A 57,671-nucleotide genomic window follows, 5' to 3' on the forward strand; every position below is an offset into this window, starting at 1 on the left:
GTTCCCAACGTCAGAGGAGCCGAGAACGCACTGAAGGTCTCTCCCGACTCACTGAACTTCGTGCTCTCCGCCAGCGCCTCTCACAACAGGGCAAACACCAGGAGGACCATAGAGGAGTCTCTGGCCGAGTTGAAAGAGGTCAAATCTCTCTGCGGAGATGTGGAGCTCGGACTTTCGGTGGCTACCTCCTTTCAGTGTCCCTTCGAGGGGGCTATCTCTCCTGATGCCGTAGTGAATATAGTCGAGAAGGCTATGGAGATTGGAGTGGGTACGGTTACCCTTGCCGACACCATAGGCACCTGCGATCCGATCTATCTAAGTTTGACTCTGTCGCAGATAAAAAAGGTCTTCGGGGACTATCCTTTCTTTCTCCACCTCCACGATACCCACGGCATGGCTATAATCAACACTATGGCCGCTATGGAAATGGGGTTTTACCGGTTCGACTCGGCTACCGGCGGTCTTGGAGGATGTCCTTTCGCACCCGGAGCGGCGGGAAACTCTGCCACCGAGGATATGGTCAATTTCTTCGACCGTGTAGGTGTCGCCAGTGGAGTGGACGTGGAAAGGGTCCTTGCCGTAGCCGATAGAATGAAGACCATGGGGCTTCCGGTGAACAGCCACATGTCCTCCTACAGGGCCGGATGCAGCAGCCTTTCCTGCGAGGGGTGAGAGGATCTTGGGAATGGGAAAAAGGCTCAGAGAGAGGCTGGAACGTCCCGGTATCATAGTAGCTCCCGGGGTGTTCGACGCATTGAGCGCCCGTATCTGCGAGATAGCCGGTTTCGAGGTCTTACAGCATACCGGCTATGGAACTGCGGCCTCTCTCCTTGCCAAACCGGACGTCGGGCTCCTTAGCTTCGGTGAGATGAGAGACCAGCTTTATAGGATGGTCCATGCGGTGGATATTCCAGTAATAGGCGACGGAGACAACGGTTTCGGCAACGCCGTAAACGTGGACAGGACCGTTAGAGAGTATATCTGGGCCGGAGCGGCCGGGCTGTTCGTGGAGGATCAGGTTATACCGAAGCGATGCGGGCATATGTCCGGAAAAGCGGTCATCTCGGAGGATGAGATGATGGGCAAGCTGCGAGCGGCCATGTCGGCCCGAGACCAGGAGGATAGATCGGCACTGATCGTCTACAGGACCGATGCCGTGGCGGTCAATGGCCTTGAGGATGCGCTTAGTCGTGCCAAAAGGGCGGCCGATCTCGGCGTGGACATGGTCTTCGTGGAGGCCTTGGAATCGCTGGATCAGATGGAGATAGCGGTAGAGGAAGTCCCTGTTCCCCTTATGCTGAACCTTGTGGAGGGAGGCCGCACCCCCCTAGTCAGTCCTTCAGTGGCCGAGCAGATGGGTTTCAAGTATCTCATGTATCCTGTGACCCCCCTTTTTGCAGGGGCTAAGGCCATGTTGGACGTCATGTCCGATGTGAGAAAGAACGGGCTGTCCGACTCCACGGTCTCCCTGTCCATGGACTTTGCCGAATTCGCCGAAGTGGTCAGGCTTGACCATATAAGGGAGATCGAAAACGATTTCTTGCCAGTGGAAAGCCTGAACAGATACGGAGACAATAGGGGAATACTGTAGGGTACCTCTAAAAACTCACGACCGAGTCTCCTAGGAGTAGCGTCTTTAGAGATGCCCTGTGATTGGTTGAAAGTCATGCGTTTTTTCGGGAGGGGCTCGAGTTTATCCTCGAGTTCCTCCGGTGGTCGTGTTGACCAAGGCGGATCTTTGTGAAGATCTCCCAGGAAGGCTTTCCGATTTGAGCTCGGTCGTATGTGGCTGCGATGTTTTGGTCTCGTCCGGATTGACCGAGGACGGTCTCGAATCGGTGAAGGGATATATGGCACCGGCAAGACCGTAGCCTTGATAGGATCGTCGGGAGTGGGAAAGTCCACCTTGATAAATAGGTTGGCCGGTAGCGAACTCCTCCGGACTCAGGGTGTAAGAGGAGACCACAAGGGCAGACATACTACGACCAGACGGGAATTGGTGATCTTGCCCGGTGGAGGTATCGTGATAGATACCCCTGGAATGAGGAAGCTTGGCATAGATGGTCTCGATCTTTCCAGGGCTTTCGAGGACGTGGAGGGTCTTGCCGTAAAATGTAGATTTAGAGACTGTAGTCATAACGGAGAGCCAGGATGTGCCGTTCGTAAGGCCATGGACGAAGGCTCTCTTTCTCCAGATCGATTTGCCAGTTACATGAAACTGAAGAGAGAAGCAAAATACGAAGGTTTGAATTCCAAGCAGATCGAGGCGGAGAAAAATTCCTCCATGTATAAGGAGGTCGGAGGGATAAAGAACGCCCGAAAATTGGCCAAGTCCAAAAATAAGTCTAGAGGTTAATTGCCCGTTTGTTGATGCGGGTTGAAGTAGGCCTCCATTCGCTCTTTCTAAGGGCGGATGGAGGCCTTTCGTCTATCTAATGGACATTGACTTAAGGAACATAAGTTTCTTTTGTTGGGCTCTAGTGCTTGACAGTGCATTATGTGGAGTGTATTATACCTGCCATGCTAAACAATATTTTATATTTCTCAGAAGGAGGAAACTGAAATGAAGGTATCTTGCGTAGTGTGCGAAGGCAGCGTGGCTCTTCCTGACGATGCCATGATAGGTGAGTTGCTTATATGCGACGACTGTGGAACGGAGCTCGAGCTGGTGAGTCTGGATCCCCTCAAGGTGGAGGAGGCTCCTGAGATCCAGGAGGACTGGGGCGAATAGCCTATGAACGAGCTTTGGATTCTGTACAGTCGTCTGAGAACGGAGGAGAAACTTCTCAAAAAGGCGGCGGATAAAACGGGAGTGCGGTGCAATTTTGTGGATTTGAGAGGAATCTCCTGGCCGGAGGGACTTAAGGTAGGTGAGAACGACGTCGTCCTCTGCCGTTGCGTCTCTCAGGCCCACAATCTCGCGATCGCACGCCTTCTAGAATCTCGAGGTGTCCGTACGGTCAACCATTCCTCGGTCATAGAGGCCTGTGGCGACAAGGTCTTTACCGCCGGACTTCTCGATATGGCCGGTTTAAGACAGCCTCGCTATTCAGTGGCTTTCTCTCCGGAAGAAGCGGTGAAGACGTCCGAGTCCATGGGGTTTCCCGTTGTTTTCAAGCCGCCCGTCGGCAGCTGGGGCAGACTTCTTTCCAAGGTCAACGACGTGGATTCGGCTGAGACTGTAGTGGAACATAAGTCCTTCATGGGTCCTCAGCATCAGACTTTCTTCATTCAGGAATACGTGGAAAAGGATGGATACGATGTCAGGGCTCTGGTGTTGGGAGGAAAGCCCATAACGGCCATTAAGAGAAAGAGCCGTCACTGGATAACGAACACCGCAAGAGGTGGAGACGTAGAGGGAATGGAGATCGATCAAACCATGGCGGATGTGCTGAAAAAGGTCCACGACGTGTTCAATGGCGATCTTTTGGCCGTGGATCTGTTTCACGACGATCAGGGATGGTCGGTCAACGAGGTCAACGGGCAAGCCGAGTTTCACGGGTCGGTCGAGGGTACCGAAGTGGACGTCGCCGGGATGTTGGTGGATCACTGCATCTCACTTATGGAAGGGAGCCTCTGATATGTTCGAGGTGATCGTATGGGGGGCCAGCGGAATGGCCGGAGGAGAGCTTTTGAGGATTCTCTCCGGTCACGATGGGATGACGGTGGTCGCCGCCGTGTCCAGAAGGTCTCCGGGAAAGACAGTCTGGCACGACCATCCTCATCTCAGAGGCTGTTATCCCGACGTGGTCTACTCGTCTCCTGAGGAGGCTCTGAAGCTTAAGAGCGACTTGGTTTTTCTTGCACTGCCTCACGGAGGGGCCTGGAGAATTGCGGTCGACTATCGCGAAAGGGGTATACCTGTCGTCGATCTGTCCGGAGATTTCAGGCTCAAGGATCCTGCGGATTACTCTCGGTGGTATGGGTTGGAGCACGGGGCGCCCGAGTACCTTCAGGAAGCCGTGTATGGTCTTCCCGAGCTGCATAGAGAGGATTTGGTCGGGGCGTCCTTGACCAGTGGCGTAGGATGCAATGCTTCGTGTGCAATTCTCGGCCTGGCCCCTCTGGCTTCTACAGGTCTCGTCGAGTCGGTTCGAATGGAGATGAGGGTCGGTTCCTCCGAGGCCGGGGCATCTCCCAGCAAGGGTTCTCATCATCCCTATAGGACCAGGACCATGAGGGTGTTCGAGCCCTTCAGGCACAGACACCTGGCGGAGGTTATCCAGGAGATCGGATTGCCGGAGGAAAAGCTTTCAATGACCATGACAGCCGTCGAGATGGTGAGAGGAGTTCAGATGCTGGCCCAGGTTTTCCTGACCGAACCGATCAAGGAAGCTGTTTTGTGGAAGGCCTACAGAAAGGCGATCGAAGGACATCCCTTTTGGTCTCTTTGTCCCGCCAGACCCAGTCATCTTCGTCTTCCCGATCCCAGATTCGTGTTGGGCAGCAACTCCGCATCGGTGGGGTTCGTCCTCCACGAGGACGGCAAGAGACTCCTGATCGTGTCCGCTCTGGACAACCTGATGAAGGGAGCCTCCGGCACGGCGGTGCAGGCGGCCAACCTGATGTTGGGGCTCGATGAGACGACGGGGTTGCTTACATCTCCCCTCTATCCCGCCTAGGAGGCGATGAGGTTGAACTTCAAAGGAGTTGTCAAGATAGGTGGTGCCAGAGGGAACGACCCTATGCCGCTTCTGCGGGAGCTTTCCGAACGGGCGGCGTTGGGAGAAAAATGGTTGCTCGTTCACGGAGGCAGCGGAAAGATGGAGGAGCTCTGTCTCTCCTCGGGCATAGAGCCCAAGTACGTGTACAGTCCAAGCGGATTCAGGAGCCGTTTCACCGGTAAGAGAGAGATGGCGCTTTTCGAGGGAGCCTGTTCTTCCGTCTCCATCGATTTGGTCTCGTCCCTCTGGTCCATGGGAATCCCCGCTTGTCCCGTGTGGCCCAGCGATGGTTCCGGCGCCACTGCAAAGGCGAAGGACGCCTTGAGAAGCGTGGAGGACGGTCGAGTAATGGTGTTGAGGGGAAACAGGAGCGGTTCGGTAAGACGGTTCTTCGGCGATGCCGTGGATGCAACCTGGAGAGCCCGGGCGATACCGGTGATGCCCCCTTTAGCGGTGGATGAGGATAACGGAGGTCTACTGAATGTGGATGGCGATCGTTTAGCCGCTCTTGCCGCGGCGTCTCTGGACGCTTCCGTTCTCGTGATACTGAGCAACGTTCCGGGGGTTCTCAAGGACGTCGAAGATCCCTCGTCTTTGATGCGCTCGGGAACCTTGGAGGAGTTGCTCTCCCTGTCAAAGGGCAATATGAAGAGAAAAATGGTGGCGGTCCAGGAGGCTCTTGAGGGCGGCGTGGAGAAGGTAATTTTATCGGACAGTCGGGTCGAATCTCCTTTGTCCGGGGCTTTGGAGGGAAGGGGGACTACCATATGTCGGGCTTGTACGGCGGAAGAGGATTGAAGATGGCCTCCGGGAAGGGGGCTGAGCTTGTCGACGACGGGGGAAAACGATATATCGACTTTATGGCCGGTCACGGATCGTCTCTTTTCGGACACTGTCATCCCGAGTTGATCTCGGCGGTTGAAACTGCCTCTCGAAGTCCATGGTCAATAGGTCTAGGGATAGATTCTCATTCCAGAGACGGTTTTCTATCGGTTTTGAGGTCCTTGCTCCCAGACGGGAAGGCCTTTATGTGCAACAGCGGAACCGAGGCAGTCGAGGCGGCTTTGAAGTTGGTGTTGGCCCGTTCGGACAGGTCCAGGATATTGGCCTTGAAGATGGGTTTCCATGGCAGAACACTGGGGGCCCTGGGGCTGACCTTCAACCCCAAGTACAGAAAACCCTGGATGTCTTCACTTATCCCGGTGGAGCATCTCTCTTCCGAGGAACTTTTGGACTCCGTCGATCAAAATACGGCGGCGGTCTTCGTCGAGCCGGTTCAAGGGGAGGGCGGAGTCTATCCGATGGATCCCGATTACGGTAGAGCTCTGAGTGATAGATGCAGGGAAAACGGAGCGATGCTCGTTGCAGACGAGATTCAGTCTGGATGGGGACGTTGCGGTTCCGTTCTGGCTTCCTCTATGGTAGGGCTTGACCCGGATATCCTGTGTCTCGCTAAAGGGCTCGCAGGAGGGCTTCCTGTCGGGGCCATGATATGGAAGGGATCGATAGGCGACTTTCCTCCCGGTGGGCATGGCACGACATACGGTGGCAATCCCTTCATTTCGGCGGTCGGCTTGGCCGCCTGGAATCTTCTGGAAGAACGAAAATATCCTCTTCAGGCCGAGAGCAAGGGAGCCGATTTCATGGAGGCTCTCAAGGGAATAGATTCCCCTCAACTTAGGGGTGTCCGTGGACTGGGGCTTCTGGTGGGGATCGAGACGGCCAGGCGTTCTACCGAGTTTGTCAGAATGCTTCAGGACAGAGGGGTCCTGGCTCTTCCCGCCGGCCCCAAGGTGCTTCGCTTTCTGCCTCCGTTCGTGGCGGAGAGGAGCCATTTCGACGAAGTCGTCCATGTTTTGGAGGAGGTCTGTCATGAGTTGGATCGAAGGTGACGGAGGCTTTCTCAGGGAGTTGGTCGAGTGCAGAAGCGAGAGCGGAGATGAGGAGAGCTGCAGTGATCTTCTCTCCTCTCGACTTCCTGCATTGGGCTGGGAGTCGGTGGTACGGGACGAGGTCGGCAACGTCGTGGCGTCCAGGGGGACCGGTCCCAGGGAGCTGTTGATGATGGGTCATATAGACACAGTGCCTGGAGGTCCGAAAACCGAGGTAGAAGGGGACGTCCTGTGGGGGAGGGGCTCGGTCGACGCCAAGGGACCTCTGGCGTCGTTCTCCTTGGCGGGAGGTCGTGCCATCGTTCCAGACGGTTGGCGATACACGTTGATCGCAGCGGTCGGAGAGGAAAGGGACTCCAGAGGGGCCAGGTACGTAATGGAGAGCAGAAAAGCTCCTCTGGGCTGCATCATCGGAGAGCCCTCTGGAGGGGATGGTGTCACGTTGGCTTATCGGGGCTGCATCTTCCTTCGTCTAGAGGCCTCCGACGGAGGAGCCCATAGGAGCGGAGGCTCCGGTCCTCTCACCGAGACCCTCTCGTCGGCGTCGGAGATCCTCAGGATGGTCGAGTCGATGGACGAGGATGGTCCGATAATTCGAAGATACTCCGCCGCCGTGGCCTCCATGTATGGGGTGGAGAAAGGTGAAAGGTGTGCCTCTATAGACCTTGACGTTCGCCTTCCATTGGGAGCCGATCCATTGTCGCTCGCTCGGAGTTTTCAAGAGATCTGTTCCGCCAGAGCGGTGGATATGTCGGTACGGCAATCGGTATCGGCCCATATGTCCGACAGGAGGGATCCCGTGGTAAGGGCCTTATCTACCTCCGTCAGGGAGGAAGGATTATCTCCCAGACTACTTGCCAAGGGGGGAACCGCCGACTTCAACGTGGTGGCCCCGTGGGGAGTTCCGATGGCGGCTTACGGTCCGGGAGATTCAGGACTGGATCACGGTCCGGACGAGAGGCTTTCGATCGGCGAGCTGAAGACGGCGATAAGGGTGTTGGAGAGGGCGCTGCCGAGGGCCTGTCTGCTTCTCGGCGGTTAGGCTTTTTTTATCACCGGAACGGCTATTTCCATTCGGAGATCCGCGAGAGACGGCACCGTATCGGGGCAATTCAGGTATACCTCCCGGTCCGGCCCCGTCTTCTCGTAGCCGTTCTCTCCTATCCAGTCGTACAGTGCTCTGTAGGCCGCCTGGATTCCCTCGTAGGGTCCGCAGTGAAGGACACTCGCTGCGGTGCATCCCTCCCGTTTATATAGTATGTTAGACCTTTCCCTAAGGGTAAGGTCAAGCCTAGTGAACGATTATGTCCGATTGGGCATCGCATTCGGAACATCGTCCGTCCTCAAGTAGCCCCATAGCGTCGACCCGATAGTTTGCCCTCTTTATCAGAGGTGCTCCGCAGATCAGGCATCTGGTGATGGAGCCTAGTCCCCTGTTCCCCTGATAGACCCTCAGGAGCTTCGAGGAGGCTAGGTCCGCCATCCGGTCCATCAGCCTTTCGTCGGTGGCAGGGGCGTCCCATCTGTGAGCTGGATAGTACCGGTTTATATGGAGAGGTATGGCCGGGTCCAGATCGCTCAGCCACCGGAGCATTCTCTCGAATTCTTCAATATCGTCGGAGATCCCGGGAACCGCCAGCCAGGAGATCTCCAGGTGAATTCCTTTTTCGTGCATAGCTTTTATCGTGGATTTCGTAGCTTCGAGACTTCCGCCCATTTTGGCGTACGTGTCTTCTTTGAAGGTCTTCAGGTCCACGTTGGCACAGTCGATCGATGGCAGGAGAGTTTTCAAGGGAGCTGGGGCGATCTGTCCGTTTGTGACCAGGACCGTTCTCTTGCCCTTTTTCCTGAGCATGGGCAAGATGTCGATGAGGAACTCGTAGGAGACAAGCGGTTCGTTGTAGGTGAAGGCAACTAGGTCGGTCCCGCTTCGGTCCGTCAGGTCCGATATGTCGGAGGGAGACATGTCGGTCGTAGGGGGGGCACCGTCAAACCTAGTGAGTCGCCAGTTCTGACAGAACGGGCAGTTCATGGAGCATCCCACGCTTCCCAGAGAGAGTATCGGTTCTCCCGGGTGCCAGTGGAACAGGGGCTTCTTCTCCACCGGATCGATCGCTACGGAGGAGATTTCTCCGTAATTCAGTGCCATCAGTACTCCGCCCTCGTTTTTTCTGACAGAGCAGAAACCGCTGTCGCCGGGGTTCAGGAAACAGCTGTGGGGACATAGATCGCATATGATGCCATCCCCCTCTGGATGCCACCATAGAGCCTCACTCTTCATCGGATTCCCCGTGCCTCTCGACGGTGAATCTCTCTATTTCCAGGTCGTCGGTGTATGCCAACCCGGCCTTGGCCACGGCTATGGATAGTTGATCGTCGATTGAATCCACTCCTTCTAGATCCGGAAGCAGAACCCCCCGTCTGGAACCCTTGGAGACTATGACGCCGTAGATTCTAGGGTTCAGCTGCTCTTTATCCGTAACCCTTTCGGGTTCGGAGAGTATGTCCACCGATATGGTTATCTCTTTGAGCTCCTTCGAGGTGACCGGGGGAAACCTCGGGTCCGATGTGGCGGCGGCTATGGCGTTGGATTCTATCTCCTTCGCCAGGGAAGCTCTCACAGGGGAGAGGGTGCCGATACATCCTCTCAACTGCCCTCTCTTTTTGAGCGACACAAAACAAGCCCTTGGTAGCGATAGTTCCTTGTTTGTCGTTTCATCCGTTTGTCTGTTTTTCCCGTCGAGAAAGTACTCGAGGGTAGACCTTGCCAATCTTACCGCAGGGTGAGTTTTCGTCGTACCGGATTTTGGTTTATCGACCGTTCCCAATGCGATGCAGTAGCCGACGCCGTAGGGGCCTTCGTATGAGAGAACGTCCATAGGGGCTCCTATAAGTCCTATGAGGGCCATGGCGGAACGGAGGCCGCATTCTCCCGCTCGCGATATAGTCTCTGGGTTCATCCGATCTACGGGATCGGTTTTTCCCTTTATAAGGGATTCGACGATACGTTCGTCCAGTATTCTGCCGTCCGGGGAGTATCCCGCAGGGGCGTCCGGCGTCAGACGGTGAGAGAGGTCGCCGCTTGCTACCAATCCCCAGCTTCTTTTTCCCGTCATAGTCGAAAGAACTTTTCCCATCTCGTAGGCCTCTTCCCGGGTCAGTCCTATAGGATTTGCCAGAACCACGGGGGGCATACTGGTCCATCTCTTTCTGAAAAACCAGAAGGGGACGAATGCTCCGTGGTCGAGAGGGGTAATTTTGTTGTGGTACGTACGTATGGGTATCTTCCCGTCTAGGAACGAGACCAGTTCTTCGACGGCCTCTAGATTTCCGTCCAGGTTCATCGAGATCTCAGGATGGCCGAATCCTCCCATGTCTCCTTCATAGGTAGATCCGGTCGATATGGTCAATCCCCTGAACGAGAACGAGTGGGGCGAGAGGATCAAGATCGCATCCGGCAAGTTATTCGAGAGCTTTTTCGCCAGACCTTCCATCGCTTCAATCGTGTCGATAGCCTCCATCTGTCTGCCTTCACCGATGTTATCCACTATTATCGGTGGATGAGGGGTAAGACATCCCCAGAGCCACATGTACAGGACCTCCTCTTTGGTGAATTTTGAAGCTCTGTATTTACTATACGCCAAAGGCCATGAGATTGGGAGTTTAGGGCTGAGTCGATAAGGGTGTTACAATTAAAAAAAGACTCTGCCGTTCATCCGGTGGAGGACGATAGAAGACGGAGGCTGACAATGTCCAAAACGAAGATCTTGATAGTCGAGGACGAGATCATCATTGCGATGGATCTCAGGGCTAGATTGGAGCGGATGGGATACGAGGCCGTCGAGTTGAGCGATGTCTTGGATATCTCTCTCGGATCCGTCGCTTCTCACGATCCGGACGTAGTTTTGATGGATATCCGACTGGGGGAGGGGGTAGACGGCATCTCTCTTGCCGGAGAGATAAGGAGAGATCTGGATATCCCCGTTATCTTCGTAACGGCTCACTCTGATAGTCTGACCCTGGATAGAGCGGGCCGTACCGACCCTTACGGTTATCTCATAAAACCAGTGAAAGATCGGGAGCTTCAGGTGACTATCTCTATGGCGATGCACAAACACCATACCGAGGGGCAGCTGCATAAACTTTTCCAGAACATACCGAACGGGGTTATGGTGTTGCGCTATGACGAGAGCGCCCACGATCTTATCGTAGAGTCGGTAAACCCAGCGGCGATGAAGATGGACGGAGTCGAGGAAGCCATGGTGGGAAGACCTCTTTCCGCCTACCTTATGAGGTCCGTTTGTTACGATCTGGAGGGAAGCGGTTGTTTTGGTCTTGTAGAGACGGTCTATCGAGTATGGAAGACCGGCGTATCGGAGCCATACACTTTGACCTCCATAAGAGACGATTCGATTTTTGGATGGAGAGAATATTTCGTGTACAGGTCCTCCAAGGACGAGGTAACTTTCGTCTTTCAGGACGTGACGGAAAGGAAACGGCTGGAGGAAACCCTGAAACTGAGGGCCAGCGACATGATGTACAGCATAGAACATCTGGAAGCTCTCAGGGCTTCTCTGGACGTGGCTTTGGAGAGCGATCTTTCGGTAGCTCAGAGGATATCCTATATCGCCGATTTCATGGCCAAGGCCGTGAGCGATCCGGATAGAATGTCGATCAGGATCGTCTGGGAGGACAAGGAGGTTAGAAACTCCGGATTTCAGGGCATGAGGTGGCTTTTCTCCCGCCCTCTGTTCAGAGGGCGGCGAAAGATAGGTTCCGTCGAGTGGGGGTACTCGGAGGAGAGGGCGGATTTATTCGAGGGACCTTTCTCGAGAGAAGAGATAGATCTTTTCGAGTCATTGGTGCAGGTTATCTCCCATCTGGTAGAGGATAGTCTGAGAGAGAGGGAGCTACGAGGGCGTATAGAAATCCTTCAGGATGTTCTGGATTCTTTTAACGTGCCGGTTCTATGTCTGGACAGAGTGGGACGGATAGTCCACCTTAACGGATCTATGGAGGAACTGCTGGACATGGGGAGGGAAGAACTTTTGTCCCTGTCTTTGGACAGAATCCCTTCCGACATCGCGAGGGAACTTGCCCCCGTATCGGCCAGGGTCTTGGAATCCGGGGTGGCGGAGAAAATACGATGGGAGGAGTCCCCTGTTGAGGTCAGGCCGACTCTGAACAGGGGAACTGTCTCAGGTGTGATGATTTTATTTCCCGTCTCCGGGAGGTGCTGCAATGACATCTCGTGACGATATGGAGGAAAGAAGGCTGGCACTTGGCGTCGCCATGGCCGAGTCGTCTTTGGATAAGGTTCTGGCCGATCTGGGTAAGCTGGTGGAGGAGGGAGAGCTCCCCGACGATGAGGTTCTGCACGGATCCTTTTCCTATAGGGTGTCGGTAGACAGATTAACGGTTTTTTTGGACCTTTTTCCTCCATCGGAAGACGGGGAGCCTCTGGAGTCTTTGTCTATATTCCAGGCCCTGAGAGAGCATGGTATAGACGAAGTTTTGGAGGAGAACGTCATTTCCGCCGTGTCCGAGTGCAACCGAGAGAGGAAGGCCTTGCAGAGAGTGGTGGCAGCTCAAGGAGTTCCTCCTAAACCTTCGAAGGACGGATCCATAAGATATAACTTTCCCTTTCGAGAAAAAGGCTCGGAGATGGTAGACGAAGAAAAGAAAGTGGACTACAAGGATAGAGGAACTATAATCTTCGTCGATGTCGGAGAGGAATTGGCCTATGTCGATCCTCCGGAAGAGGGGGAACCCGGTAAGGATGTCTATGGCAGACAGATTCCTGTGAAGCCTCCAAAACGGTTTTCGCTATCTGCCGGCAAGGGGGTCGAGTGCGTCGACGGGAGGGTCTTTAAAGCTACCGTTCAGGGACAGCCGGTATTGAGAGGCCAGGAAATATCGGTACGAGAGGTCTATGTAGTTCCCGGTGATGTGAATTTAACGACCGGTAACGTGAATTTTTTCGGATCTGTCATGGTTGGTGGAAACGTGGCGGAAGGCTTTTCCATCGTGTGCGGAGGCGATCTTGAAATCAGGGGGACAGCTGAATCGGTGGATATATCGGTCGGGGGAAACGCCAGGATTAACTCCATAATAGGGAAAAACTCCAGAGTCGATGTCAAAGGGAGCCTCGAAGCGCGCTTCATTCAGGGTGGTGAGATCAAGGTAGGAGAGGACGTTGTCGTGGGGTCCTACGTGCTGCACTCCTATCTGCAGGCCGGAGGCTCGGTCACCGTTAGAGGACGTAAGGGCATTATAGGCGGACATGTCGTCGCTCTCGATAAAATAGACACGACGGTGGCAGGTGCACCGATGGGAACCGTCACGGTTCTGGAAGTAGGGGTGATGGCCCATCTAAAGGCAGAGCTTGCGGACCTCGAGTCTAGGATAGATAAGGGGCAGGATGTGCTGAACAGAATATACCAGGTGGTGAAGGCCATATTGCCTAGGTTTAAGGCAGGGTATCCGGTTCCTTCCTCCATGAAGGAGAGGTTGAAGATAGTCCAGGATAAAAAGGAGGCCTTGACCGATGCGATTCAGGGCTGGAAAGGCCGTGAGATGGTCATAAGGCGTCAGATGGCTCAGATGTCAGGTGCTTTTCCTACTATCTCGGTGAGACAAAAGGTGTACCCCGGAGTGGAGATCGTCATATATAACGCCAGAAAATCAATCCGGGAAGAGTTGCGATTTATCACGTTCTCTAGAGATGTCGACAATAATCGAATAAAGGAGAGCCCCTGTTCGCGATAGAAATGTGTTTCGTATAATGTGTGCTATAATTTAGGACTGAGATAGCAGTCTCCTTTTGGAGATGATGTAAATTAAAAATCAAGGAGAGTGATGGAAAGTTGACAGCGATTATAGAGGTGAAAGACCTTTGGAAGGTCTACGGCAAGGACGCCGTCGACGTCGATGTCGAGGACGAGGATCTCATAACCGAATTTGACGAATCGGAGGATACGGTAGTCGCTATAAGAGGAATTTCCTTCGAGGTCCATCGGGGAGAGGTTTTCGTGGTCATGGGGCTCTCTGGCAGCGGTAAATCTACCCTGATAAGGAGTATCCTGCGTCTTATCGATCCCTCTTCTGGATCCATAGTGGTCGATGGAGAGGACGTAACTCAGCTTGACCGCGATGGATTGGTCCAGTTCAGACGCGATCATGTAGCTATGGTGTTTCAGCATTACGGCCTGCTTCCCCATAGGACAGTCCTTCAAAACGTTGCTTTCGGTCTCAAATTGAAGGGGATCCCTCAAAAGGAGAGACTCGATAGGGCCATGACAGCTATTGAGCGAGTCGGGCTTAAGGGATGGGAGAATTACTATCCTTCCTCGTTGAGCGGCGGGATGAGACAGCGGGTCGGTATCGCCAGAGCCGTGGTCATGGATTCTCCCATCCTCCTGATGGATGAGCCTTTCAGTGGACTGGATCCCCTTATCCGCAGAGAGATGCAGGATGAGCTCATCCGTTTGCAGGAGGAGATGCACAAGACTATATTCTTCGTCACCCATGATTTGGACGAAGCCATGCGCCTTGGAGATCGTATGGCTGTAATGAAAAACGGCGATATAGTCCAAATGGGGCATCCTTCGGAAATTCTGGCCAACCCTGCCGACGAATACGTGGCTCGCTTCGTCCACGACAAGAGAGAGCAGCTCAGGATGGCCGACGCCAAGAATTGTCCTGTTTCCGAGGAGGTGATCTCCGATGTTTCCTGATGCATGGGAATTTCACGTAGCTCAATACGTAAACGACGGAGTGGACTGGCTTCTGGTTCGGTTTGCCCCTGCTTTCGACAGTATCTCCGTGTTTATCTCCTCCGTACTTTCGGGAATACAGAGCTCTCTGGAGATGGTCCCCTGGTGGGCCTATATCATCGCGGTGGCGTTAGGCGTATGGTTGGCAACGGGCAAGAAGAAGTCTGCGGTTATACTGGCTGCTTTTACCTTCTGTATCGGTCTTTTCGGTCTGTGGGGATTGGCTCTCGAGACCCTCTCGATAATAATAACGTCCGTTCTGATCTCCCTTTTGTTGGGAATTCCCCTAGGAGTAATGACGGCGGAGTTCCCTAGGGGAACCGCCTTTATGAAGCCCCTTCTCGACGGTATGCAGACCATGCCCAGTTTCGTCTATCTAATACCGGCTATGATGTTCTTCGGCCTGGGAAAGGTCCCCGCTGTCTTCGCCACGTTGATATATTCGATGCCTCCTGTCATACGACTGACCACGCTGGGACTTCGACAGGTCCCCAAACCTGCGCAGGAAGCCGCTATAGCTTATGGTGCCACCAGATGGCAATTGCTCAAGGAAGTCCGTCTTCCTTTGGCCATGCCTGGGATAATGGCCGGAATCAACCAGACCACCATGATGGCGTTGGCCATGGTAGTGGTGTGTGCCATGATTGGCGCTAGGGGACTTGGGCAGGAAGTACTGCTATCGATAAACAGGATCGATATCGGCAGAGGGTTCGAGTCAGGCATAAGCATCGTCATAATGGCGATAGTCATAGATAGAATCACCCAGGGGCTGGGCAAGAGATGGGAGCCCAAGAGGAGATAGTAATGTCAACCTCTTTCTTTTTTTAGGTTGACATTTTTAGTGTGGCCGTGTATCCTCTCGTCGTGGTAAATAAAACTGCGACGAGAGGATTTTTTTATGAAGATCAAAACTAGGGATATGGTTCTGGTTGCTCTTTTCGCCGGGCTTACCGCAGTAGGTGCTTTCCTAAGGATTCCCATAGGTCCCGCTCCTATCTCGATGCAGAATTTTTTTACGGTGATGTCCGGATGTCTCTTGGGAGCCAGGCTTGGGGCGGCCTCCCAAGGGTTGTACGTCTCTCTGGGGTTGATAGGGGTCCCCGTCTTTACCTCCGGAGGAGGCCCGTCCTATCTGCTTAACCCGACCTTCGGCTTTTTAGTGGGTTTCATCCTCTGTGCCTGGATAATAGGAAGGTTGACTGAGGGAAAAAAGCCATCGGTGGCCGGCTTTTTCATCGCCTCCTTGGTGGGGTCCACGGTGGTTTACGCAATAGGGGTGCCATGGCTTTACGTTATATTGACCAAGGTGTCCGGAGTGGATATAACGTTTATGAAGGCTCTTAAGGTAGGTTGCCTGGTATTTATCCCTGGGGATCTGGTAAAGGTAGTCTTGGTCTCTTGGTTGTCCAGTAGAATAGTGCCTTTGGTAGCTAGAGGGTAGCTATTACGGTTCACCGGATCGCTTAAAAGAGTGATCCGGTTTATTTTTTTAGTTCAAAATGTGACATAAGTCTTCGTATGTGATATTAACGAAAAAATGCCTATCTTGTCGTCTTTCTGGTGAGTGTGAGATTTGACAACCTTGTGTGCAGTGTAATAAGGTAAACATGGTGCTTGGCACCAAATTATCGTTAAGGGGGCAAGTTTATGAAGAGGTACATCAGTTTATTGCTCAGCGTCTTTATGGTTGCGGTCTTAGCCTCGACCGCTTTCGCCGATGCCGCTTTCCACATAGGTATCTGTACCGGAACGGTGTCTCAGTCCGAGGATGACCTTAGAGGAGCCGAGGCCATGATCGCCAAATACGGCGACGTAGCCGACGGTGGAATGATCAAGCATATCACCTATCCGGATAACTTTATGCAGGAAATGGAGACGACGATCTCCCAGATAGCTTCCTTCTCCGACGATCCTTTGATGAAGGTCGTAGTTGTAAATCAGGCTATCCCCGGGACCACCGAAGCCTTCCGTCGCATAAGGGAGAAGAGGGACGATATCCTCCTCTTCGCCGGTGAGGCTCACGAGGATCCCGGCGTCATTGAGTCCGTGGCGGACCTCGCCATAAACGCGGATAACATAGCTCGCGGCTACCTCATCATAGCTGCCGCCCAGAAGCTTGGAGCCACCGACTTCGTCCACATCTCTTTCCCCCGTCATATGAGTTACGAGCTGCTTTCCCGTCGTCGTAATATCATGGAGGCCGCCTGTAACGATCTGGGGATCAAATTTCACTTCGAGACAGCTCCGGACCCCACCAGCGACGTAGGAGTAGCGGGAGCCCAGCAGTTCATACTCGAGAAGGTCCCTGCCTGGCTCGATAAGTACGGTACCAAGACCGCTTTCTTCTGCACCAACGACGCCCACACCGAGCCCCTCCTTAAGAGGATAGCCGAGGGCGGAGGCTTCTTCATAGAGGCGGACCTCCCCTCTCCTCTTATGGGTTACCCCGGAGCGCTGGGAGTCGAGCTTGCTGATGTCAAAGGCGATTTCCCCGCTATCCTCAAGAGGGTAGAAGAAGCCGTTATCGATCAGGGCGGCAAAGGACGTATGGGAACCTGGGCCTATTCCTACGGCTACACTAACTCGGTGGCTCTGGTGGAGTTCGGCCGTCAGTGTGCGGATAACGGAATCGACCATAAGCACTTCCGCAGGAAGTTCAAGCTGGCCGATCTTTCCGCCGCTTACTCCGAGGCTACTCCCGGATCTCAGTGGAACGGTAACTTCTACACCGACATTCAGACCGGCGTCCAGAAGAAGAACCACGTCCTCATGTATCAGGATACCTATATCTTCGGCAGAGGATACCTCGACATGACCAGCGTAGAGGTTCCCGAGAAGTATTTCTCCGTTAAATAACCGCTATCGTGATAGAACGGGAGGGGAGCGGATATTCGCCCCTCCCGGTTTTTAAGACCCTTTCCTGTTGTTCCCGAATTTTATTTGTTTGGATTTATATATTTGTTATTTTTTCGGGCAGATAACTGGCTGACACATGGTATCTGCCCGATTGACGAGGTGAGTTATATGGCATCAGAACCGCTCTTGAAAATGGAGGGAGTCGGCAAGGCCTACTTTAGCAACAGGGTTTTGAAGAACGTCAATTTTACCCTGGAAAAAGGCCAGATCCTCGGGCTTGTCGGCGAGAATGGAGCAGGCAAATCCACGCTGATGAACATCCTTTTTGGTATGACAGTGATACGTGAGACCGGAGGATACGAGGGGGATATATTCATAGACGGAGAGAGGATCGATTTTAACTCTCCTTTCGATGCCCTCAGGGCTGGAATAGGAATGGTCCATCAGGAGTTCTCCCTTATACCCGGTTTTTCCGTCTCCGAAAACGTGGTCTTGAACCGTGAGACCACCAAGTATAATCCTTTGGTGGAGGCCTTCGGCGATAGACTTAGGACTTTGGACAGGGCGACGATGGTGGAAAGAGGCCGGAAGGCCATCGATAAGCTGAACGTCTCCCTGGATCCCAATACCATGGTGTCGGAGCTCCCCGTTGGCTATAAACAGTTCACCGAGATAGCCCGGGAGATAGACAAGGAAAATACCAGACTGTTGGTCCTGGACGAGCCCACCGCCGTGTTGACCGAGTCCGAGGCGGATATTTTGTTGGCCTCCATGAAGAGACTGGCCTCTTTGGGTATCTCTATAATATTCATCTCTCACAGGCTTCAGGAGGTCCTCGACGTTTGCGACAAGATCGTCATCCTGAGGGACGGCGAGGTCGTCTACGATACGGCTCCCGATCAGACCGACGTCATGTCCATAGCCTCCCACATGGTCGGCAGAGACGTAGCTACCGCATTCGCACGAGATGAGGAAGAGCGTAAATTCGGCGATACCCTCCTCTCTGTGGAGCACCTTTGGGTGGATATGCCTGGAGAGACGGTTCGAGACGTTTCCATGGAGATCAAAGAGGGAGAGATCTTCGGAATAGGCGGTCTCGCCGGACAGGGCAAACTAGGCATAGCCAACGGAATCATGGGTATGTTCCCCGCTGGCGGGAAAGTCGTCTTTCAGGGGAAGCCTATCGTGCTGAACGATCCCACCAGTGCTCTGGAGGCGGGGATGTCCGCTGTCTACGAGGATCGCCGTGGCGTGGGGCTGCTGCTGGAGGAGCCGATCTCCTGGAATATAATCTTCACCGCTCTTCAGATGCAGGGTAGATTCCTCAAACCGCTCCTTGGAGGTATCACCAAGATCAGGGACGAGGAAGCCATAGCTGAATGTGCCAGAGAATACGTAAAATCCCTGGAGATAAGATGCGTGAACGAGAGGCAGAGGGTTCAGGAGCTCTCCGGCGGTAATCAGCAGAAGGTCTGTCTAGCCAAGGCCTTCGAGACCAGGCCCAAGCTGCTTTTCGTGGCGGAGCCTACCAGAGGTATAGATGTAGGGGCCAAAAAGGTGGTTCTCGATACCCTGAAGCTCTACAACAAAAAATACGGGACCACCGTCGTCATGGTTTCCTCCGAATTGGAGGAGCTTCGGTCGATCTGCGACAGGATCGCCATCGTCGATTCTGGGCGTATCGTCGGTACCCTCCCGGCTATCACGCCGTCCACCGAGTTCGGAGTCCTGATGCTGGGTGTGGCTAAAGAAGAAGAGAAGGTGGGTTCGTAGTGAATAAGGTCAACGATTTTATCGAGCGCGCCGGGTGGCCCAGGATAATAATAGGTCTTTTTCTGCTCTTTCTTTTCGTCCTGGCTCCCTTTGTGGGGGTTCGCTTGGATGCCTCGATCAGCGATACTTTGGTCCGTTTCGGGATGAACGGAGTCATGGTCCTGGCTATGGTTCCTATGATACAGGCCGGTTGCGGCCTGAACTTCGGCCTTCCCCTAGGCATCATAGCCGGTCTTCTGGGAGCCGTAACCAGCATAGAGATGGGCGTGTCGGGACTTTTCGGTGCATTGATAGCCATGGCCGTGGCCATTCCCGTGGCTACCGTTCTCGGCGGTGCCTACGGACTGTTGCTTAACAAGGTCAAGGGCAGTGAGATGATGATAGCCACCTACGTGGGCTTCTCCTCGGTCGCATTCATGTGCATAATGTGGTTGGTGCTTCCCTACAGGAGCTCCAACATGGTGTGGGGCTACGCCGGAAAGGGGTTGCGCACTACCATATCGGTAGAGGGCTTTTGGCATCAGGCCATAAGCGACATAGCTTCCTTCCGGATAGGTGATTTTTTCTACATTCCCACCGGCATGTTCCTTTTTTTCGCCCTTCTTTGCTTCTTCATGTGGGTGTTTATGAGGACCAGGACCGGTACGGCTATGACGACCGTGGGGTCCAACCCGGAATATGCCAGGGCCTCCGGGGTCAATATAGACAGGATGAGAGTAGTATCCGTAATTTTGTCCACGGTGCTCGGAGCGATCGGAATCATAGTGTACGAGCAAAGTTTCGGCTTTATTCAGCTCTACATGGGACCGTTCTACATGGCCTTCCCTGCGGTCTCGGCCATTCTCATAGGGGGAGCCTCGGTACATAAGGCTACCATAATGAACGTTATAGTAGGAACCATATTGTTCCAGGGGATACTTACGATGACTCCGTCGGTTATAAACAGCATGATACAGACCGATATGTCCGAGGTTATCCGTATAATAGTCTCCAACGGTATGATCCTATACGCTCTGACCCGAGTAGTGAAGGTGAAGTCATGAATAAGAAAATAGATAATATGAAGCATATCCTCGTTCAAAACGCGGTTCCGATAGTGTTCTTGGTGGTCAGCGCTTTCGCTATACCGATCTCCCAGTTTTCCGGATCCTACCTTATTCAGGAGATGTTGATCCGTCTTTCCCGTAACTCTTTCCTGGTCCTTTCTCTCCTCATTCCCATAATGGCCGGTATGGGGCTGAACTTCGGTATGGTCTTAGGAGCCATGGCAGGCCAGATAGGGCTGATTTTCATCAACGACTGGAACGTGGTGGGTGTCCCGGGAATGCTTTTGGCTGCCATAATTTCTACACCTTTAGCCATATTCCTGGGGTGGCTTTGCGGAGTTGTCCTGAACAAGGCCAAAGGGAGAGAGATGGTCACCTCCTTCATTTTGGGGTTTTTCATGAACGGTGTCTATCAGCTGATAGTTCTCTACGGTTTTGGTAGCGTCGTTCCCATAACCAATCCAAAGATGGTCCTCTCCAGAGGATACGGGATCAGAAACGTCACCAACCTGGAGGGGATAAGAAAGTGTCTGGATAGCCTGCTTCCTTTCTCTATCCAAGGGATAGATATCCCTTTGGCGACCTTTATCGTAATAGCGTTGTTCTGCACCTTCGTGGTCTGGTTCCGTAGAACGAAGCTGGGGCAGGATATGAGAGCGGTGGGGCAGGACATGGACGTAGCCAGAGCCGCCGGAATACCTGTAGAGAGGACCAGGCTCATATCCATAGTCATCTCAACGGTCTTGGCCTGTTACGGTCAGATAATATTTCTCCAGAACATAGGGACCATGAACACCTACAACAGCCACGAACAGGCCGGAATGTTCGCCATAGCCGCTCTATTGGTCGGAGGAGCCAGCGTGAGCAAGGCGTCGATCTTCAACGTGTTTTTGGGGGTCGTTCTGTTCCATCTGATGTTCGTCGTATCTCCTATGGCCGGGAAATACCTGATCGGACAGGCCCAATTGGGTGAGTACTTCCGGGTCTTCGTCTCCTACGGCATAATCTCCCTTGCTTTGGTTCTCCATGCCTGGCGGCGCCAGAAGGAAAAGGACAGATCCCGTAGAGGCCTCCGTGGAACCGTAGCGGAATAGATGGAGGTGAAGAGATGAAGCCTAGACAGATACTGGTCAACATACTGCTTTTGGCTGTTTTTGCAGGACTCGGTATATATTGTTATAACGTTGGAAAGGCCTACGATATACTGATAGACAATGCGGCTTTTTCCCACGAAGGTACTACCTATGAGGCATACGAGGCCATCTTGGTAACGGTGGACGGAGAAGGCGAACCTCTCTACCTGGTGGAAGGAGACAGAGGTGCTGCGACAATCGCCGGGAAAAAACACGTTATCCTCGTCGAAGAACTGGATATAGATGATAACGTAGTGAAATCCCACAAGGTATCCTTTAGCAATAAGGAAATGAAGGGCAATGTAGTGAACGTAGTCCCTTTGGTTAACGGTAAACTTCCGGGATGGAGCTACCCGCTTAAATAATTTTTAGGGGCCTTCGGGCCCCTTTTTTGTACAGTGTTTTTATCTTCAGTTCTTTCGTAGTAGAATAACCGAAGAAATAAGGAAAAAAGGAGGTCGCTTCCTTGAAATCTAGGTTATCGATAGCGGGTATAGTTCTTTTGACGGCGGTTCTTCTCTTCTCTGCCACGGCACGTGCCGATACAAGATCCTTCGTTGGCGAGATAGAGGGAAACGCCCCTGAGGTTCGGCTTTTTCGTTGGCTCGTAGACAGGGTATCTCCAGAGGCCGCTTTGATGGTCTTAGACGGTCCTGTTGAGAAAGACGGCAAGGTACGTCATCTCTACTTCGAGGCGGTCGGGCCGTCTCTGGATGGTTTTAAAGTGGCATCGGTCAAGGTGGAGACGGTGTTCAACGACTTCGGCCCCTTAGAGTTCTGGGGTGAAGGAGGTCCAGCCGATATCGATGAAATCGTTATGGGGTATTTCGATGCGGTCATCACCGACTCGGATGTCAACGATTTTCTCAATGGGCTCGTCGTGGAGGATGATTCTGGAAGATGGGAAGGGCTCTCCGTCGAGTTTTCTTCATCGGGTATATCGGCTAAAGGCTATTACAGGATGGAGGATCCGGTCTCTATGAGGATTAAGGTCGACCTTCAGGGAGAGCTGGCCTTAAAGGAAGGCCGAGAGATCTGGATAGACCGCTATGTGTTCAAGATAAACAACGATGATCAGTCATCGGTGGTGGAAAAAGCCCTGAGAGATGTCCAGCCTATAGTGGATATGGAGGACTTCGTCTTTCCGGTCCATCTGAAGACCCTGGATTTGAGGAAGGGACGGATGCGTCTAGCCACCAGAGTGATCCCTGCCTCATTTGATGGGATTTCTCTTTCCTACAAAGCGAGGTAGCTCGAGCGTGAAGATCATCGGTTTTTGTAACCTCAAGGGTGGTGTCGGTAAGACGACTTTGTGTCAGAACCTGGCTGCTGCGCTGTCCTCCATGGGCTATAGAGTTGTGGCTATAGATCTGGACCCTCAAAGTAATCTCTCTGCGGGGTGGGGGATTGAGGTTCAGGAGGGAGCCCCTTACGTATATGATTATCTTATAGGTGAGGCCTCTATCTCGGATTTAGTGGTTCGAAGAGAGGGGGTCGACATAGTCCCCAGTAGCCTGGACCTTGCCGTTGCCGAGTTGCAGCTGGAACGGGAGCCAGGCCGGGATTCTCTTTTGAGGTCCGCTTTGGACAACGACGAGGTGCGTGAATACGACTACATATTCTGCGATAGCCCTCCGCAGCTAGGGCTATTTACCAGAAACGTTTTGGCTGCCGCGGACGAGATCATGGTTCCCCTGGAGAGCGAGTTCTATAGTCTGGCGGGAGTCCGTCTGCTTGATTCCACGGTGAAGTTATTTCAAAAGAGGCTCAATCGGGCTCTCTTCGTCGGTGGTGTGGTTCTGACCAGGCACAATCCTAAGGTGATAATGAACAGAGAGGTTCAGAGAGAGGTCTTTTCTTACTTTGGGGATTCGCTCTACCGTAGATATATAAGGCAGAATATCAGCGTGGTCGAGGCGAGTGGAGCGGGGATGTCGGTACTTAGTTATGATGCCAGCTGTAACGGTGCCAGGGATTACCGTCTCTTAGCGAAGGAGTTCATGGAAAGGCAGAGGGAAAATGGGCAGAAAACGACCTAGTCTACGTAATTACCTCACAGAAGGCGATGACGCCAGAGATCTCGATATCCTCGACGTCCCCCCTCCCGTCGAGTTGCCATCGGAGGACATGACGGAAACTCTGCTTGAATTATGTCCTTCCAAGCGGTTGTCCTCAAGTGAGTGGGCGGTGGTGGTGAGATGTGCTCTTTTAAAATTTGAGGAAAGAGAGCCTACCGTGGATCTGTTGACCGGATTGTTCCGATCCGACGATAGGGAGTCGGTCCTCTCCTCGGTCGAGGCTCTGATCGATCGGAATGTACTGTCCCTGGAGGAAGGGGTGTTATCCGTGGCGGATACCTCCTTATGGCTAGCTTGCGATGGTGGAGAGTCTAAAGGGACATCTGAAGAGGGCGGTCGGGTCAATATAGATCCTATGGACATCCTGAACGAGGGGGATCGGTCTCTTTGGGCTCCGATGTTGAGGGCAGTCCTGCCTCTGCCTTTGGTACTCTCAGAGGTAAAAAAACGATTCGATGAGGCCGATCCGGTTTTGACACAGTTTTTCGTTCTGAGGAAGGTTGAGGAGAGATTGGTCCCCGTTACCAGAGCGAGTCAGATAAGACCCCCCATTAAAGCTATGTTGATCTGGTCGGAGGGAGAGGGAGCCGATTTTTACCTTGACTTTTGATGCTTGACAAAAGGGCAAAAATCCCGTAACTTGTGCAGGATGCATCAGGCTGCTGGACAATGCCGTCACGCAATCCATCTATATAAGGAGAGCTCGGTATGTCAAAGAACACGAACAGAAAAACCGCCCCTAAGGGCAAGATGGTACGCCGTTTCGGCGTCAACGTTTTCGGTAACACCAAGTACGACAGACTTTTGGCCAAGAAGAGCGGTGCGAACAAAAAGAATAGACGTCCTGCAAAGCAGTCGATCTACGGTCAGCAGTTGCTTGAGAAGCAGAAGATCCGTTTCGCATACGGCGTCAGCGAGAAACAGCTCCGTGCGGCCTACGCCAAGGCCAAGAATCAGGGAGGTGTCGCTGGTCACAATATGTTGATCCTTCTTGAGTCCCGTCTCGATAACGTGGTCTACCGTTTGGGGCTTTGCTCTACCAGGCCCCAAGCTAGACAGCTTGTTCGTCACGGTCACTTCACCCTCAACGATAGGAAGGTAGACATTCCTAGTGCTCTGGTCAAGCCTGGCGACGTGATCGCCGTGGCCGAGAAGAGCAGGGAGATGAAGGTGCTTAGGGAGAATTCCGAGGTAGCATCTGCCGTTTCCAAGCCGGGCTGGCTGTCTCTAAACGGGATGTCCGGTAAGGTGGAGCGTCTGCCCGAGCGTCAGGAGATACCTACCATCGCCGACGAGCAGATCGTCGTCGAGTACTACTCCAGGTAGTCTTTTCGTACGGTAAAAGCCCGTCCAGAAGGACGGGCTTTTTTCGTACGCTTTTATGGATGGTGGATTTGTAGCAGAGTAGAGATTTTTATTCAGGAGGGTTTTGCCGATGTCTTTTTCGTTTCCTGTATATCGGTCTCCAGATTTTGACGAAGACCGTTTTTTAGCCGCGCCGGATGCGACTTTTGCCGAAGTAGCAGCCTCTGGGGTGGCTCCGGAGGGCTTTCACGTTACGTCTATCTATCCGGAATATTTCAAGATTCGTGGACGATGGATGTTGACCTGTCCTTCTAGAATGGATGCCGTACCGGTCCTTAGAGATAACGGAGCTCTCGATATCGTGGAGTTTAGGGTTTTTTCTGGTCCTTCTTTACAATGCAGTTTGGGAGGAGGAGAGTAAATGACTGAGAGAGAGCTTTTAGAGGCCCTCAGGGCTGTGAAGTCCGGCGATATGACACCGGAGAGTTTCGTGGAACAGGTAAAGCTGGAGCCCTTTCAGGACTTGGGCGAGGTTAAGCTGGACCATCATAGGGCTCTTAGAAGAGGGGTTCCGGAGATAATATACTGTCCTGGAAAGAGCGATGAACAGCTGAGGGCCATAGCGACGGCTTTGGATGGTAGAAAGGGAACTTTCATCTTTTCCAGGATAAACGCCTTTCAAGTCGATCTTATAAGATCGATTTTCCCTGACCTGGTCCATCACGAGAAGGCCAGGATTGCAGCGAGAGTCGATGAAGAGAATGAGATTGGCCTTTATTCGGGGGTCACAGTGGTGGCTGCCGGTAGCAGCGATGTTCCGGTAGCGGAGGAGGCTGCGGTTACAGCCGAATACCTTGGCTGCGATGTGCGTCGTGTTTTCGATGTGGGAGTCGCAGGGATACATCGTCTGTTGTCCTACGCGGATGTCCTGATGTCGTCCAAGGTTATAGTCGCGGTTGCCGGGATGGAGGGGGCTCTTCCCGGAGTGGTCGCCGGGTTGGTGGGATGTCCGGTAATAGCGGTTCCTACAAGCATCGGATATGGGGCCAACTTCGGAGGACTTTCCGCTCTTCTCACCATGATAAACACCTGTGCTACAGGTGTTTCTGTCGTGAATATAGACAACGGTCTGGGGGCGGGGTACACCGCAGGCATTATAGCCAGGCAGTCCAGATGAGACGGGGAGACGAGTCTTTGCTTAGGGATTTTTTCCCCTGTGAGGTTGCCGACAGGATCTTAAAGTTGTCCTCCGTTTTAGTCTCCTTTTCCGGAGGGGTCGATAGCTCGGCCATACTGGCTTTGCTGGCCGGCATCATGCCCGATGGAACGTTTCACTCCGTCCTTTTCGATTCCTTTTTACATCCCGAGAAGGAGAGAGAGAGAGCCGTCTCCCTGTGTCGAGACCTGGGGGTCGACCTTAGGGTACTCCCGGGGCCCGAGCTGTCGGACGATCGTGTTATGGGAAATCTCGAGGGACGTTGCGCTTTCTGCAAGGAACTTCGGATATGCGAGATCCTCCGATTGAAGGAGGAGATGGGGATAGACACGATAGTGGACGGTACGAATCACGATGACCTTCAGGATCCTACGAGGTTGGGAAACTCTGTCCTGAATAGATACCCTGTCTTCAGCCCTCTCGCCGAGGCTGGGCTTTCAAAGCGGAGAGTGAGGGATTTGGCGAAGGAGCTGGATATCCCATGGTGGAACGAAACCGCCACTGCCTGTATGGCTACTAGGTTTCCTCTCGGTACGTCCTTAAGGGCTGACGAAGCCAAGCGGGCATACGACGCGGAGGAGTGTCTAAAGGAGCTGGGACTCGAGGTCAGGGTGAGGGTGTGGAATGACTCCATATGTTTGGAGTTGTCTCCCTATAGAGACGAGACGGTGGTAACCTTCAGGGAACCGATAGTCAAAGGTCTCAAGAGTCTAGGATTTCGCAGGATAATGGTGGATCTCGAAGGCTACAGTACCGGTCGTACATGGCCTTAGGTGTATAATATCGACGAGGTGTACGTTGTTTTCGAAAGAGGAAAGGGGAGATCGCTGGTGCATAAGTTGGTTTTGCTTCGTCACGGCGAGAGTGTATGGAACAAGGAAAATCGCTTTACCGGTTGGACCGACGTGCCTCTGTCGGAGGATGGCGTTAAGGAAGCTCATCGGGCCGGAAGGCTTTTGGCCGGAGAGGGATATTCCTTCGATTCTGCCTATACATCAACGTTGAAAAGGGCCATAAAGACCCTGTGGATAGTCATGGAAGAGATGGATTTGATGTGGCTTCCCGTATACAAGTCATGGAGACTAAACGAGAGACACTACGGAGCGCTTCAGGGGTACAACAAGGCGGAGATGGCGGCGGAGAGAGGCGAGGCCCAGGTTAAGCTCTGGCGAAGGAGCTACGATGTTCCACCTCCTCCTCTTCAGGATGACGATCCCAGATACCCCGGTAAAGACCCGAGATACTCTGGTCTGTCCAAGGACGATATCCCTCGTTCCGAGTGTCTTAAGGATACGGTCGACCGCTTTCTCCCCTACTGGAACGAGGTGATCGCTCCGGCTATAAGATCGGGAGAGAAGGTCCTCATAGTCGCCCATGGCAACAGTCTTAGGGCTCTCGTAAAATATCTGGACCGTATTCCCGACGATGATATCCCGGGGGTGAACATTCCGACGGGGATACCTCTGGTTTATGAGTTGGACGAGGAGCTTAAACCTCAGAACCATTACTATCTGGGGGATGCTGGCTCTGTCCTCAAAGCTCAACAGGCCGTGGCGAATCAGGGGAAAGCGAAATAGAGATTATGAGGCTCCGTCTCGGAAAAAGCACTTCAATCCTTTTGGCCATCTGTTCCCTATGTCTTTTAGTGACTGTCGCCTACGGAGACCCTAGGTATCCTTCCGGTCTTATCCGGGAGGGGGGATTCGTCCAGATACACTGTTTCGACGAAAGGAAGGCTGCGACGGTACAGGAAGTCCTTAGGGATTACTTTGATGTTATCGACGACAGTATGTCGTCTAAAAGACAGAGGTTGTATTCCATCTACGTCTCTCGGGCATCTCTAAAAACTCCCCTAACTGGCAGGGAGAAAAACCCCTGTTTAGGCTGGGATGTTAAAATACCGGTTGTAACCAAAAATTCTCGAGAAGGGATGGGATCCCCTTGAAACAGCGGAGCCTCTTTGCGGAAGAAATAGCCTACGATAGCCTTGAAAAGGTGAACGATCCACTGGTACGAATAGAGAAAGCGGTGGACTGGTCCATCTTCGAGCAGCCGTTGAAGGACTTCCGCGAAGGGCTCAGACAGAAGGATTCTCTGGGAGGAAGAAAGCCCTTCCCTCCTCTTCTCATGTTCAAGATCCTGGTGCTTCAGGCACTGTACAACCTGTCGGACGACGCAATGGAGTTTCAGGTAAGGGACAGGCTTTCCTTCAGACGTTTTCTCGGCCTCTCCCTGGAAGCCAAAGTCCCTGATGCCAAGACTATATGGCTTTTTCGGGAGCAGCTGACCAAGGCGGAACTGATGAAGCCTCTGTTCGATCTTTTTGACGGTCACATCCGTAAAAGCGGCTTCGAGGCAAAAAAAGGGCAGATAGTGGATGCCTCCATAGTGAAGGTCCCGATCCAGAGGAACAAACGGGATGAAAACCGCAAGATCAAGGATGGAGAACCACCGGAAGACTGGCCCGACAACAAGAGATCTCAAAAAGACACCGATGCCAGGTGGACGAAGAAAAACGGCAAAAGCTCCTTCGGCTACAAGAACCACATAGAGATCGACTCTCAGAACAAGATCATCCGTAAATACAGCGTAACCGAGGCATCGGTCCACGACAGCAATGTATTCGAGGAACTCATCGATCCCAGTAACAGCAGCAAAGACGTCTATGCCGACTCAGCTTATAGAAGCCATGAGAAAATCTCTTGGCTTGAGGAACAAGGCTACAGACCGAAGATCCAACGAAAAGGATACAGAGGCAAACCCATCACGTGGTGGGAAAAACAGGGTAACAGAACAAGATCCAAAGTCCGAAGCCGAGTGGAGCACGTCTTTGGAGCCCAAACCATGAAGGCCGGCAACCTGATAGTTCGAACTATCGGGAAAGCCAGAGCTTCAACCGCTATAGGACTGAGAAACCTGGCCTATAACATCGTTCGATTCTCGTTCCTGATGATGAAGTCAGGGGCGATATCTGCCGTGCCCAAATGACGGTAAAAGCCGAGTTGTTCAGGTCACCGGAGCGACAATAGAGAATCATCTTAACGCTGATTTAGCCTAATTTGTCGCTGTTTCTGGTCTGTGGCTTTTTTGTCTGCTTAGACCGCTAAATATGGGGTTGCTAGAGGTGCCCTCTCGTTCTTCCGCGAAATACGGAGTGGATCCCTTTATCCTGGCTTCGGTCATGATCCAAAGGTCCGGGCTTTCCTGGGTTTTAGCGGAGGGAGGAATCTATGGGTTGATGGCTCTGGATTGGGAGAGACACAAGAGATGGATTACGGAGGACCATCCTAGGGTTCAATCCAGGAGGGTCCTCTGTAAACCTGTCATAAACGTAAGGATCGGAGCAGATCTAATGTCGCGCAATTTAAAGCGAAGTGGCATGAACTACGATGTGATGATAAGGAACGAATATGACGATGTTCCCGGAGCGTACGAGGCCATCTGGGAACACTACAGAAATATGGCCCGTCTTTTCAGGGAAAGGGTTGAGGCCGATGGGGTTTAATATCCTGCGGCATGTGAATTGCAGCCTACTCCGTAGGTATTATAAGTATCGGACATCTGGTCCTTTCAACGAGAGCTTCCGCTGTGTTGCCGAGTATCAGCTGCCATATGTCCGTCTTAAGAGGTAAGCCAAGGACCAGGAGAGATGTGCTTAGGTCGACTATCGCCTTGGGTAGCTCCTCTTCCGTCTGACCTCCTACCAGCTTGGTCTCGACTAGATCGTTCCACTTTTCGACCTCCTCTTTCGCGGCTTCCATAGCTTTGGAGGCTTGGTTGAAAAGGCCGTGTGCCATGGAGGCGTCTTCCATGGGAACTCCGTGTAATAAGGTTATCCTCGTGTCCTTCTGTCGTCTGTCCAGAACCTTTTTCACTCCGTCCAGGATGTTTTGTGTCCTCTTTGCCTCCAAATCGGTAGCCACTACGACGTTTTTCAGTATATCTCCCGGTATGGTCGGAGGGGTGTTCCATCGGAGTATCAATTGAGGCAAGCCCAGAGATTGAACGAGAGGGACTATAGCGGTGTCGGGGGAAACGGTTATCACCGCTACGGAGCAGTCCTCTCTCCGCACTATTGCGGAAAACACCTCGTCTTTCTCTCCTGCTTCCACGTAGAAGCGAAAAGGCACGCCGTTCGGGATGGATCTCTCGCACATTTCCTTCAGTATTTCTTGAGCTCCGGAAACGACAGACGGGGTCTCTACGCCTATCGACGTGCTCACGACGTGTACCGCCACTATTTCTTCCGATCTCTCTGTGAGATGTGTCGCCACCCATTTTAAATCCCTTTCGGATCTTTCCGATAGGTCGGAGGGGTACAGTATCTTTCTAAACATGAAGATCGCTCCTTCCGTCTTTAGGCTGGGGTATCTATTTCCATAATATCGAAATAATGAGTCTTGTCCATCTTGGATGTGACGAACGACGGGAGTGTTTTGCAGTGGACAGGGACAGACAGTGGATGGCAATCGAATTTCTGAGTAGGGTCTTTAAGTGGCTGCCCCATGGAATGGCGCTTCGTATAGGAGCTTACCTGGGTTGGCTGTTGTGGCTTTTAAGTAAAACGAGGGTGGACAGGGCTGAAGCCCGTTGTGTCAGGGCTATGGGGGTTGGGCCGACCGACGCTAGGCGCATAGTTCGGGAATCCTATATGAATCACGGTAGATGTGTCGCAGAGTTTGTGAGATTGCCTCTTATGGGGCACAGATTAGAAAAGTTGGTTACCGTAACCGGCATGGAGAATCTCGAGAGAGCTTTTTCAAGGGGCAAGGGCGTTATCCTCCTTTCAGCCCATATCGGGAACTGGGAGATTGCTGCTGCCTTCTTTGCTCGGAGAGGATTTCCCATGAACGCCATAGGAGCGGAGCAACGAGATCCAAGGGTGACCGATCTGATAGTGTCCACCAGGGCCCGGTGTGGAATAAAGGGAATCGGTAAGGGATTCAGCCTGAAATCGGCTCTGTCCTGTCTCAAAAAGGGGGAGGTCCTCTGCATATTGTTGGATCAGGACGCGAAGGACAAAGGGGTCGTCGTTCCTTTTCTGGGCGCTCCTGCCAGCACTCCCTACGGTCCGGTCAAGATAGCCTCTAAGCTTGGTGCCTCGGTGGTCCCCGTTTTCTCGATTCGAAGAGGCAAATCCTCTCTGTTTGACCTGAATATACTGCCTCCCATAGAGATGCCTGGATCGGACGCCTCGGAAGACTCTTTTCTGGAAGCTGTCACCAGATGTAACGACTGTCTCAGTCAGGGAATATTGAAAAATCCAGAGCAGTGGATGTGGTTGTATCCCCGTTGGGCGAGCACTTTAGGGGAGAAATAGGTTTGTTTCTCTCCATCGATCCGGGGCGGTCCAAGTTCGGTTGGGCTTTGGTCGAAGACAATGGACGATTTCTCTGTTCAGGTATAACAGGCCTCTCTATGTTAGAGAGTTTCCTGTCGAAACTGGTAAAAAAGCCCCCTCTTTCCCTTGACGAGATTACGTTAGAGGGTAAACTTGAAACAACCTCGAGATCTAAGATAGACGGAGTTTTCATAGGAAACGGAACCGGAAGAGAGCTATTTATCGAAAAGATAGAGCGTTCTTTCCCTTGGTATCGTTTGATAGACGAACGCAATTCGACCTTGGAGGCCAGGGAGATATATTGGACTTTTCACCCTCCTAAGGGGTGGAGGCGCCTTTTGCCTTTGTCGTTCCAGATTCCACCTAGAGCGGTCGACGATTTGGCAGCTTATTGTATCGCCATGAGAGGGATAAGAGAGATTTACGATAAGGAGATAAGATAATGTCCAACCAGAAACTTACTACCCTGGTAAATACATTTGGAACGTCGCTGATATCGGTGGCAGGAGAGGTCGGTGTGTCCGTAGAGCTTCAGAAATCCCAGATATCCAGAGGGGTAAAGGTCGAAAATGCCTGCTGTGCCTCTCTTATAGGAATAGTCGGAGATGGTATTCAGGGCACCATAGTTATAATGTTGGATGAAGGTGGATTTGTCTCCACCGTGACGGCCATGTCCGGAGGAATGATTCAGCCTAACCTGGAGGATTCCATAGCGATGAGCGTTGTAGGAGAGTTGTCGAACATGGTTAGCGGGAGGGCTTTGACTCAGGCATCCTTGCCTGGGGTGGACGTCACTCCACCGCAGCTCATCACTGGAGCGAGCATAAAGACCGTGCCGTCTCAATCGTCGGATATAATAAGCTTCACCCTTCCTTTCTCTGTAGTAGGAGGCGGATGGGCCTATCTGGTTCTTTCTTTCAACAGCATATAGTTCTGTTCGGCGTCGTAAGCCAGCGTAGCGCGAGTTAGGGCTGCTCATATCCAAGGATGGAGCAGCCTATTTTTCGCATATTTAAACTTTATCATCGATTTGGAGTGGTTTTTGGTGAAGAGTCGCGGATTTAGGGTCGTATGGGAAGAGTCCATACTCGTCTATGCTCTGGCAAAGTGGTTTTTACTGGCTGTCCTAGCTGGTGCTGTGGTCGGATCGGTAACTACGTTTTTCGTCAATTCTCTCGAATGGGCTATATCGTGGACCGCCAAATTACCTCCGACTTTTTTGTGGTATATGTTGCCTCTCGGTATAGTAGCCAGTACCCTTATAATCAAATGTTTTGCTCCCGACGCCAGAGGTCACGGCACGGAGAAGGTGATAGAGGCCATTCATGAACATTCAGGAAAGATTTCCGTGAAGGTAATTCCTATAAAACTCATAACTACGGTCATAACGGTGGCGGCCGGAGGATCGGCCGGTAAGGAAGGGCCAGCGGCTCAGATAGGTGCTGGCCTTACATCCTCCTTGGCGAGTCTATTGAGATTCAGCGATCTAGACAGAAAAAAACTCGTGATATGTGGTATCTCTGCCGGCTTCGCTGCGGTTTTCGGAACTCCCGTGGCAGGGGCCATCTTTGGTTTGGAGGTACTTTATATAGGCCAGGTGTTCTACGACGTGTTGTTCCCATCGTTTATCAGCGGGGTTGTCTCCCATCTCGTCGCGACCTCTTTGGGGATGTCTTATGGGTATTATCCCCTTTGCGATATTCCGGCCATGTCCGGGGGGATTTTTCTGTGGATGGTCGTAGCTGGAGCTTTTTTCGGTTTTGTCTCTTTTCTTCATATTGAAATAATGTCCTTTTTCGAGAGGGTCTTTTCTAAGGTGAGAGGTGGTCTCGTCGTAAAGGCTATCCTCGGAGCCGTGTTGATGCTCTTCTTAGCTCAGACCGTAGGAGGGGAGTATTTCGGACTCGGTACCGACGTGATAGACAAGGCCTTGCACGGGGAAAAGCTGCCGGGACTGGCTTTCCTCTGGAAGTCCCTCTTTACCGCTATAACCTTGAGTTGCGGAGGCAGCGGAGGGGTCGTGACTCCTATCTTTTTTATAGGGGCCACCGCAGGTGTAACCTTTGCCTCGTTTTTTGGACTTAACGGAGCTCTTTTCGGGCCTATCGGTTTCGTAGCGGTGCTTGCGGGTTGCGCCAATGCCCCTATATCCGCGAGCATAATGGCGGTGGAGCTTTTCGGATCCTCCGTCGCTTCTTTCGCTGCCATAGCCTGTATAACGTCTTTTCTGTTGGTCGGGCATAGAAGCGTGTATCCAAGTCAGATTTTAGCCAGATCCAAGTCTCCCTTGATATTGATAAGCGCCAAGCCGAGCAGGGTCGATTTGGCCAGGAGCCTTCCCAAGCCCGAGGACTCTCTCTTCTCCCCACTTATAAAAAAAGTCGCTATGTCCATGCAGAGAACTTTTGGTATAAAGCCCCCTTGTCGCTTTAGGAAGCCTTCCCGAAAGGACTGTCCTAAAAAGGAAAAATAAAGATGGGCCGGAGTTTTCCTAAGCTCCGGCCCATCTTCGAGATTTAAAGGGACAGCTCTCCCTCCGTTTTCGCTACTACCGTTGTTACACAGGCATCTCCTGTTACGTTTAGAGACGTACGAGCCATGTCTAGGACTGCGTCTATTCCCGCTACCAGGGCGACTCCCTCCATTGGAAGCCCTGCCTGGGTGACCACGAGGGTCAACATTATAAGCCCCGCTCCGGGCACTCCCGCCGTTCCGACCGATGCCAAAGTGGCTGTCACTATTATCCCTACCTGAGCTCCCAAGGAGAGGTCTATACCGAAGGCCTGAGCTATGAACAGGGCACATACGCCCTGATAGAGAGCTGTCCCGTCCATGTTGATGGTCGCTCCCAGAGGAAGCACAAAGGAGGATATTTTCTCCGAAACCCCCATGTTTTCCTGAGTGCAGGTCATGGTGACCGGAAGTGTGGCAGAGCTGGACCTTGTAACAAAGGCCGTTATACTGGCCTCCTTGATTCCGTTGAAAAACCACATCGGCGATTTTTTCGTAACCATGCTTACCAAGCCGGAATATACGATAATCGCGTGGGCGATACATCCCAGATAGACCGCCCCTATTACCTTGGCGAAAGGAGCCAACACGGAAATGCCGTATTTGGATACGGTCACGGCGATCAGAGCGAATACCCCGTATGGTGCCAAGGACATGACCACCTCTGTGACCTTGTACATGGTCTCAGCGATGGAGTCCATAACGGATAGGATCGGCTTTCCTTTTTCTCCGGCCAGAACCGCCGCTATGCCGAAGAAGAGAGAGAAAACTATTATCTGCAGCATATGTCCCTGAGCCAGAGCCTGGACGGGGTTGCTCGGGAACATCCCGATGACTACCTGGGCCAGTGTCGGGGCGGTTTTACCGCTGGCGGCAGTCACGTTTTCGATGTTCATTCCCGCCCCGGGTTGAAAGAAGTGTCCCATGGATAGACCGATTACGATGGCGACTGCAGTCGTTCCCAGGTAGATTAGAATGGTCTTTATCCCTATTCTGCCCAGGGTTTTCGGATCTCCCACCGAGGAGACTCCTACCACCAAACTGGAGAATACCAGAGGGACTATCAGCATTTTCAACAAGGTGATGAAAATCTTGCCGATAGGTTCGACGACGGCCACCTTGGGGCCTATCATCACCCCTGCCACGATACCTAATACAAAGCCTATGGTTATCTTCCATATCAACGGTATTTTCTTCCTGGTTTGACTCATAAGACAATCCTCCTTGAAAAGATATTTTGATATGGCGGAATCTTTCGCCACTCGATAACAGTATACCCCATGAGTTTCTCTGCGGGCTATTGTATAGGCTGTATCTTTAGTATAATGAATCTCAGGTTTAAGTGGCTATTGTAGCTGGCACGGGGAGGTCTACGATGAAGAAAAAAAGGTTGGCTTTATTTTTAGCGATGTGTTTTTGTTTTTCAATGTCCTCGTCCTCCATGGCCAAGACCGGAGCTATAGTGTTGGCTCTTTCCGGTGGCGGAACCAAGGGATTGGCACATGTCGGGGTTTTGAAAGCCCTCAAGGCAGAGGGTATCCCGATAGCCGGGATAGTCGGAACCAGTATGGGGGCGATTATAGGGGGACTTTCGGCGGCTGGATATTCCCCTCAGGAGCTGGAGGATGTTCTGGAAAAGGTCGACATAGGAGGAATCATCCTGGGAAACGGAGAGAACAGAAACTCCGAACCAAAGAACAGAGAGATTTCTCCTCTTATGCCTAAATTGGAATTGAACGCGCATGGACAGGTGATAGGTCCCAAGGGACCTCTGTCAGGAGCAACTGCGTTAAATCTCTTTCAAAAATTGACATCCAGGGTTTCAGTAGTTCAATTTAACGAGTTGCCTATTCCTTTCGCAGCGGTCGCTACCGACTTGGAGACCGGTGAAAAGGTAGTCCTTAGACACGGATCCCTGGCCTCGGCGATGAGGGCCTCCATGTCGATCCCTGGACTGTTCGAGCCCTGGCCGATAGAGGGCAGGTTGCTCGTAGACGGTGGATTGGTCTCCAATATGCCTGTTACAACCGCCAAGGAGATGTTTCCAGATTATCCCATAGTTGCGGTAAACGTCTGTAGCGACCTCAGGAAGTCGGACGAGATGAAGACGATGGTAGACGTAATAGATCAGACCATAACCATATTGACCAGTCAGAATGTAGACAGAGAGGAGTCGAAGGCGGACGTGATAATAAAGCCCAAGGTTGGCAACATGGCCACCTTGGGCAACGTGGAGATAAGGGACATGGTTAGGCTTGGAGTTGTTGCCGCAGAGGATAAAATGGCTGCAATAAAGTCTCTTGCAGTTCGGGCTCCATCGGCACCGGAACATAGGCCGACCATATTAAGGCTGGTTAGACGTATTTCCGTCGAGGGAGTACCGGAGGATTTTGCCGATAACATAAAAGGAAAGTTCTCCGACTGGATCGGTCGCCCTGTTCATCCGGAGGATATCGTCTCCGCCGCCGAGTGGATTCGTTCCAGAGAGGACGTAAAAACCGTTGATTATCAGCTCGTCGAAAAAATAGACGGAGTGGACGTACTGCTTAAAATTCAGCGACAGCCAGCATATCGTATTGCCCTCGACGGCCATGCGACCAATCTTTCGGGAGGAAGCTGGATAGGAATAAGAAGCAGGATGATGGATCTCGCTTACGATGGAGACTATCTCAACGTGGACGCTATTTTAGGGGATGACTGGGCGGCTAAAGCGGATTATCACTTTGCCGTGGATAAGGGCTCCTATGAAATGGGCTTAAGGGCCGGTAGAGTTTCGATGAAGCCGCGTGGAAAATGGGACATGCTTAGCCTCTCCATCGGTAGGACCTTCGGTACGGATGGATCCAGTCTCACCATAGGTGCTCTGGGTAGCAAAATGGAGGGATCGGGTCAGACCGTGGAAGCCTGGGGACCTATAGTAAAGTGGTACTCATCGGGCATAAAGGGGCAGGATGCTCCCGAGGACGAGTCCTATCTTTCGTTCGGTGCGTGGTATCCAAGCGAAGGAGAGGAAATGCTATTTCGTATCGAGGGAGGAGTGGATAAACCTCTTTCCTCCCGCTGGAGAGGATATCTCAAAGCCGGTCTGATGGAGGGAAACAGCGACGGACGTTATATCGGCCAAGGTGCTTATCTCGGCGCTCGTGAAGAGCTTTATAGCTTGGCTGACCGACCTATACTAGGTGAAAGGTTCGCCTGGTGGCGTCTGGGATTTCGACGACGGCTTGGCGAGAGCGGAGACTCCCTATGGGAAGGAGAGCTCTTTGGAGGTCAAGGATATGTCTGGGACAACGGAGGAGATCTGTTTGACGAACCGTGGGAGGTCGGTGTGGCTTTAACAGTTCCTTCCAGGCTTTTGAAAGCTCGGTTTTTAGCCATCTACGACGACGATAACGACTGGACTTTCGGATTCTCCATAGGGGATCCTATGTGGACCCTTCGTTACCCCTTCCCCTGATGGAAAGGCCCGAATATGCTAGAATTAGTCGATCCTTTTTAAACGGGACACTTTTTGCAGCGGTTGGAGGCATGAGATATGGCTAGAAATATAACGTCACGGCAGCAGGATTATTCTCAGTGGTATCTGGACGTGATCAAGGTCGCCGAGTTGGCCGATTACGCTCCTGTACGAGGGTGTATGGTCATAAGGCCCACCGGATATTCCGTCTGGGAGGAGATACAGCAGGTTTTCGACAGGGCTTTCAAGGAAACCGGTCACGTTAACGCATACTTTCCGGTTCTCATTCCCAGCTCCTTTCTGGAGAAAGAGGCGGAGCACGTCGAGGGATTTTCCCCCGAATGTGCAGTGGTGACCCACGCCGGAGGTGAGGAATTGGAGGAACCTCTGGTTGTTCGTCCTACCTCCGAGACCGTTATAGGCCATATGTACAGTAAATGGATTCAGTCCTGGAGGGATCTTCCTCTTCTGATAAACCAGTGGGCCAACGTTATGAGATGGGAGAAGCGCCCCAGGTTGTTTCTAAGGACCTCCGAGTTTCTATGGCAAGAGGGGCACACGGCCCATGCCTCCAAGGAAGAGGCGATCGAGGAGACCGAGAGGATGTTGGAAGTCTATCGTCGCATCATGACGGATTATCTGGCTCTTCCTGTCGTTCCCGGAGTGAAGTCCGAGGGTGAGCGTTTCCCTGGAGCGGAGGAGACCTACACCACCGAGACTATGATGAGCGACATGAAGGCCCTTCAGGCCGGAACCAGCCATTTTCTCGGGCAGAACTTCTCGAAGGCTTTCAATATACAGTTTCAGAACAAGAAAGAGGCCATGGAGTACGCTTGGACGACCAGCTGGGGCGTCTCTACCAGGCTTATCGGTGCGGTGATAATGACCCATTCCGACGACGACGGCTTGATACTTCCTCCCCGCATCGCTCCTACCAAGGTGGCGTTGCTACCCATAAGCAAGGACGAAACCATGGCTACCGGTCCGCTCCTTTCGAAGGCCAGAGAACTGGCGGGGAAGATCGAATCTGTAATAGGGGACAGGACGATCGTGGTAGATGATCAGTTTCACATGAGGCCGGGTGACAGGTTTTTCTATCATCTCCAAAAAGGAGTTCCTCTGAGACTGGAGCTGGGCGAGAAGGAATTCGAGAAAGGAACGGTCAGAGCCGTCAGAAGAGACACCGGAGAGAAGATAGACCTGCCTTGGGACGGAATAGAGACCAAGGTTCACGAGCTTTTGGAGACCATACAGGAGGACCTCCTGAATAAGGCTAGATCCTTCAGGGAGATGAACACCCACGAGGTCTCCGATTTCGATGATTTCAAGAAAACTCTGGATAAAAAGGGCGGGTTTATAAAAACCTACTTTGCTGGGACCAAGGATGACGAGAAGGCAATAAAGGAAGCCACCGGGGCAACCGTCCGTTGCTTCCCTCTGGAAGATAAAGACGCCAGGGGAAAGTGTTTCTTTACCGGAAAGGGCGACGCCCGAATGGCCATATTCGCCAAGTCCTACTGAAAAAGGGCCGCCTTGAGGGCGGCCCTTCGCTTAAATGGGGAGGGATTCTCCGTGGTGGAAAAACTGTTGTCTTTCAAGGAGGTAGCTGGCAAGGCTGGTTTAGGTGAATCCAGGGCTAGAACCTTGCGGGAACGGTACTTAAAAGCCGTCCCCTTCGTAGGGGAGGGACGGAGTCGTCGTTATACCGAGGTTGCCGCATCCGTGCTGTCCAGGGCGGACGAGCTTGAAAAACAGGGGAAGAGGGGAAGAACGGTCCTCAATGAACTTCTGGGAAGCGGATCGGAATATGGTCTCGAAGATCTAAAAGAGGTTATAGAAAATCTTGAGGGAGAGGTTGCTTTTTTAAAGGGAGAACTCTCTTCGATGAGGCGAGAGTCGTCCTCTTTGAGGAGAAGGGTTTTCCATCTGGAGAGTAGAGTTGTTTCTCTGGAGACATCCGGCTGGAATTTGCGTGATTTTTTAAGATCAATTCTGTCTTTCTTGGACGAGATGTTAGATTTCTGAGGAAATGAACAGACGAGGCACCTCTCTTAAGAGAGGTGCCTCGTCTGTTCATTTCTATGTCGTGGGATATTCTGTTAATCTTCGTCGTATACGTAGACCTTGGGAGGTTTGAAACCGTTGAAGCTCTCCAGAGAGCAGGAATTGACGTAAGCTCCGGTGGAGAAGAAGTAGAGCTTGTCCCCTTCTTCCAGATTTTTCGGCAGCATGTATTTATCCCTCTCGTAGAGGACGTCCAAGCTGTCGCAGGTTGGTCCGGCAATGATATATTCCTCCACCGGGCCCTGTTTTTCCGAGTATATGGGGTATTTGATCGATTCATCTATGGTCTCGTAGAGCCCTCCGAATTTGCCGGCGTCTATGTAAAGCCAGCTGTAAGGGTTATAGCTTTCCTTCTTCGACTTCAGCACCACCTGGGTGGTAAGGATTCCGCAATCACCGACCAGAGAACGGCCCGGTTCTATGATTATCTCCGGTATGCCCTCGGGAAAGTCCTCGGAGAGAAAACGGGTTACCTCTTTTGCGTATATTTCCAGAGGGACCGTCGGCTGTATATACTTGGCGGGGAAGCCGCCCCCCAGGTTGATGAGCTTCAACTGGATTCCCAGCTCCTTTGCCGAGTCGAATAGATATCGGCAACTGGCTATGGCGTTTCCCCACTGCCCGATGTCTCGTTGCTGGGATCCTACGTGGAACGACAGCCCCCAAGGTATGACGTCAAGCTCTTTTGATAGTCGGATCAGTTTGAATATAGTATCGGGATGGGCGCCGAACTTTCGAGATAGCGACCAGTCCGCTCCGCTGCACTCCATGAAAAGCCTGAAGAAGACCTGCGAGCCGGGAGCGTTCTTGGCTATCCGTCTAAGGTCGTCCTCCGAATCCGTGGCGAAAAGACGAACTCCCTTTTCGTAGGCGTAGGCTATATGCTCTGATTTCTTGATCGTGTGTCCGTAACTGAGTCTCTCCGGCGATGTGTCGAGAGCCAGCATGGTATCGAGTTCGTTTATGGAGGCGAAGTCGAAGTTGCATCCCTTGCGGATCAACATTCTCAGTATAGCCTCGTGGGGATTGGCCTTAACCGCATAGTGTATCTTGGCGTAGGGCATGGTCCTGGTGAGATCGTCGAAGTTCCGTTCCACGCTCTTAAGGTCCAGCAGGAGACAGGGAGTCTCCTTGTCCTTTAAAAAGTTCTTTATTTTCTCGAATCTTTCTCTTGCGACGAATCTCTCCATGTCGAAACTGTAACTGGCTGGTACGCCTAACATCGGATCACCCTCTTTTTTGCGAATTCGCGGCTGTTCACCGTGGCCGGGGTATTGTACCTTATTTCTACTCGATACGATAGCACTCTCCAAACTACATTATAATGTGAATAAGATGTTCTAGAACATACGATATATCACTGGGAGTGATCATACCTTGGATAACGAGATAAACGACGTTACGTTAGGAAGAGACGAATTCATGATGGGAGATTCCCTATATCCTTGGCAGAGAAGGGCTATAGATCGCATAGGAGGCGAGAGTGCCGTCCTCTCTGCCCCTACAGGATCCGGTAAGACGTGGGTCGCCTATATATGGGCAGGCCTCTACGACCTGGAGGGCGGGAAGCTTGACATTCCGTCGGGAGAGCGGGTGATTTTTACCGCTCCCATAAAGGCGTTGAGTAACGAGAGATACATGGACCTGATTTCCATGGGGTTCGATGTCGGCATAGAGACCGGTGATTTCAAGAAAAATTCCCAGGCCTCGGTTATATGCTGCACTCAGGAGATCTACGCTCTTAAATACGCTGGACGGTCGGGGATCAAGCTCGTAATAGACGAATTCCACTATATCTTCGGCGAAAACGACAGAAGTAGGGCCTATATAGACGGAATAAGGAAAACTTCTTCCGATGTGCCTATGTTGGTGATGTCGGCTACTTTCGGAGGGGCCTCTAAGGTCCAGGCCTATCTCGAGAGAATCACAGGCCGTCCCTTCGTCTTGTTCGAGTCGTCCGAAAGGGTAACGGATCTGGTTTTTTGTGACGAACCGGTGACTCCCAGGGAGATCAGGGATGCATTGGTCTTCGTGTTCTCGCAGAAAGGAGCTCAGCAGGTCGCCGATATGATCGCCGACGAGAGGCTTCGATTCGACGACAGCAGGAAACGCAGGCTGGAGGATCTTGCCTGGATTTTGGAGGTCTCCGGTATCAGACGGTGTATGTTCAAGGGAGTAGGGGTCTACCATGGAAGTTTACTCCCGAAGGAAAAACTTCTGGTCGAGAGAGCCTACAGGGAAAGGATCATCGATGTGGTCGTCGGTACAGATGCTCTCGCCCTTGGAGTCAACCTACCGGCCGAGCGGGCCGTGTTCGCCCAGCTGGTGAAGTTTCACGATCGTTGCCCTATCTCCAAGAACGCTTTCCTTCAGATGTCGGGAAGAGCGGGCAGAAAAGGGCTGTTCGAAAAGGGCTACGTGACGTGGATCGATAAATCTCCGGCGGAGGCTTTCGGAGTTAGAACCGAGGATGTATTCCGCTCTCTCGTCTCTTCTCCCTCCGAGGAGGCCCGGGTCGAGCTTCGTCCCGATTTCGGAGCTATCCTGAAAGGCCGAAGTTCGGTGGAGAACGAGGCGGATATAGTGGCGTCCGGATCTTTGCCCGAACTCAGCTATAGTAGGGTGTTGGCCGATATAAGACAGGCCATGGAGATAATAGATGGAAGCCTCGATAAAATCGTTCCGGACGAGAAAACCAGGTTCAGAACCATTCTGGCAGATGTATGGTACGGTGAGATGGAGGTAGAGCAGAATTTGGACATGGCGGAACTCTTCTTCTGGGGAATAGGTAAAGATGATTACGTTCATCCCGATGGATTGACCGCGGCGGAGCTGCTTCTCAAACATGAAAGGAACGAGCTGCAATCGTTGCTTAAGGTGAAGAGGTTCAACAACTCTCTGCCGGAAGATTACAAGCTCTCCCGAATGGACGAGGTCGACGAGGCAGTAATGGAGATAGACCCTACGGTCTTCGGATTCGAGGAAAAGATTTATGAGATGGATACGACCAAGGTGGAACTTCCGGCCCTTAAGCACAGGGTTACCGATAAATCGAAAGAGGGGGAAAAACGCAGCGGGAGACGACGTAGGAAGGACTTCGCAAAAAGAGGGCGAAGACGGTGAGCTCGGTTTGCAGAAAGGCGTTGATCGAGATAGGCACCAACTCGGTCAAATTCCTGATCGCCGAGAAAGATGGGCATCTCGGCAAACCGATCTACATAGAGGATAGCAACGAGATAACCAGAATAGGAGAGGGGCTGGCTGGATCAGGTCGATTGGGGAAGGCCCCGATGGACAGGACCCTAGATTGTGTTCGACGATTTATCGCCAAGGCAGATACCCTTGGGGTTCGAGATGTTTCGGCAGTGGCGACTATGGCCCTTAGGAGAGCGTCGAACTCCAATATATTCGTGGATCGTCTGAAGGCGAAAACAGGGTTGTCCTTGAGGGTCTTATCAGGTAAGGAAGAAGCCATGTACTCCTTTTACGGCGTAGCTCCCTTTCTGCCAGGAGGGTGTTGCGGATGGTATTTCGATACAGGAGGAGGAAGCACTGAGTTCGTCCACTTCAAGGATAGAAGGGTGGTCCGTGCCTTTAGCCTGGAGGTCGGGGCTGTCTCCGTTACGGAAAAATTCATGCTTTCCCGAGGTCGCTATGGAGGTGGCATCGAGGCGGCCCTCCGATGGATCGAGAGATCTCTAGTGGATGGGGGGCTTCATTGCGATAAAGAGGGGGGCCTTTTAGTCGGATCCGGAGGGAACGTGATTACCATGGCTGCAGTTAGTCTAGCTCCGAAGAGTTTATCATCCTCGAAAAAAATCAGGCTCTCTTTATTCGAGTTAGATAAACAGATAGATCTCTACGGTTCCGTCTCAGAAAGGGAACGACGACTCATCCCGGGGATGGATCCCGACAGAGCTCCGATAATACTGGCCGGAACATGTATAGCGCGGTCCATCTTCGGTGTTCTGGAGGTCAAGGAAATGTTGGTCTCTTCCTTCGGGTTACGCCACGGCTTTTTGAACACGCTTTTCGACTAGGGATTTTTCGTGTAAGATAATTATTGTAACATGGTCGTTACTTTTCATATCTCGGATGGGAGTGGTGTAACGTGAAACGCGGAATAGCTTTAGGGGTTTTAGTGGGGATCCTGTGTCTGGTGGGAACGGCTTGGGCTGCATATCCGGAGAAACCGGTGACTGTAATAGTTCCTTCCAACGCTGGAGGGGGAACGGACACCATGGCCAGACTGGTTGCCAAATTTGCCGAAGAGTACTTAGGGCAGCCCATGGTAATAGTCAACAAACCCGGTGCCGGAGGTCAGATAGGATTTGAATCCATCGCAAGGGCCAAGAAGGACGGCTATACGATAGGCTGTATATACACGCCTCACGTGGCCGCTCACGTATCGGCCGGTAGGGCTAAATATACCCTAGATAGCTTTGCTCCCATAGCGAACGTTGTTACCGACCCCGGTGTCCTGGTTGTCAAGGCCGACAGTCCTTTCAACACGGTGGAGGAGTTGATAGCTTTTGCCAAGGAGAACCCGGGAAAACTCAACGGTTCCACCTCGGGCCCCGGAGGCGACGACGACTTCGCCCTTCGTCAGTTTGAGAAGGCCGCCGGAATCTCCATAAACGCCGTCCCCTCTAAGGGCTCTTCCGGCCAGAAGGCCGCGGTTATGGGCGGACATGTGGATCTGGCTTTTATGAATGCCTCTCAGGTCGAGGCCCAGGTCGATTCCGGGGAGCTTCGACTGCTTGGGATAATGACGGTGAAAAGACGCTCCTACCTTCCAGAATTACCGACATTTAAGGAGATGGGCTACGAGGTTTACTCCGATTCCTCCAGGGGGTTTGCCGCTCCGGCGGGGGTTCCCGAGGATGTCATGGCTAAGCTTATGGAGGTATTCGACAAAGTTCTCAAAGATCCTGAATTCATCTCTGCATCTCAAGGTCAGCTTTTGCTGGACATATTGAACGCAGACGAATATACGATGTATCTCAAGAACCTCCAGAAGACCACCGACGAAGCTTTCAAGGTGGCTCCCTGGTAGGGGCTTGGATTAGGACATGAACAAAAAGTTCTTAAATATTCTCTGTGCCGCCGCCGGGTTAGTCCTGGCGGCAGCCATGTTTTTTTCTGCCGGTACTTTCCCGGACAGGGCGGAAGCTGCCACGAGATATGTCGTTTTTCTCTCCGGACTACTGGCCTGTCTTTCCCTGGCTTTGATGGCTCAGTTTGCGTTTAAGGATAGCGACGGAGAGAGGATACGGTGGGTGGTGAACAGAAGGACCTTCCTCTTTACTGTCGTGGCATCCGTACTGTTCGTTCTCCTGCTGAATTTCGCCGGTTTTTTTCTGTCCAGTGGATTTTACATGTTCGTTCTAGGGTGGATCTTGGGATTTAGAGATAAGATGTGGCTTCTGATCGGTACGTTGGGATTACTCGGATTCGTTTACATCGTTTTCGTCCGATTCCTGGCTGTACCTGTTCCGGTCGGACTCTGGGGGGCTTGATCCATGATCGATATGCTTTTGTCAGCGGCTTCTTCTTTGGCTCGTCCCGAGGTACTTCTCTCTGTATTGGGAGGGACCTCCGGTGGAATGGTGATAGGTGCCATACCCGGCCTGACCGCGACCATGGCGGTGGCGCTCCTTATCCCGGTCACGTTCGGTATGGACCCGGTGGTGGGACTTGCCATGATGGGTGGAGTATACAGTGGCGGTATGTACGGAGGGGCTATATCGTCGATCCTTTTATCCACTCCCGGGACTCCCGCGGCAGCAGCTACGGCTTTCGATGGCTATCCCATGACTAGGCAGGGTAAGGGAGGAGTGGCTATAGCGGTCGCTACTATAGGGAGCTTTTGGGGCGGAATTATATCTACCTTTGCTCTGTTGTTGCTCGCTCCTGCCCTGGCCAAATTTGCTCTGAGGTTCGGTCCTCCCGAGTATTTTCTTCTATCTCTTTTGGGGTTGGCCAGCATAGTTACACTGACCTCGGGGAATCTACTCAAGGGGCTGATCTCGGGTGTCATAGGGTTGATAATAGCCTCCATCGGGATGGATCCTATAGATGGATTTATACGTTTTACCGGAGGCATAGTAGATCTCTTCGAGGGGGTCTCCTTCATGCCTGCTCTGATAGGGTTGTTTTCTGTCAGCCAGGTGCTTGAATTGACCGCAGAGAGCCATATAGTGCAGGAGCTCGGTGCCGATCCTGAGTCCTTGAAGAGATCCTCCATCCCTAAAGGTTTAGGTAGCACCATAGCCAGGGGAGGCTTTATAGGTACGGTGGTCGGAATTCTACCTGGGGCTGGCGCCACGATAGCTTCTTTCATCTCCTATAACTTCGCAAAACAAGTGTCTAAGAATCCCGGTTCTTTCGGAAAGGGAAATCCCGAAGGGGTGGCCGCTGCGGAAAGCGCCAATAATGGGTGCGTCGGGGGGTCCCTCGTGCCCTTGCTTACCCTGGGGATTCCCGGTAATTCGGTCGCAGCTGCCTTGATGGGAGGTTTGATGATACAGGGGCTTATTCCCGGTCCGGAGCTTTTCACCCGTTTCGGAACTGTGACCTATGCGTTTATTCTGTCCCTTTTCCTGGCCAATATCTGTTTTCTCGTCTTGGGGCTTTATTTTGCGCCCTTCTTCGCCAGGGTCGCTACGGTTCCAAACTCCGTCCTCATTCCGGCCATATCGATACTGTCGGTCGTAGGAAGCTACGCTATAAATAACAGTATATTCGACGTATGGTTGATGTTAGGTTTCGGAGTTGGGGGATATTTTCTTCACAGAGCGGGTTTTTCCCTGGGGGCCGTGGTGTTGGGTTTGATCCTAGGGCCTATAGCCGAGCTGGGATTCGGGCAATCTCTGATAATATCCCACGGTTCTCCGATGATTTTTTTCGAGAGACCTATATGTCTCGTTCTCTGGGGTTTGATTCTGCTTTTGCTTCTTCCCGCTTTTAAGAAGAAAAAGAAGGGTGTTTCTTTGTAAATATTATAGGGGGTGTTTTTTCGGTGACTTCCTCGTTTTTCTCATGGGCTCAGATAGCAGGAGGGCTTGCTCTCTTTCTGATGGGTGTCACCGCGACCTCCGATGGCTTCCGTCGCTTTATGGGGCGTTCCGCCAGGCAGAGGATGGCAGAGGTTACGGATAAAAAACCGATGGCTTTTATCTTGGGACTTATCCTCTCCGCCGTCACCCAGAGCAGCTCCGTTGCCACATCCTTCGCGGTTGGCTTGGTCGACGTGGGAATGCTTTCACTCTCAGGTTCATTGGTCGTTATGATCGGAGCCAGCGTAGGGGGAACGTTTGTGACGTTGCTTCTTGGTCTGCCCGTCGTGCAGTTAGCGCCAGGCGTTTTGGCCATATCCCATTTTTCCGTCGATCTTCTTAAAGGGAAAGGACGGAACGGAGCTTTGGTGATCAGAGGCATCTCCTTGGTATTGACAGGGATGTTCGTCATAAAAACCGGGGTCTCGCCTCTCATGGAGGATCCCGGTTTTGCTGAAATGTTGTTGGCCTTGAGCGCGCGACCGTTGATAATGGGGGTTGTGGCCTTGACGGCGGCGGCGGTGCTGCAAAGCAGCGCCGCCGTTATGGCACTGGCAATAGCCTTGGTGGGTTCCGGATCGTTGCCTCTTGAGGCTGCGTATCCCATCGTTTTAGGATCTCACGTCGGATCGTCTGCGATGGTCTTGATGGCCAGTTTTTCGGGCAAAAGAAACGCTCGTTTACTGGGGATAGGATCGGCCCTGTACAAGGTAATAGGCATCGCTTTGGTCCTTCCTTTTTACCCTCTCGTGCCCGGATTTCTTTCAAGTTTGTCTTTCCTTTCTCCAGAACTTCGTTGCGTAGTACTTCAATTCGCCGTGGTTTGGTATAACGCTTTGGTCGTCCTTCCCTTTACGTCTATTTTGGACAGGCTTTTACGAGCTTGTTTCGTCTCCGATAGGCAGCCAATAGAGGAGCCGGCCTATCTGGACAACAAACTGGTGGAGTTTACCGCATTGGCCCTGCCTCTTTTGGACAAGGAATTGACCCGGTTGGCGGGGTTCTTGGAAATGGAGACCAAGCTCCTCCTCTTCCCTGGAGGGTCTTTGGAGGAGATAAGAAAACTAAGGGAAGGTACTGACGATCTCTGGGACGTTATCGCCGATTATTTCGAGTCCATGGAGATATCGCCGAAAGACGGAAAAAACAAGGCCTATGCGAGAGTGGCCTACGCATTGGGGGCCATCAAGGGAATAAAGGAGTCCATAAACGACTGGCTTTATCCTCTGATCGTCTCGGAAGGTAGAAAAAAACGATTCCCTAGCGTGTCGGCTGATATGGGCTATGAATACGAAAGCGTTCTCTTTGAATTATTGAGATCTTCTATGGGATCTTTCGCACTGGGAGACCTTGGGTTGGCGAAAGACGTCGATTATTGGTACGAGAGATTGAAGGAAATAGATGAGCTCATACGTAGGGACATATTCCGTAGAGGGGACTACGGAAGAAAAGGGGGACTTGAGCTTCTTGCACGAGGAACCCAGCTCGCTAAAGCCTGTATGGAGATGACCAGAGGAGAAAGAATGGCCTTTGAGATGGGGCGTGTAAGCGATGGGAGTGGGTTCGATGTTGAAATGGTTCGCGACTATGATGAACAAAAGTCGCAGTGATGGGGTCAGGCGAGATGTCTCTTATGGAGACGACAGAGAGAGGATACTTTCGTTGGTCCGTTTGATGGGAGATGAAGTCTGCATCGCTCTGTCGGATTCACTGGCATCCCTTAAAGAGGGGAATGTCGAGCTTGCTCGAAAAGTAATAGATAGAGACGACCTGATCGACGGAATGGAGACCGACGTAAACAGGGAATGCCTTGCGTCGATCGCTATAAGAAAACCGGTGAGGGATGATCTACGTTTCGTGTTTGCGGTCTTGAAGATAGCCACTGATCTTGAACGTATAGGAGATCAGGCGGTCAACGTAGCGGAGAGAGCTCTCACCGTATCTAAATATCCAATGCTGAAGCCTCTTGTCGACATTTCCAAGATGACCGAGATATCCATAAACATGGTAAGAAAAGCCTTGAGATCCTTCTTTGATAGAGATACCGATTTGGCCGTTCACGTGTTCCGGGAAGATAAACAACTAGACAGGATCGCCGGGGCTCTCTCGGAAGAACTGATAGAAATGATGGCGGAAATGGACAAGGGAGATAAAGATGGAATAACAGTCGCAACCGAGCTTCTACTTACAGCGAGACATCTTGAGAGGGTAGGAGACCATGCCAGCAACGTCTCGGAAAGGGTCTTTTTTATGGTGAGAGGCGAGAGATTGAAGGAAGTAATCTTAGGAAAGGTGCCGGAGACTGCCAGGGAAGAATTACTGACTAAGAATTTGAGGGGGTTAACAGATAAAAAATGATATTTTGTAGTTGACGGCTTAGACCTCTTGGTGTATTATTCCTTCTGCGCCGCTGAGCCGGCCGCCTTGCAAGGCAGCCGTAACGGAGGGCGCACGAACATTGACAGCCGAAAATGGGGAAAGAGAAAAGCGAAGCCAAGTGAATTTTATGGAGAGTTTGATCCTGGCTCAGGACGAACGCTGGCGGCGTGCTTAACACATGCAAGTGGGACGAAGGTATGTACTTGAAAGCTTCGGCTGGACGGTACATATACTGAGTCGCGGACGGGTGAGTAAAGCGTGAGGACCTGTCCATCAGAGGGGGATAGCCCCGGGAAACCGGGATTAAAACCCCATAAGCCCAAGGGTGAAAAGGAGTAATCCGCTGATGGAGGGTCTCGCGTCCTATCAGGTAGTTGGTGGGGTAAAGGCCTACCAAGCCGAAGACGGGTAGCCGGACTGAGAGGTTGACCGGCCACATTGGAACTGAGATACGGTCCAGACTCCTACGGGAGGCAGCAGTGGGGAATATTGGGCAATGGGCGGAAGCCTGACCCAGCGACGCCGCGTGAGGGAAGACGGTCTTCGGATTGTAAACCTCTGTTGCAGGGGAAGAAGGAAGTGACGGTACCCTGCGAGGAAGCCCCGGCAAACTACGTGCCAGCAGCCGCGGTAACACGTAGGGGGCGAGCGTTGTCCGGAATTACTGGGCGTAAAGGGCGCGTAGGCTGCGAGGCAAGTCGGGTGTAAAAGGCACGGGCTCAACCCGTGTGTGCACTCGAAACTGTCTTGCTGGAGGGGTAGAGAGGCAAGCGGAATTCCCGGTGTAGCGGTGAAATGCGTAGATATCGGGAAGAACACCAGTGGCGAAGGCGGCTTGCTGGCTACACCCTGACGCTGAGGCGCGAAAGCCAGGGGAGCGAACCGGATTAGATACCCGGGTAGTCCTGGCAGTAAACGATGAATGCTAGGTGTGGGTGGGTCAAACCATCCGTGCCGCAGTTAACGCGATAAGCATTCCGCCTGGGGAGTACGGCCGCAAGGTTGAAACTCAAAGGAATTGACGGGGGCCCGCACAAGCGGTGGAGCACGTGGTTTAATTCGATGCAAACCGAAGAACCTTACCTGGGCTTGACATCTAGGTGGTATTGACCTGAAAGGTGATAGACCATATTTTCGGATATGGAGCCTAGACAGGTGCTGCATGGCTGTCGTCAGCTCGTGTCGTGAGATGTTGGGTTAAGTCCCGCAACGAGCGCAACCCCTATTGTCAGTTGCTAACGATTGAAGGCGAGCACTCTGGCGAGACTGCCGGCGACAAGCCGGAGGAAGGTGGGGACGACGTCAAGTCATCATGGCCCTTATGTCCAGGGCAACACACATGCTACAATGGCCGATACAGAGGGAAGCGAAGGCGCGAGTTGGAGCGGATCCCACAAAGTCGGTCCCAGTTCGGATTGCAGTCTGCAACTCGACTGCATGAAGTTGGAATCGCTAGTAATCGCAAATCAGCTAAGTTGCGGTGAATACGTTCCCGGGCCTTGTACACACCGCCCGTCACACCATCCGAGTTGGGTGCACCCGAAGCCGGAGGCCGAACCCTTAGGGGGCGGATCCGTCGAAGGTGTGTCTGGTAAGGAGGGTGAAGTCGTAACAAGGTAGCCGTACCGGAAGGTGCGGCTGGATCACCTCCTTTCTAAGGAGCTTGTAAAACCAAGGCAAGCATAGGCGGAGTAGATCTGCTTTCCCCATTTTTAGCTAGTTCCTTGACAAAGGAATAGAGAAAGCAAAGAGAGGTTAAGGTAATAAGGGCATACGGTGGATGCCTAGGCACCTGAAGCCGAAGAAAGACGTGGCAAGCTGCGAAAAGCCACGGGTAGGAGCAAGCATCCTTTGATCCGTGGATATCTGAATGGGGCAACCCGGCCGAGCAACCCTCGGTCATCCCGTAAGGGAAGGAACCCGGCGAAGTGAAACATCTCAGTAGCCGGAGGAAAAGAAATCGAGAGAGATACCCTGAGTAGTGGTGAGCGAAAGGGGAGCAGCCTAAACCCGGTAAGTGTAAGACTGCAATCGTTGCTTATGGGGGGTTGTGGGAATATGTACTCGTGACTTGCAGGTTGCGACAGCAGTTACAAAAGAAATCGTTAGACGAACCGTGTTGGGAAAGCGGACCGCAGAGGGTGAAAGTCCCGTAGTCGAAAGCGAAATCTCTGTTGACATATCTCCCGAGTAGGCCGGAGCACGAGGAATTCCGGTTGAATCCGGGCGGACCATCGTCCAAGGCTAAACACTTCAGGTGACCGATAGCGAATAGTACCGAGAGGGAAAGGTGAAAAGCACCCCTGGCGGGGAGTGAAACAGACCTGAACCCGTATGCCTACAAGCAATCGGAGCTGGAAATGCCGCGAGGCATGGAAAGTGACGGTGTGCCTATTGAAAAATGAGCCTGCGAGATACTGCGTGTAGCAAGGTTAGGGCTATAAGTCCGCAGCCGAAGGGAAACCGAGTCTAAACAGGGCGCAAGTTTCACGTAGTAGACCCGAAGCCCGACGATCTAGCCATGGCCAGGTTGAAGTGAGGGTGAAACCTCATGGAGGACCGAACCAGTATCTGTTGAAAAAGATTTGGATGAGCTGTGGTTAGGAGTGAAAAGCTAATCGAGTTGGGTAATAGCTGGTTCTCCCCGAAATGCATTGAGGTGCAGCCTCAGGTATTTCGTCTCGGGGGTAGAGCACTGGATGGATGCGGGGGACTGGGGTCCTACCAAATTCAACTAAACTCCGAATACCGAGACGTGAAGCCTGGGAGTGAGACTACGGGTGATAAGGTCCGTGGTCGAAAGGGAAACAGCCCAGACCGTCGGCTAAGGTCCCAAAGACATGCTAAGTGTGGCAAGGATGTGGAGATGCCCAAACAGCCAGGAGGTTGGCTTAGAAGCAGCCATCCTTTAAAGAGTGCGTAATAGCTCACTGGTCGAGGATCTCTGCGCCGAAAATGTAGGGGGCTAAGCATGACACCGAAGCCACGGGATGTATGTAAATACATCGGTAGGGGAGCGTTGCCATTGGAGTGAAGCCGTATTGTAAAGTGCGGTGGACCGATGGGAAGTGAGAATGCAGGCATGAGTAACGACAAACAAGTGAGAATCTTGTTCACCGGAAGACCAAGGTTTCCTGGGGAAGGTTGATCCGCCCAGGGTTAGGCGGGACCTAAGGCGAGGCTGAGAAGCGTAGTCGATGGACAGCAGGTAGACATTCCTGCCCCGTTCTTGGACGTTATTACCGAAGTGGTGACGCAGGAGGCTAGGTGTAGCCGGCGGATGGAAGAGCCGGTCCAAGGGAGTAGGCAGGGTAGGCAGGAAAATCCACCTACCTGATAATGCTGAGACCTGAAGGGGAGTGCTTACGAGCGCGAAGACATTGACGCCACGCTGCCGAGAAAAGCCACTAGGGAGGAAGAGAACGCCCGTACCCGAAACCGACACAGGTGGTCTGGCTGAGAAGGCTAAGGTGAGTGGAATAACCATCGTTAAGGAACTCTGCAAGTTGACTCCGTAACTTCGGGAGAAGGAGTGCCACCCTGGTGAAGCTAATGCTGGTGGAGCTGAGGGTGGTCGCAGAAACCAGGCCCAAGCGACTGTTTACTAAAAACACAGGACTCTGCAGAAGGCGCAAGCCGACGTATAGGGTCTGACGCCTGCCCGGTGCTGGAAGGTTAAGGGGAGAGGTTAGTCTTCGGGCGAAGCTTTGAACCGAAGCCCCAGTAAACGGCGGCCGTAACTATAACGGTCCTAAGGTAGCGAAATTCCTTGTCGGGTAAGTTCCGACCTGCACGAATGGCGTAACGATTTGGGCGCTGTCTCGACGATGGATCCAGTGAAATTGTGGTACCGGTAAAGACACCGGTTACCCGTGGTGGGACGGAAAGACCCCGTGGAGCTTTACTGTAGCCTGGCATTGGGACTCGGCACATCATGTACAGGATAGGTGGGAGCCTGAGAAGCGAGTACGTCAGTATTCGTGGAGGCGTTGTTGGGATACCACCCTTGTTGTGTTAAGTTTCTAACCGCTGCTTCTGAATCGGAGAGCGGGACATTGTCAGGTGGGCAGTTTGACTGGGGCGGTCGCCTCCTAAAGAGTAACGGAGGCGCGCAAAGGTCATCTCAGGGCGAATGGAAAACGCCCGAAGAGCGTAAGGGTATAAGATGGCTTGACTGTGAGACAGACATGTCGAACAGAGACGAAAGTCGGTCCTAGTGATCCGGCGGTACCGAATGGAAGGGCCGTCGCTCATCGGATAAAAGCTACCCCGGGGATAACAGGCTGATCTCCCCCGAGAGTTCCCATCGACGGGGAGGTTTGGCACCTCGATGTCGGCTCGTCGCATCCTGGGGCTGAAGCAGGTCCCAAGGGTTGGTCTGTTCGCCCATTAAAGCGGTACGTGAGCTGGGTTTAGAACGTCGTGAGACAGTTCGGTCCCTATCCACCATGGGCGTAAGGTATTTGAGGAGAGCTGCTCCTAGTACGAGAGGACCGGAGTGGACGCACCGCTGGTGTACCAGTTGTGTCGCCAGATGCATAAGCTGGGTAGCTATGTGCGGAACGGATAACCGCTGAAGGCATCTAAGCGGGAAGCCGCCTCCAAGATGAGATACCTCACTGCGTAAGCAGGTAAGGCGTCCCGTAGACGACGGGGCAGATAGGCCGGAGGTGGAAGCGTGGCAACGCGTGGAGCTGACCGGTACTAATACGCCGAGGCCTTAACCTCTTTTTGTTTTCTTTGTTCCTTGTCAGGGAGCTTATATATAGTTTGGAAAGATTCTTGGTGGCTTTTGCGGAGGGGGTACACCCGGTCCCATGCCGAACCCGGCAGTTAAGCCCTCCAGCGCCGATGGTACTGCGATTCGCTTCGTGGGAGAGTAGGTCGCTGCCAAGAATCTTTTCTCCTTTTTATACATGGGCCGGTAGCTCAGGCGGCTAGAGCACTCGGCTGATAACCGAGAGGTCAGTGGTTCAAGTCCACTTCGGCCCACCATGTGATAAAAAACCTCCACCTTCCTTAGGAAGGTGGAGGTTTTTTTCTAGGTCCCTGTGCTTTTTTAGAAGAATATATGGGCGAAAAGACACACGATGGGGAGGGTTATGATCGTTCTTTCGATGAATATGATAAACAGGTCCTTCAGATCCACCGGTATGTCGGATCCCAATATAACCGCTCCCGTCTCGGACATATATATAAGCTGAGTAACCGATACCGCTCCGATGATGAACTTGGTCATGGGGGACGTTATGGTTTGAGCCATCAAGGAGGGGACCACCATGTCGGCAAAACCTACCACAAGGGTATGACTGGCTGCTGCGGCCTCTGGAATATTGAGTGCGTTAAGGAGCGGCATGAAGGGCATTCCCAGCCATTGGAATAACGGGGTGGATTCAGAGATCACCAAAGCGAGGGTACCGAAAGCCATTATTATGGGTAGAACTCCCAGCCATAGGTCTAAGACCGTTTTAGCCCCGTTTTTCAGGAGGGTTCCCACATGTCCGCTGTTGGATGCTTTTTCTATTGCCAGAGTGAGCCCCCATTGGTTTCTGGATATACCCTCGGGAATGACATCCCCCGTCTCCTTCTTCTCGCCGTGGAGGTATTCGTCCTTTTTTAGCGAGAGTGGGGGAATTCGGGGAACTATAAGGGCTGCTGCTACACCTGACACGGTCACTGCCAGATAATATTGTCCGAAGTAATCCAGCATACCGATGTTCTCCAATACGACTAGGCAGAATGTTATGGAGACAGCGGAAAATGTTGTCCCGATCACCGCGGCTTCTTTAGCGGTGTAGTATCCTTCAGTGTACTGTCTGTTCGTCAAGGCTACTCCGATAGTTCCGTCTCCTACCCATGAGGCTATGCAGTCTATGGCGGAGCGGCCTGGAAGGCCGAATAAGGGCCTCATAAGGGCGGTCAGATAAACTCCTATATATTCTAGAAGGCCAAAGTCGGTTAGTAGAGGCAGTATAAAACCGGCTATCAGGAATATAGTAAAAAGACCGCAGATCAGGTCAAATAGGATAAGCCCTCCGGTATAGTCCGACCAGACTATCTCCGGACCCAAGTTGAAGTAGACCATGTAAGCGATGATCATCCCTAATATCCTGGCGGATGTCCAAAACCATGAAACGTCAAAGATTTTTTTCCAGTACTCGTTTTTATCTATAGCCTCTGGTCTCAATAATTTGAATAACACCGTCGTAATAGTACTGATAGTTATAAAAATCAACACAAGCAAAGATACCGGTATCATTCCATTGATCATGGAATTTACTTTTTTAGATAGAATAGACACTAATACGGTCTGGCGCCCGTCTATTATCAACGGAGTCATCAATAAAAATATTCCTAAAAATGATGGAATTGCAAACCTCGCGATCTCCGGCAACGATGATTTTTTACTTCCTGTACTACTCATAATAGCACCTCCACGATAGATATTAACAACTCTTCTCCTTTTGCAGTTTACTTCGATCTTCTTAATTATAAACTAGTATAGGTATGGAAGTTTGTCAAATGTCGATGTTTTGCCTTTATTGTCTATTGAAAGATATCAGTTCTCGATGCATGAGTTTTCCCCTGAGACGGTAGGGACTCTTAGTGGTATGATGTTATGAGTTTTTATCGTTCAGGGGGACTTACAGGGGGGATTTATATTAAAGGCATAGGAGTATCTTCCGGAATAGCTATCGGCAGGGTCTTCGTCGATTGGAAGGAACAGGTGGAGATCGAAAAAGAATACGTGGACGATGTCGAGGTGGAGTTGGATCGTCTTAACGCGGCCATAGAGGTAGCAGGTCAGGAGATCAAGGATCTTTACGACGATGTTTCCTCTCGTCTAGGTAGAGACGAGGTCGAGATGTTCGCGACTCATGGCATGATGATAGAGGATTCCGAGTTTATCGGACAGATAAAGGGTCGGATAATAACGGAAAACGTAAACGCCGAATGGGCTGTACGTTCTGTAGCCGACAAGTTCATTCAGGTCTTCGAGGATATGGACGACGACTATCTCAAGGCCAAGGCCGACGATGTAAAGGATGTAGCTACAAGGATGTGTCGTCTTTTACTTCATATAGAGGGTAGCGATCTAAGCAATTTGAGGGAGAAATCCATCGTGGTAGCCAAGGCTTTCACCGCATCCGAGATAGTTCAGATGAACAGAGATAAGGTCCTGGGCGTTGTCTCTCAGGAGGGTACTTTGACCTCTCATGCGGTCATCATGGCTCGAAGTTGGGGGGTTCCGGCGGTTATAGATGTCTCAAACGTATTGGACGTAGTGGAGACCGGGGACATGATAGTGGTCGACGGTAGCGAGGGAGTGGTGATACTCAATCCCGACGAGGATACCCTTTCCATTTACGGCGAAAAACAGCGGGAGTTTATCGATTTTTCGAAAAAGCTTTCCCAGATGGCCGGAAAGTCCACTGAAAGCGAGGATGGCTACCCCATTAAATTGTATGCTAACGCGGATACTGGTAGAGATGTACAGGGTGCTCTGAAAAATGGTGTTAGCGGAATAGGCCTTTTCAGGACAGAGAGGCTCTAGGGCACCTCTAGCAACCCCATATTTAGCGGTCTAAGCAGACAAAAAAGCCACAGACCAGAAACAGCGACAAATTAGGCTAAATCAGCGTTAAGATGATTCTCTATTGTCGCTCCGGTGACCTGAACAACTCGGCTTTTACCGTCATTTGGGCACGGCAGATATCGCCCCTGACTTCATCATCAGGAACGAGAATCGAACGATGTTATAGGCCAGGTTTCTCAGTCCTATAGCGGTTGAAGCTCTGGCTTTCCCGATAGTTCGAACTATCAGGTTGCCGGCCTTCATGGTTTGGGCTCCAAAGACGTGCTCCACTCGGCTTCGGACTTTGGATCTTGTTCTGTTACCCTGTTTTTCCCACCACGTGATGGGTTTGCCTCTGTATCCTTTTCGTTGGATCTTCGGTCTGTAGCCTTGTTCCTCAAGCCAAGAGATTTTCTCATGGCTTCTATAAGCTGAGTCGGCATAGACGTCTTTGCTGCTGTTACTGGGATCGATGAGTTCCTCGAATACATTGCTGTCGTGGACCGATGCCTCGGTTACGCTGTATTTACGGATGATCTTGTTCTGAGAGTCGATCTCTATGTGGTTCTTGTAGCCGAAGGAGCTTTTGCCGTTTTTCTTCGTCCACCTGGCATCGGTGTCTTTTTGAGATCTCTTGTTGTCGGGCCAGTCTTCCGGTGGTTCTCCATCCTTGGATCTTGCGGTTTTCATCCCCGTTTGTTCCTCTGGATCGGGACCTTCACTATGGAGGCATCCACTATCTGCCCTTTTTTTGCCTCGAAGCCGCTTTTACGGATGTGACCGTCAAAAAGATCGAACAGAGGCTTCATCAGTTCCGCCTTGGTCAGCTGCTCCCGAAAAAGCCATATAGTCTTGGCATCAGGGACTTTGGCTTCCAGGGAGAGGCCGAGAAAACGTCTGAAGGAAAGCCTGTCCCTTACCTGAAACTCCATTGCGTCGTCCGACAGGTTGTACAGTGCCTGAAGCACCAGGATCTTGAACATGAGAAGAGGAGGGAAGGGCTTTCTTCCTCCCAGAGAATCCTTCTGTCTGAGCCCTTCGCGGAAGTCCTTCAACGGCTGCTCGAAGATGGACCAGTCCACCGCTTTCTCTATTCGTACCAGTGGATCGTTCACCTTTTCAAGGCTATCGTAGGCTATTTCTTCCGCAAAGAGGCTCCGCTGTTTCAAGGGGATCCCATCCCTTCTCGAGAATTTTTGGTTACAACCGGTATTTTAACATCCCAGCCTAAACAGGGGTTTTTCTCCCTGCCAGTTAGGGGAGTTTTTAGAGATGCCCTTCTATATGGATAGGGACAGATTGCCGACCGAGGGAGAGCAGTTCGGCCTTTATAAAAAGGCCGTCCAGGAGATGGGAGGCAAGACTGTTATATTCAGGACCCTGGATATCGGTTGTGATAAGATCCCAGGATATTTGAACGTTCCGGATGAGGATAATCCGGCCCTAGGTTACAGGGCTATAAGACTGTCTTTGGCCAGGGCCGATATCTTCAGGATTCAGCTTAAAGCGCTTCTTCGATCCAGCGCTTTCGGAAAGGCCAAGATAAT

General features: G+C 52.1%; 52 protein-coding genes, 1 tRNA gene, 3 rRNA genes and 1 pseudogene (2 of these 57 cut by a window edge). 49 read left to right on the forward strand and 8 right to left on the reverse strand.

Annotated elements, in window-relative coordinates; genetic code table 11:
• From DPEP_RS08115 to DPEP_RS08155, 10 genes are all read left to right on the forward strand, one after another.
• Positions 1-672, forward strand: partial view of a hydroxymethylglutaryl-CoA lyase gene (locus tag DPEP_RS08115; RefSeq protein WP_005661166.1) — the 3' portion only. 255 nt of this gene lie to the left of the window's left edge; only the last 672 of its 927 coding nucleotides appear in the window; its start codon lies beyond the left edge, outside the window; it ends in the stop codon at positions 670-672.
• A 13-nt stretch (positions 673-685) separates the two neighbouring features.
• Entirely contained in the window at positions 686-1,591 is a 906-nt protein-coding gene (locus DPEP_RS08120; protein WP_005661168.1) for an isocitrate lyase/PEP mutase family protein, read from the forward strand.
• Between the two features lie 121 nt (positions 1,592-1,712).
• On the forward strand, positions 1,713-1,871 hold the full coding sequence (locus DPEP_RS13455; RefSeq protein ID WP_198003061.1) for a hypothetical protein: 159 nt from the start codon (positions 1,713-1,715) through the stop codon (positions 1,869-1,871).
• 2 nt (positions 1,872-1,873) lie between these two features.
• Positions 1,874-2,356 (forward strand): ribosome small subunit-dependent GTPase A, encoded by a 483-nt coding sequence (rsgA, locus tag DPEP_RS08125; protein WP_050771314.1) that lies wholly within the window; start codon positions 1,874-1,876, stop codon positions 2,354-2,356.
• Positions 2,357-2,563: 207 nt separating this feature from the next.
• The gene (gene lysW / locus DPEP_RS08130; RefSeq protein ID WP_005661171.1) at positions 2,564-2,731 is read left to right on the forward strand and encodes a lysine biosynthesis protein LysW; all 168 of its coding nucleotides are present in this window, start codon (positions 2,564-2,566) and stop codon (positions 2,729-2,731) included.
• A gap of 3 nt (positions 2,732-2,734) precedes the next feature.
• The gene (gene lysX, locus DPEP_RS08135; protein WP_005661172.1) at positions 2,735-3,580 is read left to right on the forward strand and encodes a lysine biosynthesis protein LysX; all 846 of its coding nucleotides are present in this window, start codon (positions 2,735-2,737) and stop codon (positions 3,578-3,580) included.
• Position 3,581: 1 nt separating this feature from the next.
• The gene (gene argC / locus DPEP_RS08140) at positions 3,582-4,622 is read left to right on the forward strand and encodes an N-acetyl-gamma-glutamyl-phosphate reductase (protein ID WP_005661174.1); all 1,041 of its coding nucleotides are present in this window, start codon (positions 3,582-3,584) and stop codon (positions 4,620-4,622) included.
• Positions 4,623-4,628: 6 nt separating this feature from the next.
• Entirely contained in the window at positions 4,629-5,462 is an 834-nt protein-coding gene (locus tag DPEP_RS08145; protein WP_040382516.1) for an amino acid kinase family protein, read from the forward strand.
• Complete coding sequence (locus DPEP_RS08150; RefSeq protein ID WP_005661180.1) at positions 5,432-6,556, forward strand: aspartate aminotransferase family protein; 1,125 nt, start codon at positions 5,432-5,434, stop codon at positions 6,554-6,556. The genes DPEP_RS08145 and DPEP_RS08150 overlap by 31 nt, the downstream gene beginning before the upstream one ends.
• Positions 6,537-7,598 (forward strand): M20/M25/M40 family metallo-hydrolase, encoded by a 1,062-nt coding sequence (locus tag DPEP_RS08155; protein WP_005661181.1) that lies wholly within the window; start codon positions 6,537-6,539, stop codon positions 7,596-7,598. Before DPEP_RS08150 ends, DPEP_RS08155 begins: the two co-directional genes overlap by 20 nt.
• Here DPEP_RS08155 and DPEP_RS13770 read toward each other — a convergent pair.
• From DPEP_RS13770 to amrA, 3 genes are read right to left on the reverse strand one after another with little or no spacing between them, the layout of a single operon-like run.
• A complete protein-coding gene (locus DPEP_RS13770) occupies positions 7,595-7,816 on the reverse strand; it encodes a GyrI-like domain-containing protein (RefSeq protein WP_083797626.1) in 222 nt (73 codons plus the stop codon). The genes DPEP_RS08155 and DPEP_RS13770 overlap by 4 nt on opposite strands.
• 31 nt (positions 7,817-7,847) lie before the next feature.
• Entirely contained in the window at positions 7,848-8,837 is a 990-nt protein-coding gene (gene amrS / locus DPEP_RS08160) for an AmmeMemoRadiSam system radical SAM enzyme (protein WP_005661183.1), read from the reverse strand.
• On the reverse strand, positions 8,827-10,146 hold the full coding sequence (gene amrA / locus DPEP_RS08165; RefSeq protein WP_005661184.1) for an AmmeMemoRadiSam system protein A: 1,320 nt from the start codon (positions 10,144-10,146) through the stop codon (positions 8,827-8,829). Before amrA ends, amrS begins: the two co-directional genes overlap by 11 nt.
• A gap of 159 nt (positions 10,147-10,305) precedes the next feature.
• Here amrA and DPEP_RS08170 point away from each other — a divergent pair, with 159 nt between their 5' ends.
• The 19 genes from DPEP_RS08170 to DPEP_RS08270 all read left to right on the forward strand — a co-directional run bounded on the left by DPEP_RS08170 (position 10,306) and on the right by DPEP_RS08270 (position 29,243).
• Complete coding sequence (locus DPEP_RS08170; RefSeq protein WP_005661185.1) at positions 10,306-11,811, forward strand: response regulator; 1,506 nt, start codon at positions 10,306-10,308, stop codon at positions 11,809-11,811.
• Complete coding sequence (locus tag DPEP_RS08175) at positions 11,798-13,324, forward strand: DUF342 domain-containing protein (protein ID WP_005661186.1); 1,527 nt, start codon at positions 11,798-11,800, stop codon at positions 13,322-13,324. Before DPEP_RS08170 ends, DPEP_RS08175 begins: the two co-directional genes overlap by 14 nt.
• Positions 13,325-13,422: 98 nt before the next feature.
• Positions 13,423-14,292 (forward strand): betaine/proline/choline family ABC transporter ATP-binding protein, encoded by an 870-nt coding sequence (locus DPEP_RS08180; RefSeq protein WP_005661187.1) that lies wholly within the window; start codon positions 13,423-13,425, stop codon positions 14,290-14,292.
• On the forward strand, positions 14,282-15,133 hold the full coding sequence (locus tag DPEP_RS08185; RefSeq protein WP_005661188.1) for an ABC transporter permease: 852 nt from the start codon (positions 14,282-14,284) through the stop codon (positions 15,131-15,133). The genes DPEP_RS08180 and DPEP_RS08185 overlap by 11 nt, the downstream gene beginning before the upstream one ends.
• Positions 15,134-15,229: 96 nt before the next feature.
• Positions 15,230-15,772 carry a biotin transporter BioY gene (locus DPEP_RS08190; RefSeq protein ID WP_005661189.1) on the forward strand — a complete coding sequence of 181 codons (543 nt, stop codon included), beginning with the start codon at positions 15,230-15,232 and terminating at the stop codon, positions 15,770-15,772.
• A 206-nt stretch (positions 15,773-15,978) separates the two neighbouring features.
• Positions 15,979-17,187, forward strand: coding sequence for a DUF3798 domain-containing protein (locus tag DPEP_RS08195; RefSeq protein WP_005661190.1), 1,209 nt, complete (start codon positions 15,979-15,981; stop codon positions 17,185-17,187).
• Between the two features lie 168 nt (positions 17,188-17,355).
• Positions 17,356-18,960, forward strand: coding sequence for a sugar ABC transporter ATP-binding protein (locus DPEP_RS08200; RefSeq protein ID WP_005661191.1), 1,605 nt, complete (start codon positions 17,356-17,358; stop codon positions 18,958-18,960).
• Positions 18,960-20,003 (forward strand): ABC transporter permease subunit, encoded by a 1,044-nt coding sequence (locus tag DPEP_RS08205; protein ID WP_005661192.1) that lies wholly within the window; start codon positions 18,960-18,962, stop codon positions 20,001-20,003. The genes DPEP_RS08200 and DPEP_RS08205 overlap by 1 nt, the downstream gene beginning before the upstream one ends.
• Positions 20,000-21,100: an ABC transporter permease gene (locus DPEP_RS08210; RefSeq protein ID WP_005661194.1), complete on the forward strand. Its 1,101-nt coding sequence runs from the start codon at positions 20,000-20,002 to the stop codon at positions 21,098-21,100. Before DPEP_RS08205 ends, DPEP_RS08210 begins: the two co-directional genes overlap by 4 nt.
• Before the next feature lie 14 nt (positions 21,101-21,114).
• Positions 21,115-21,504: a DUF6672 family protein gene (locus DPEP_RS08215; RefSeq protein ID WP_005661196.1), complete on the forward strand. Its 390-nt coding sequence runs from the start codon at positions 21,115-21,117 to the stop codon at positions 21,502-21,504.
• Between the two features lie 101 nt (positions 21,505-21,605).
• Positions 21,606-22,391 (forward strand): hypothetical protein, encoded by a 786-nt coding sequence (locus DPEP_RS08220; RefSeq protein ID WP_005661198.1) that lies wholly within the window; start codon positions 21,606-21,608, stop codon positions 22,389-22,391.
• Positions 22,392-22,398: 7 nt separating this feature from the next.
• On the forward strand, positions 22,399-23,178 hold the full coding sequence (locus DPEP_RS08225; RefSeq protein ID WP_005661201.1) for a ParA family protein: 780 nt from the start codon (positions 22,399-22,401) through the stop codon (positions 23,176-23,178).
• 88 nt (positions 23,179-23,266) lie between these two features.
• A complete protein-coding gene (locus tag DPEP_RS08230) occupies positions 23,267-23,827 on the forward strand; it encodes a hypothetical protein (protein ID WP_156775101.1) in 561 nt (186 codons plus the stop codon).
• A gap of 98 nt (positions 23,828-23,925) precedes the next feature.
• A complete protein-coding gene (rpsD, locus tag DPEP_RS08235; RefSeq protein WP_005661205.1) occupies positions 23,926-24,543 on the forward strand; it encodes a 30S ribosomal protein S4 in 618 nt (205 codons plus the stop codon).
• Positions 24,544-24,943: 400 nt separating this feature from the next.
• On the forward strand, positions 24,944-25,699 hold the full coding sequence (gene larB, locus DPEP_RS08245; protein ID WP_005661208.1) for a nickel pincer cofactor biosynthesis protein LarB: 756 nt from the start codon (positions 24,944-24,946) through the stop codon (positions 25,697-25,699).
• The gene (larE, locus tag DPEP_RS08250; protein WP_005661210.1) at positions 25,696-26,511 is read left to right on the forward strand and encodes an ATP-dependent sacrificial sulfur transferase LarE; all 816 of its coding nucleotides are present in this window, start codon (positions 25,696-25,698) and stop codon (positions 26,509-26,511) included. Before larB ends, larE begins: the two co-directional genes overlap by 4 nt.
• Before the next feature lie 57 nt (positions 26,512-26,568).
• Positions 26,569-27,315, forward strand: a complete 747-nt coding sequence (gene gpmA, locus DPEP_RS08255; RefSeq protein WP_005661212.1) for a 2,3-diphosphoglycerate-dependent phosphoglycerate mutase — start codon at positions 26,569-26,571, stop codon at positions 27,313-27,315.
• A gap of 364 nt (positions 27,316-27,679) precedes the next feature.
• A complete protein-coding gene (locus DPEP_RS08265) occupies positions 27,680-28,726 on the forward strand; it encodes an IS5 family transposase (protein WP_005658687.1) in 1,047 nt (348 codons plus the stop codon).
• Positions 28,727-28,847: 121 nt separating this feature from the next.
• Entirely contained in the window at positions 28,848-29,243 is a 396-nt protein-coding gene (locus tag DPEP_RS08270) for a lysozyme family protein (RefSeq protein WP_005661214.1), read from the forward strand.
• Positions 29,244-29,268: 25 nt separating this feature from the next.
• Here the strand turns inward: DPEP_RS08270 and DPEP_RS08275 are convergent, their stop codons facing one another.
• Positions 29,269-30,075, reverse strand: a complete 807-nt coding sequence (locus DPEP_RS08275; RefSeq protein WP_005661216.1) for a universal stress protein — start codon at positions 30,073-30,075, stop codon at positions 29,269-29,271.
• A gap of 104 nt (positions 30,076-30,179) precedes the next feature.
• Here DPEP_RS08275 and DPEP_RS08280 point away from each other — a divergent pair, with 104 nt between their 5' ends.
• The 4 genes from DPEP_RS08280 to DPEP_RS08295 all read left to right on the forward strand — a co-directional run bounded on the left by DPEP_RS08280 (position 30,180) and on the right by DPEP_RS08295 (position 33,552).
• The gene (locus tag DPEP_RS08280; RefSeq protein ID WP_005661218.1) at positions 30,180-31,058 is read left to right on the forward strand and encodes a lysophospholipid acyltransferase family protein; all 879 of its coding nucleotides are present in this window, start codon (positions 30,180-30,182) and stop codon (positions 31,056-31,058) included.
• Positions 31,059-31,060: 2 nt separating this feature from the next.
• Complete coding sequence (locus DPEP_RS08285; RefSeq protein ID WP_005661220.1) at positions 31,061-31,522, forward strand: RuvC family protein; 462 nt, start codon at positions 31,061-31,063, stop codon at positions 31,520-31,522.
• Entirely contained in the window at positions 31,522-32,010 is a 489-nt protein-coding gene (locus DPEP_RS08290) for a chemotaxis protein CheX (RefSeq protein ID WP_005661222.1), read from the forward strand. The genes DPEP_RS08285 and DPEP_RS08290 overlap by 1 nt, the downstream gene beginning before the upstream one ends.
• A 114-nt stretch (positions 32,011-32,124) precedes the next feature.
• Positions 32,125-33,552, forward strand: coding sequence for a chloride channel protein (locus DPEP_RS08295; RefSeq protein WP_050771315.1), 1,428 nt, complete (start codon positions 32,125-32,127; stop codon positions 33,550-33,552).
• Between the two features lie 43 nt (positions 33,553-33,595).
• On the opposite strand, the gene DPEP_RS08300 is transcribed toward DPEP_RS08295, so the two are convergent.
• Positions 33,596-34,801 carry a dicarboxylate/amino acid:cation symporter gene (locus DPEP_RS08300; RefSeq protein ID WP_005661226.1) on the reverse strand — a complete coding sequence of 402 codons (1,206 nt, stop codon included), beginning with the start codon at positions 34,799-34,801 and terminating at the stop codon, positions 33,596-33,598.
• Between the two features lie 164 nt (positions 34,802-34,965).
• On the opposite strand from DPEP_RS08300, the gene DPEP_RS12850 reads away from it, so the two are divergent.
• The 3 genes from DPEP_RS12850 to DPEP_RS08315 all read left to right on the forward strand — a co-directional run bounded on the left by DPEP_RS12850 (position 34,966) and on the right by DPEP_RS08315 (position 39,072).
• Positions 34,966-37,047, forward strand: coding sequence for a patatin-like phospholipase family protein (locus DPEP_RS12850; protein WP_005661228.1), 2,082 nt, complete (start codon positions 34,966-34,968; stop codon positions 37,045-37,047).
• A gap of 78 nt (positions 37,048-37,125) precedes the next feature.
• Complete coding sequence (gene proS / locus DPEP_RS08310) at positions 37,126-38,568, forward strand: proline--tRNA ligase (protein WP_005661230.1); 1,443 nt, start codon at positions 37,126-37,128, stop codon at positions 38,566-38,568.
• 54 nt (positions 38,569-38,622) lie between these two features.
• Positions 38,623-39,072 (forward strand): hypothetical protein, encoded by a 450-nt coding sequence (locus tag DPEP_RS08315; protein ID WP_156775103.1) that lies wholly within the window; start codon positions 38,623-38,625, stop codon positions 39,070-39,072.
• 74 nt (positions 39,073-39,146) lie between these two features.
• Here the strand turns inward: DPEP_RS08315 and DPEP_RS08320 are convergent, their stop codons facing one another.
• Entirely contained in the window at positions 39,147-40,334 is a 1,188-nt protein-coding gene (locus DPEP_RS08320) for a type III PLP-dependent enzyme (RefSeq protein ID WP_005661233.1), read from the reverse strand.
• Positions 40,335-40,536: 202 nt separating this feature from the next.
• On the opposite strand from DPEP_RS08320, the gene DPEP_RS08325 reads away from it, so the two are divergent.
• The 11 genes from DPEP_RS08325 to DPEP_RS08375 all read left to right on the forward strand — a co-directional run bounded on the left by DPEP_RS08325 (position 40,537) and on the right by DPEP_RS08375 (position 53,543).
• Complete coding sequence (locus DPEP_RS08325; protein WP_083797627.1) at positions 40,537-42,234, forward strand: DEAD/DEAH box helicase; 1,698 nt, start codon at positions 40,537-40,539, stop codon at positions 42,232-42,234.
• Positions 42,231-43,151, forward strand: coding sequence for a Ppx/GppA phosphatase family protein (locus DPEP_RS08330; protein ID WP_005661238.1), 921 nt, complete (start codon positions 42,231-42,233; stop codon positions 43,149-43,151). The genes DPEP_RS08325 and DPEP_RS08330 overlap by 4 nt, the downstream gene beginning before the upstream one ends.
• Before the next feature lie 71 nt (positions 43,152-43,222).
• Positions 43,223-44,167, forward strand: coding sequence for a tripartite tricarboxylate transporter substrate binding protein (locus tag DPEP_RS08335; RefSeq protein ID WP_005661240.1), 945 nt, complete (start codon positions 43,223-43,225; stop codon positions 44,165-44,167).
• A gap of 16 nt (positions 44,168-44,183) precedes the next feature.
• A complete protein-coding gene (locus DPEP_RS08340; protein WP_005661242.1) occupies positions 44,184-44,630 on the forward strand; it encodes a tripartite tricarboxylate transporter TctB family protein in 447 nt (148 codons plus the stop codon).
• A gap of 3 nt (positions 44,631-44,633) precedes the next feature.
• Positions 44,634-46,109 carry a tripartite tricarboxylate transporter permease gene (locus DPEP_RS08345; RefSeq protein WP_005661244.1) on the forward strand — a complete coding sequence of 492 codons (1,476 nt, stop codon included), beginning with the start codon at positions 44,634-44,636 and terminating at the stop codon, positions 46,107-46,109.
• Between the two features lie 23 nt (positions 46,110-46,132).
• A complete protein-coding gene (locus DPEP_RS08350) occupies positions 46,133-47,779 on the forward strand; it encodes a Na/Pi cotransporter family protein (RefSeq protein ID WP_005661246.1) in 1,647 nt (548 codons plus the stop codon).
• A complete protein-coding gene (phoU, locus tag DPEP_RS08355) occupies positions 47,736-48,527 on the forward strand; it encodes a phosphate signaling complex protein PhoU (protein ID WP_005661247.1) in 792 nt (263 codons plus the stop codon). The genes DPEP_RS08350 and phoU overlap by 44 nt, the downstream gene beginning before the upstream one ends.
• A gap of 145 nt (positions 48,528-48,672) precedes the next feature.
• Positions 48,673-50,202 (forward strand): 16S ribosomal RNA (locus DPEP_RS08360).
• Between the two features lie 99 nt (positions 50,203-50,301).
• Positions 50,302-53,276 (forward strand): 23S ribosomal RNA (locus tag DPEP_RS08365).
• 53 nt (positions 53,277-53,329) lie between these two features.
• Positions 53,330-53,444, forward strand: a 5S ribosomal RNA gene (gene rrf / locus DPEP_RS08370).
• Together the 16S, 23S and 5S rRNA genes with 1 tRNA gene alongside form the textbook arrangement of a ribosomal RNA operon.
• Before the next feature lie 22 nt (positions 53,445-53,466).
• Positions 53,467-53,543 (forward strand) — tRNA-Ile (locus tag DPEP_RS08375).
• A 64-nt stretch (positions 53,544-53,607) separates the two neighbouring features.
• Here the strand turns inward: DPEP_RS08375 and DPEP_RS08380 are convergent.
• Positions 53,608-54,648: a YjiH family protein gene (locus tag DPEP_RS08380; protein ID WP_198003062.1), complete on the reverse strand. Its 1,041-nt coding sequence runs from the start codon at positions 54,646-54,648 to the stop codon at positions 53,608-53,610.
• A gap of 519 nt (positions 54,649-55,167) precedes the next feature.
• Here DPEP_RS08380 and DPEP_RS08385 point away from each other — a divergent pair.
• The gene (locus DPEP_RS08385) at positions 55,168-56,103 is read left to right on the forward strand and encodes a phosphoenolpyruvate-utilizing N-terminal domain-containing protein (RefSeq protein WP_005661251.1); all 936 of its coding nucleotides are present in this window, start codon (positions 55,168-55,170) and stop codon (positions 56,101-56,103) included.
• Between the two features lie 141 nt (positions 56,104-56,244).
• Here DPEP_RS08385 and DPEP_RS08390 read toward each other — a convergent pair.
• Positions 56,245-57,293, reverse strand: a pseudogene (locus DPEP_RS08390) (IS5 family transposase).
• 103 nt (positions 57,294-57,396) lie between these two features.
• Between DPEP_RS08390 and DPEP_RS08395 the strand changes: the two are divergent.
• Positions 57,397-57,671: the beginning of a putative PEP-binding protein gene (locus DPEP_RS08395; RefSeq protein ID WP_005661257.1), read on the forward strand. It continues 565 nt past the right edge of the window; 275 of the gene's 840 nt are visible here — the first part of the coding sequence; the start codon lies at positions 57,397-57,399; its stop codon lies beyond the right edge, outside the window.

Origin of the sequence: Dethiosulfovibrio peptidovorans DSM 11002, assembly GCF_000172975.1 — a bacterium.
GTDB classification, from domain to species: domain Bacteria; phylum Synergistota; class Synergistia; order Synergistales; family Dethiosulfovibrionaceae; genus Dethiosulfovibrio; species Dethiosulfovibrio peptidovorans.

Coding starts and splice junctions, on each gene's coding strand:
- DPEP_RS08120 (WP_005661168.1), top strand. CDS start 686: ATGGGAAAAAGGCTCAGAGAGAGGCTGGAACGTCCCGGTATCATAGTA.
- lysW (WP_005661171.1), top strand. CDS start 2,564: ATGAAGGTATCTTGCGTAGTGTGCGAAGGCAGCGTGGCTCTTCCTGAC.
- lysX (WP_005661172.1), top strand. CDS start 2,735: ATGAACGAGCTTTGGATTCTGTACAGTCGTCTGAGAACGGAGGAGAAA.
- argC (WP_005661174.1), top strand. CDS start 3,582: ATGTTCGAGGTGATCGTATGGGGGGCCAGCGGAATGGCCGGAGGAGAG.
- DPEP_RS08145 (WP_040382516.1), top strand. CDS start 4,629: ATGAGGTTGAACTTCAAAGGAGTTGTCAAGATAGGTGGTGCCAGAGGG.
- DPEP_RS08150 (WP_005661180.1), top strand. CDS start 5,432: ATGTCGGGCTTGTACGGCGGAAGAGGATTGAAGATGGCCTCCGGGAAG.
- DPEP_RS08155 (WP_005661181.1), top strand. CDS start 6,537: ATGAGTTGGATCGAAGGTGACGGAGGCTTTCTCAGGGAGTTGGTCGAG.
- amrS (WP_005661183.1), bottom strand. CDS start 8,837: ATGAAGAGTGAGGCTCTATGGTGGCATCCAGAGGGGGATGGCATCATA.
- amrA (WP_005661184.1), bottom strand. CDS start 10,146: ATGTGGCTCTGGGGATGTCTTACCCCTCATCCACCGATAATAGTGGAT.
- DPEP_RS08170 (WP_005661185.1), top strand. CDS start 10,306: ATGTCCAAAACGAAGATCTTGATAGTCGAGGACGAGATCATCATTGCG.
- DPEP_RS08175 (WP_005661186.1), top strand. CDS start 11,798: ATGACATCTCGTGACGATATGGAGGAAAGAAGGCTGGCACTTGGCGTC.
- DPEP_RS08185 (WP_005661188.1), top strand. CDS start 14,282: ATGTTTCCTGATGCATGGGAATTTCACGTAGCTCAATACGTAAACGAC.
- DPEP_RS08190 (WP_005661189.1), top strand. CDS start 15,230: ATGAAGATCAAAACTAGGGATATGGTTCTGGTTGCTCTTTTCGCCGGG.
- DPEP_RS08195 (WP_005661190.1), top strand. CDS start 15,979: ATGAAGAGGTACATCAGTTTATTGCTCAGCGTCTTTATGGTTGCGGTC.
- DPEP_RS08200 (WP_005661191.1), top strand. CDS start 17,356: ATGGCATCAGAACCGCTCTTGAAAATGGAGGGAGTCGGCAAGGCCTAC.
- DPEP_RS08210 (WP_005661194.1), top strand. CDS start 20,000: ATGAATAAGAAAATAGATAATATGAAGCATATCCTCGTTCAAAACGCG.
- DPEP_RS08215 (WP_005661196.1), top strand. CDS start 21,115: ATGAAGCCTAGACAGATACTGGTCAACATACTGCTTTTGGCTGTTTTT.
- DPEP_RS08230 (WP_156775101.1), top strand. CDS start 23,267: ATGACGGAAACTCTGCTTGAATTATGTCCTTCCAAGCGGTTGTCCTCA.
- rpsD (WP_005661205.1), top strand. CDS start 23,926: ATGTCAAAGAACACGAACAGAAAAACCGCCCCTAAGGGCAAGATGGTA.
- larB (WP_005661208.1), top strand. CDS start 24,944: ATGACTGAGAGAGAGCTTTTAGAGGCCCTCAGGGCTGTGAAGTCCGGC.
- larE (WP_005661210.1), top strand. CDS start 25,696: ATGAGACGGGGAGACGAGTCTTTGCTTAGGGATTTTTTCCCCTGTGAG.
- DPEP_RS08270 (WP_005661214.1), top strand. CDS start 28,848: ATGGGGTTGCTAGAGGTGCCCTCTCGTTCTTCCGCGAAATACGGAGTG.
- DPEP_RS08275 (WP_005661216.1), bottom strand. CDS start 30,075: ATGTTTAGAAAGATACTGTACCCCTCCGACCTATCGGAAAGATCCGAA.
- DPEP_RS08290 (WP_005661222.1), top strand. CDS start 31,522: ATGTCCAACCAGAAACTTACTACCCTGGTAAATACATTTGGAACGTCG.
- DPEP_RS08300 (WP_005661226.1), bottom strand. CDS start 34,801: ATGAGTCAAACCAGGAAGAAAATACCGTTGATATGGAAGATAACCATA.
- DPEP_RS12850 (WP_005661228.1), top strand. CDS start 34,966: ATGAAGAAAAAAAGGTTGGCTTTATTTTTAGCGATGTGTTTTTGTTTT.
- proS (WP_005661230.1), top strand. CDS start 37,126: ATGGCTAGAAATATAACGTCACGGCAGCAGGATTATTCTCAGTGGTAT.
- DPEP_RS08320 (WP_005661233.1), bottom strand. CDS start 40,334: ATGTTAGGCGTACCAGCCAGTTACAGTTTCGACATGGAGAGATTCGTC.
- DPEP_RS08325 (WP_083797627.1), top strand. CDS start 40,537: ATGGGAGATTCCCTATATCCTTGGCAGAGAAGGGCTATAGATCGCATA.
- DPEP_RS08340 (WP_005661242.1), top strand. CDS start 44,184: ATGAACAAAAAGTTCTTAAATATTCTCTGTGCCGCCGCCGGGTTAGTC.
- DPEP_RS08345 (WP_005661244.1), top strand. CDS start 44,634: ATGATCGATATGCTTTTGTCAGCGGCTTCTTCTTTGGCTCGTCCCGAG.
- phoU (WP_005661247.1), top strand. CDS start 47,736: ATGTTGAAATGGTTCGCGACTATGATGAACAAAAGTCGCAGTGATGGG.
- DPEP_RS08380 (WP_198003062.1), bottom strand. CDS start 54,648: ATGATCATCGCTTACATGGTCTACTTCAACTTGGGTCCGGAGATAGTC.
- DPEP_RS08385 (WP_005661251.1), top strand. CDS start 55,168: ATGAGTTTTTATCGTTCAGGGGGACTTACAGGGGGGATTTATATTAAA.